Source organism: Luteimonas suaedae, from assembly GCF_008312895.1.
Classification (GTDB): domain Bacteria; phylum Pseudomonadota; class Gammaproteobacteria; order Xanthomonadales; family Xanthomonadaceae; genus Luteimonas; species Luteimonas suaedae.
The window spans coordinates 1-57,671 of record NZ_VSSP01000004.1; the positions used below are offsets into that span (position 1 = coordinate 1).

The following is a 57,671-nucleotide window of genomic DNA, read 5'->3' on the forward strand; positions in this document are numbered from 1 at the left end:
AAGTGATGCGGTTGCGCCGGGCTCTGGCGCGAGCTGAGCAGGAGCTCGAGATCCTAAAAAAAGCCGAGGCGTACTTCGCGAGCGCACCGAAGCGCGGTAGCCGCTGGGGAGCTGTACAGGGGGAGTCAGTGGCCGTGCCCATACTTGTTGCCGGTCCGCTGAAGAGTGGGGTATAACTCGGCACGTCTGTCGCCGGTTGGACGGGGGAAGAATCGGCGTCTGGGAGACGGGATAGGACGCTCATGGATTGCGGCCCGCAACGGGCAGCAATGGAGGGGTATGGATAACTCAATTGACTCGCTGGGCGCTCTTGCCGCTGCGGCGTTGCTGCGTATCCATTGGACCGCAGTGCCTGCAATCGGATATGACCTAAAAGCTTAGTCGTTGTTTGAGGCGTAAAAAAGAAGGCTGCTTTCTTAGCGGCCGTGACATATCCAAGGAAACGGGGGGTGTATGGAGACCAAGCGCCAAAGAACTGGCCGTAGAGGCCAGCCATTTCTGATCAGAAAATCCATCTTGGGTCTCGCCGGTCGAAAGTGGATGACGACCATCGCTTCTTTCGCGTTGCTGGCGGCAAACGCGGCATTTGCGCAAGTGTACACACACGAAACCTACGGCCAGGAGCTAGACAAAACCACCCGCGTTCAATCCTTGGATCATTCGGGCCAATTTGGAGAGATGGTAGACCTCAACTCGGGGGCCGTGAGCTTCCGGAAGACGGTGGTTGAAGTGCCCGGAAACAATCGGTTGCGAGTTGCCATCGATTACGCGCTGAACCTCAAAACAAGCGCGAGCAATGCACCGATGTATTACTGGGATCGTGAGTTGCCATACATTGAAGGAACTCATGGCAAGGATTCCGGCTGGGTTGTGGGCATCCCGGGCAACTACTCAAACCAGCGTTGTTCGCACTCTAGTGCCAAGTTAGGTGCTCCGGTGATCAGGTCCACCAAGCCGCCAATCAACAATTTCAATCGTGAGGAGTATTGGAACGGGAACAGTCTTGTCGTGCCGGGTGGAGAAGGCGGTGTAATTCGGCCCTTAGACGCCGACGAATCCCGTCCGTCTGGCATGGATGTCCATTGGGCGACGAATTCTGGGTGGAGATTTACATGCTACCAACTGCCAAGCGGAGGAGAGGGTTTCGTAGGCCATAACCAGAACGGCGACAAGCTCTACTTTGGCGCCCCGGTGGCCGATACCGAGCTGTTCCAGATAATGAACTCCTTCGCGCCATACAACGAAACTTGGATTGACATCGTCTCCTACAGGATGTACCTCACGAGGATCGAGGATAGATTCGGAAACTGGGTCAAGTACGAGCCGCATCAGGTGACAAGTAGCGATGGCCGTACAATTACTATCGAACGGTCTGGATCGAACTCGATCTTTAAGACCGGGGGGCGAACCTGGACGGTGTCCGGCAGCAACGTATTGAATCCAGACGGATCATCATGGTCGCTGGCGCGTTCCGGTCAGTTCGGATGGGCCGGCGACCAGCAGGCCTTCGGTGACACATGTAGAACGGCGCAATCGATTCCATCGATTATTGGGGGCGGTGTCACCGTTACCGTAACGGCGGAGTCAGGAGCCAAGGGCGTCTTTCGGGTTGAGCCGAGGAGGCACGGATATTCTTACGTACCGTATCAGTGTTACAGAAGCATGCCTCCGTATGGGCCCGAGCACAGCTATCCCAACCAACTGTACTACATGGATCAGGTCTCATTGGTGTCACGGTCGGTAGAGGGGGCTGGTGTCCAGCCATACCAGGAAGTGATCGACTATGGACAGCTCAACGCATGCTATGGAAGTGGATCGACAACTCCGCCGGACCAGTGTCAGTCGAACTCACCGGTGACCAAGACCGTCACGCTTACTCGATCCGATGGGCTCGTCCGCAGATTCGTCTACGGGAACAAGTGGGGCGATAACGCAGGCCTCCTGCTTTCCGAGCAGATTGGTAGCGCGAAGCGTACTGATTATTCCTACGCTTTCTTCAATGATCAGATCCCGCGTGGGTCGCGAGAGTATGGCAAGCGCCAATTCTTCTACAACATGCATGAGTACAAGCTGGTGCGCGTCAAAAGTACGACTATTACCCAGCAGGGGACTTCGTTCGCCTACAAGGTAGAGTCGTTCGACTCGTTCGCGCGTCCAACCCGGATCACGCGGTCCAGCAATATCACGAGCAGCCCAGTCAGAACGGATCTGATCGCCTATCACGACAACTTGGCCAGATGGGTGCTCGGCCAGCCGTCTCGGCTCACTGTCAACGGCATTGTCGTCTCCGAGACCGGCTACAGCAGCTACGCACAGCCGCTGACGTTCAGGTTGTTCGGCAAGCTCCAATGGACACGCACGTACGACGTGGCTACCGCCGGTCAGATGGGCGCGATCAAGACCATCAAGGATGGCAACAACAACGTAACTACCCTGACCAACTGGAAGCGCGGCATCCCGCAATCCGTCGCCTATGCCGATGGCACCACGCAGTCGGCCGTCGTCAACGATGCTGGTTCGATCACCCGCGTCACCAACGAGAACGGGTTCGCGACCAACTATGCCTATGACCCGATGGGGCGGCTAAGCCAGATTGCTTATCCGACCGGCGACAGCACGGCCTGGAACGCGACTTCGTTCGTCTTTGAACAGAGAGCGGGTAGCGCCTATGGGCTGCCCGGCGGCCACTGGCGGCAGGTCGTTAGCACTGGCAACGGTCGTAAGCTCACTTACTTCGACGCTTTGTGGCGGCCGGTGCTAGTGCAGGAATACGACACCGGCAACGTAACGGCAACCAACCGCTTCACCCGCTATGCCTACGATCACGAAGGCCGGACGACCTTTGCCTCGTATCCGGTGTCCTCCGTTTCATCATTGTCCGCCGTCACACAGGGAACCCATACCAGCTACGACGCGCTCGGCCGGACGACCACGGTTCGTCAGAACTCCGAACTCGGTGACTTGGTCACGGCCTATAGCTACCTTAGTAATACAAGCGGTTACTACACCCGCATCACGGATCCCAAGGGCAACCAGACCCGCATCTTTTATCAGGCCTTCGATCAGCCAAGCGAGGACTATCCCACCGTCCTCGCCTCCCCGGGCGGGCGCACCGACATCGTCCGCGACGTGTTCGGCAAGCCCAAGTCGATCACCCGCAGCGGAGGTGGTGTATCGGCGACGCGTAGCTATCTCTACGACGCCAATCAGTTGCTGTGCAAAGCGGTCGATCCGGAAACTCGTGCCACCATCCTCGCCTATGACGGTGCCGGTAACTTGGCCTGGAGCAAGACGGGCTCGGGCTACACCAACGTCAGCAACTGCAATGGCGATACGGTTCCTGCAGCCGACCGCACAGTCCGCACCTACGACAAGCGCAATCGCCTCAAGTCCGTGACCTATCCGGACAACCTGGGCAATACGACCTACAGCTACACCCCGGACGGTCTGCTGGCGCAGGTGCTTGCCGACAACGGCGCCAGCAACCTGGTCTACAACAACTACGTGTACAACAAGCGCCGGCTGCTGACCGGCGAGTCCATGGACTGGAGCAACGTCAGCTATGGGATTGGCTACGGCTACAACGCTAACGGACACCTGGCCTCGCATGTCTATCCGGGCGGCGTGACGGTGGCCTACGCGCCCAATGCGCTGGGCCAGCCCACCCAGGCCGGCACATGGGCCACCAATGTGAGCTACCACCCCAGCGGGGCAATCAAGCAGTTCACCTACGGCAATGGTGTTGTCCACACCATGACGCCGAACAGCAGAGGGCTGCCTGAGCGCATTCGTGACGCCTACAGCGGAGCGACCAGCCCGATCCTGCCCGTCGATGAGAGCTATGACTACGATGGCAACGGCAACGTGGTCGCCATCAGTGATGCCCGCACCGGCCAACGCGGCAATCGCGACATGATCTACGACGGAATCGACCGGCTGACCCGCGTCGACTCGTCCATGTTCGGGATGGCGCTCTACACCTACGATGCACTGGACAACCTGCGTCGGGTCCAGGTGGGAACCACGGCCATGCGCCCGGCGCGCGATCACACCTACGAGTATGACGCGCAGAACCGGCTCAGCCGCATCGCCAATACCGCGGGCGGAACAGCGGTGACCAGTCTGGGCTACGACCTGCAGGGCAACATCATCAGTCGCGCTGGGGCCAGCTACAGCTTCGACTTCGGCAACCGCCTGCGCAGCGCCAATCAGGGTGGCACGGTCAGCAGCTATGTCTACGATGGCCATGGCCGCCGGGTGCGGGATGCGGTGGGTGGCTCGAAGTACAGCCAATACAACCGCGACGGCGTATTGATGTTCGCGCGAAACCTGCGGGGTGCTACCTACACTAGTCAACAATACATCCACCTGGGTGGGCGCCTGATCGCCATTCGGACGCAAGACAGCGATACCGGCTCAGTGTTCAACCAGTACCAGCACACCGACGCGCTCGGCAGCGTGGTGGCCCGTAGCAGCCAAGGCCGCACCAGCGTGCTCTACAGCGAATACGAGCCGTACGGCGCACTGAGCAACCGGGCCAACCACGACCAGCCGGCGTACACCGGGCACGTGCAGGATGCGGCGACCGGGCTGACGTACATGCAGCAGCGCTACTACGATCCCCAGTTGGGCGTGTTTCTCAGCGTTGATCCGGTGACCGCGCATAGCAATCCGATCAGTCAGTTCCATCGCTATCGGTATGCGAACAACAATCCCTACAGATTCATCGACCCAGATGGTCGACAGTCTGTCGGAGAAATGATCGATGCTGGAGCTGAGGGATGCGGCCCAGTTTCCTGCGCCGGTTGGGCCCTCTTGAAGGGTGCGTGGAGTACTTTGGGTGCAGAGGGTGTCAGCCAATGGTACGACAAAGGTTGGTCTTCGGTGGATGGCGGAAACAGGGTGGGCGCCGGCCTTGAAATTGCCGCGGTTCTGCCACCTTTGAAGCTCTTGGGCGGTGCCAGGCTCCTCGCAAAAGAAGGAAATACTGCGTTAGGATTTAGCCGCCCGCAGCTGCAACATGCATTCAAGCATGCTGTCGATTTCGGCGTACCAGGAAACGCAAGCAATAGTACGATGGCGGAACTTAGTACTGCCATTCAACGCCATGTAGATAGCGATTCGACAATCGCAATTCAGGGTACATACGCGAGAGGGAATCTAGCCGTAACGCATTTTGTCAATCCAAATACGGGACTTAACGTCATGAAGGACGCGTCAGGAAATTTTCTGTCTGGGTGGCGGTTGAGCGATCAGCAACTCAAGCATGTTCTTGAATCTGGCAGGCTCGGGGGTGGCAAGTGAGCAGGCAGGTGGCTGAATATGTCAGCCTGATCAACGGATTTTTGTGTTCCGCTATTGATGCTATCGAGTTTCGTGATCGTCTTATCGGAAAGTTCAAAAATGAGAAAGATTTGCCGGAGCGAGAGTACGTTATTCTAGACCAACTATTCGCTGACGCCGACTGCTTTACAGAAGACAGCGAGCTTTTAGCTTCGAGGCCTGATTTCTACATTAGTTCCGATCAATTGAAAGAACGAGCTACAGAGGCACTTGCCGCTCTAGGGAAACCCTGAACAAGTCCCGCGTGATCGCGTCCCGCAACTGTCGAAAGCCGCTGTGATCGAGATAGGGGCGTCTGGAGCGAATGGCGATGCCGGGCCGGTGTGCGGGAAAGAAAGGCGCCCTGGGCGGGGCGCTGGTCAGGCAATTGTGTGACTGCGCTAACGGCTATTGCCTCTGGTCTGCTCCTGTGCGTTGATTGTGTAGCCGCTGGGGAGCGGCAGGGGGCAATCATGAGACGACGTGCAGTGCTTGGCGCTGTGGCAGGTCTTGGCGGGCTCGCGACGTTTGGGGCGCTTCGCGCCAGCGGTTTGCAGCCGGAGAGTGATTCGGCCGGGTTGCAGATGTTGCGTGCGACCTCCGCATCGCTGGATGCCATCCGCGGCGTGGATGCCCATTGCCACATCTTCAACGCCTCCGATCTGCTTGTGGGGCCGTTCTTAGCTGAAGTGGAAGCCAAGGCGCATTCCGGCTCGCCATTGAGTTATGTGGTCGGTCGGGTCGCCAAGGCGTTTCAGCGGTTCGCGCCAACCGCGCGCGAGGAGAAGGCATGGAGAACTACCCGGTGCTGCTGTCCCGGGCCCTCGACAGGATCTCCATTCCAGCCGCGGATAAGGACGCGATCTTCGTCGGCAATGCGTTCCGCTTCTACGGACTGCAAGAGGGCGGGGAGGGCAGGGTGCGTTTCCTCAAGGGCGCTGCACAGTAGTGAACGGCGTAACCTTGAGACCAAGTAACAGTGCGCCTTGATGCGGCCTGGGAGAGGAGATCAGGTGACGGGTGTTCTCGCGGCAAGCCGTAGGTTCTGTGGCGGCAGCGCCGAGGTCGAGGTGTAGGGTGATGGGAAGCCGCAGCTGGAGAGCATCGAGCGCACTCCGGAACCGACCTTTCCGTGCCTGTATCGCGCGGCAGCCAACTGCCCGACAGGAGGAGTCAATGTTGCAGATGCTGAGAGCCGCCGCCTTCGCAGTTGCACTGTGCCCAATGATGGCATTCGCCACGGCGCAGGTGCCTGACTACATTCGCATAGACCGCGTGGATCACGCCCTCAACACGAATCCGCTGGAGCCTCATCTGGCGCACAAGAACTGGAAGCCACCGGAGGACGCCGCCATTTCCTCGGCCAACTGGCGGGGCTACATCGCATCCTGGGAGGTTGCCCAGGGGCAGCTCGTCCTGAATGACGTCACCATCCACGTTTCCAGCAGCGAACCCGGCGACTACGTTGCGAAAAGCATCCTCGCCGACCTGTTCCCTTCGACAACGACGCCGGTGGTCGCCGATTGGTACAGCGGCGCGCTCATTATCTCGGAAGGAGAGATCACCCACTACGTCCACATGGGCTACGGCTCATCTTATGAGCGTTATCAGGTCCTGCGTGTCGCATCCGGCAAGGTGATCGAGCGCCTCCAGCTGTCCGCGGACGAGTTCGAGCGGTACAAGGCCGAAAAGTTCAAGGCGTTCACCACGACAGACGAGTTCAAGGAGTCGATCGCGAATATGCGCAAGGATGTGGACACGCGCACCGACGAGCAACTCTTTGACTTCATCAAGAGCTACTACGCCGAGCGTTACCTGCCGTTGTGATGCGAGCAACAAGGGAATGGCGGCTCGGCTCCTTCATTGCCCGCTCAATCCGCATTCAAACAAGTGAGGAACTATCATGAAAGTTATTTATGGAAGTATATTCCTGATACTTGCTTCATTGTGGCCTTCATCTGCACACGCAGACAAGCTTCTCTATGTGGACGCCAGCCCGACACCTTGTGCGTCCTATCCTTCCTTGCAAAGAAACTGCTACTCCGATCTCCAGAGTGCCTATAATTCGATCCCTAGCACAATTACAGAAAATCATAGAATACTCGTCCTCCCGGGCTTACACACGCGCACGAGATACTGCTACAACGATCGTTACACCAGTCTGTGCATTGAAGCTCCCTCCGAGACCAGTGGTGCCAACTGGGATAAGACGGCGCCCAACTATTCCTTGAGTATCGAGGCTTTTGATCCCGACAATCCTCCGGTTTTCGACGGCGGCGGAGCCAGGGATTTCGTCTGGCTTAGAAGTGGCCCAGGTCGCGCGACTAACCTAGTGCTCAGTAACCTGCATATAACTAACTACCAGAATGGCGCACTCAACCTGAGTCCGCTTGGCACCGGTGGATACAATGCCGGGAATGAAGTGAAGAACTGCACCATCAGTAAAATGGGCGGCGCCAACTATGGCTATGGTGCAATCCTCATCGGAAATTCACGTGACAACCATATCCATGACAATGTTTTCATGGATATATCAAATGCAGTCCCCGACAATCAATACCACGCAATTTATGACACTGGAGGTACCAGAAACATCATCGAGAACAATACCATTATAAATTCGATCGGCGATCCAGTGAAATTCGCTGGAGGTGCTAACAACAGTGTCGTTAGAAACAACTACATCGTGTCTAGCGCGATGCAGTGCTATGTACAGAGCTACAAATACGACGGTAACCAGCACGCCAGCAACATCCGGGTGCACGGAAACACATTCGTATATCCACACGGCTCTGTAGCTGCAACTTCGAACGCAGCTGAAGATCTGCCCATCGACACGACCTGTTGTCACTACCCGCAAGGATGGGACAGCTGTCCCTCGGGCACATTTATCAACGCTGATGGCTCACAACTTGTCGGTGATGGAAACAACTACGTGTATGGAGACTATCCAGAAGCCCTGGAAACAACGGCATTGGCGTCTGCGGACTTCGATAGAGACGGCAGATCAGAAGTTATGAGGGGACAGCTATTGCCCACATCACTTGCGATTGTGGATAGCAGCGCTGACAACGGCTTGCGCGTCTTTACCAATCATCTCTATAGCAGCAGTGGTTGGAAGCCTATCTCTTTTACGACTGGTGATTTCCGTGGTTCCGGGCAAACCCAACTCGTTTCCGCCTTCCGCGCCAATGGCGATCGCATATATAGTGGCGACGGTACGTCGTCGATTACGAACAGCCGGCTGTATACCGGAGATTTTGTTGAATGGAAGGTCGTGGCAATGACAGCCGGGGACTTCCTCCAAGATGGCTCGGATGACCTAGTGGTTGCATTCGAGTCCACAGGTGGAGAGACAAAGATATGCCGCGGAAGCGGAACAATCTCCAACGAGTTTAATCCAGAAACTGCTGGATGCGGTAGAGCATCACTGCTCTACGCCAGCTCGGCCTGGAAGGTCCGTGCGCTCACAAGCGGTCCATTCTACGAAGACGCCTCCGAGTACATTGCAGTCGCGTTTAAGAACGGCACAACGTCTCGTGTCTACCTCATGGACGGCTCAACAGGAAGCTTCGTCAACAAAGTATTTGATGATACGTCCAACCTGAGCATTACGGCGATGACGTCTGGTTATTTTGATGAGACCAACTATCATTTGATCACAGCGTGGCGAACAAGCTCAAACACCACCGAGGTCTATCGCGGAACAGGAACTTCCTACGGAACGATTAATGGCGACGGCGGCGTTAAGAATCTGGGGATGATGTATTCCAGCTCTTCGTGGCACGTCAGTCATCTTTGGGGTGATGAGCTCCGTCCGGGTAGTGGCGCAGAAGTAATTACGGTGTTCCGAGAACCGGCCTCGGGGGCGGCGAAGGAGCAGGCGTGGCTTGGCAACGGGTCTACTGGCTTGATGTCGTACTACAAGTTGTATGAATCGAATTAGCCCGTCAGGACCAATGCGAAGAGCGGAGGGCGGCGAGTATTCGAGTTGACTAAGTCCGCTAGCTCGAGAAACGGGGTCGCTTCTGGCGCCTGGCTGGCGACCTGGACACCGTGGCCTCGGCCACGGTGTGGTCGGCGGCGATGATCGCGAAGTAGGGGCCGGCCGGTTCGATCAGCCTGCCGCTTGGAGTTCGGCGAGCAGCGCACGCGGCGTGGTGCCGGCGATGGCGTGGAATTCGGCGATGAGATGTGCCTGGTCGTAGTAGCCAGCCGCTGCGGCGATGGTGGCCCAGCTCGTGGCGCCATCCTCGCGCGCGGCGGCCAGGGCCCGGTGGAAGCGCGTCAGCTTGGCGAACGCCTTCGGGCTCACGCCCACGGCTTCGCGGAACACGCGCCGGAGGTGGCGCTCGCTCACGCCCAGGCCGCCGGCGACGGCACGCACGCTGGCGCTTGCCAGCCGTTCGGCGGCAGTGAAGGCCAGTCGTGCATGGGCGCCGGGTGCGTCCGCCATTGCGATGCGTTCGGCGATCGCGTGCTCCAGGATCGAGGCGGCAACGGCCGTGTCGCGAGCGTCGGCAAGCCGGCGGCGCAGCCGCTGTGTCGCCGCGTCGCCCCACAGGTCCTCGAGTGCGACGATGCGCCCGGCGATGTCCGAGGCAGGCACGCCGAGCACTGCTTCGTACGTGCTCAGGTGGAGGCGCGCGAACACGATGCGTTGCCCGCCGGGGACGATCTTGCGATGCGTCTCCTGCCGCGCGCCGAGGGCGTGGGCGTCGAGACCATCGCGTATCGACGGGCCCAGACGGACAACGAGGTGGATCTCCGGGCGCGGAATGGCGACGCGCGGCAGGGTGCGCTCGCATTCGTCCACGAAGAGTTCCGCCATGGCGGGCGGTGCCGCCAGCCCTGGCCCGGAGCGGTGGCGGTGCAAGTGCGTCTGCATGGCCCGATTCTGGTGGCGGCGCAACGGTCGCACAAGGCATGGCCGTTTTTTCCAATGCAGGCCGGATGTCGGGGGCTAGGCTTTCCCGCATGAAGACAATCCTCATCACCGGTGCGACCGGAAAAGTTGGAAGCCGACTCGTCAAGCGCCTTGCCGGGCGTGGCGATCACCTGCGCGCCCTGGTGCGCGATACGGCGCGGGCCGCCCACCTGCGGAACGACCATGTGGAGTTGGTCGAGGGAGACCTACTCGATCCTGATTCGCTCAAGGCCGCCGTGCGCGGCGTCGATGCCGTGGTGCATTGCGCCGCGTTCTTTCGTGGCGCCACGCCCGAGCAGGCGCATGCGGTGAATGAACAGGGCACGCAGCACCTCGCGAACGCCGCCCGCGCCGCATCCGTTGGACGCTTCGTTTTCACCAGTACCGGCCTGGTCTACGGGCCAACGGACGGCAGCCGTGCCCGCGAGGACGACGCCTGCGCGCCCGTGGACGCCTATCCCCTGAGCAAGCTCGCCGCCGAGCGCTTCCTGCTCGCCATCGACGGCCTCGACGTGCGCGTGCTCCGCCTGCCGTTCGTCTATGGCGACGGCGATCCGCACATTGCGGAGGTCGTGCCGTTGATGCGCGGCTTCCCGCCGGACCAGCGCATGTCGATCGCCCACCACGCCGACGTTGCGCAAGCCGTGGCCTGCGTGCTCGATGCCCCCGCGCCTGCGCATCGCATCTACAACGTCGTCGCCGACGAGGCGCCCGATCTGGCCGCGCTGTTCGCATCCGTCGGCCAGCCCCCGCCCGACGGTTCGCAGGCGGAGCGCGCGCGTGCTTTCGATGTGCTTCTCGACGGCAGCCGCATCCGCGAGGATCTCGGCTTCAGGCCCTTGTTCCCGTGCCTCGAGGATGGGATCGAGGCCGATGCGCTGAGCGCGTGATTTCGGGCAGCGGCTTGCGCACGGCGGCGATTCGCCTGGCCTCCCGCAGCCCCATCATGCGCTTGGTGACGACCGGGTTCTTGCCCAGGCATCGGGCCAGCGCATCGGAGGTCATGGGCGCACGGTGCCTGGCCTTGCGCAGCAGGAGGTGGAGAACGGCGAAAAGGCGGCTGGCTCGCTTCATGTAACTAATGATGTTATAAATGCGGTTCCTCGTCAGTCCTGCAGGACGTCATGTCCTCGTTCAACGACTCCCATGCAGTCGCCAATTACCTCGAAGGGCCCATTGCGAAGGTCCCCGGGCTCCTGGCGCTCCATCGGATGTCGGAGCTCCTGCTCGCGGAAGTCGTGCCCGAGAACGGCCGCGTGCTGGTACTCGGCGCGGGAGGCGGCCTGGAGCTCAAGGCGTTCGCTGCAGCACGCCCGGGATGGCGGCTGGTCGGAGTCGATCCCTCGGCCGCGATGCTCAGGCTGGCGGAAACGACGCTCGGCGCACTTGCGCCGCGGGTCGAGCTGATCGAGGGGTATATCGATGCCGCGCCCGAGACGCCGTTCGATGGCGCCGCGTGCCTGCTGACCCTGCACTTCCTGGCACCCGAGGAGCGCCTGCGCACCTTGCGGGAACTCTGGCGGCGCCTGCGCCCCGGCGCGGCCCTCGTCGTCGCGCACCACAGCTTCGACACGACAGAAGCAGGCAAGGCACGCTGGCTCAGGCGTTACGCCATGTTCGCTTCGCCATCCGGAACCCCGGCCCCGGGCGCGGATGCCGCGATCGCCGCAATGAGCCAGCGGCTTCGGTCATGGCCCCCGAGGCGGAAGTCGGCCTGCTCGAGCAGGCAGGCTTCGAAGGTGTCGAACTGTTCTATGCCGGCTTCACGTTCCGCGGATGGGTCGGATACCGTCCATAGCCGCTATGGCTGAAACCGGGGAACGGCGCGCATAATCGCGTCGGGACGACAGGGGGATAACCGGATGAATCGCATTGGCTGGGTGGCCATGTTGGCGGCGGCGCTGTGCGCGCCTGCGTGGGGGAAAGGATTCAAGGAACGGGATACGCTGGCGCCGGACGAGGGCATCCTGGCGGCGGCGATGACCTGCGGGCGCCCGATCGCCGGGGTCCAGGTGTTCCGGGCCGGCAAGCCCAGCGGTGGGTTCTGGGCGCCATTGAAGGCCGACGGATCCCTCGGCTGCGGCGGCAAGGTGCAGTTGCTCAGGGTCAAGGCCGGGCAGTACTACATCGGCCAGTTGCACAGCGGGACGAACAACCTGGCCGTGCCCGAGGACAAGTCGCCGCACTTCACGGTCGAGGCCGGCAGGCTGAACTACGTCGGTGACGTGTACGCCGGCAGCCTGTCGCTGCACGAGGTCGGCGAGGACACGCTGATGCGTATCGCCGGACGCATGCTGACCGTCCTCAACCACGAACCGCAAGCGCGCCAGCGGATCGAGCAGGAGTATGCGAGCGTGCTGGCCCGCTATCCGTTCGTCGCCGATGCCGGCCTGCCTGCTGCCGTGCCGAAAGGCGAGCCGCCGGAACTCGAGCCCGGGCGGATGCACGGTCTGATGACGATCTCATCCGCGCACTGGAAGCTTGGCGAAGACGGGCAGCCGCTCGTCTGTACGCGTTCGACGAGCCCGCCAGAGGGCACGCAGCGTGCGCCAGGCGAGGATGCCCCTTGCGAGGGCGAGTACGTCACTCCGCAGGCCTACGTCGCCGTCAGCCATCCCGACGCCACCGTGCACCGTGCCCAGCCACGCGAAGGCGAGGGCGACGACGGCCCGCTGATCATCACGTACACCGGGCCTTGAACGCGCGGAAATAGAAGACAGGATCGGCTTCTCGCCGGCGGATCGTCATGCGCAACGAGGGGCATGCCGCGGCGCTAAAGCGGGGAGGTGGCGGAAAGCCGGATGTGAGCTCGTGGCGCTAGGGAGCATTGCAGGCGCAGTCGTTGAAGGGGAATTGCTTGAAGAACGAAACAGGTGTTCGATCGACCGCGGTGTTGGCGGGCGTGATGCTGGCGGTGCTTGCCATGTGCGATGCGCGCGCGGACGACTCCGCGCTGGGCAGGCAGTTGACGGAGGAAATGGCGTACGGACAGGCATTCGAGGACTCGCAGGGCGTGTGCAGGGAGAACGTTGCGGCCTACGACGTCGAGCAGAGCGTATCCGACACGCCCAATCTTCTCGGCGGCATCAAGCCCGGGGATCCTGAGTGGCCAGAAGCGAAAGCTTTGTATATCAAGATGGCCGAGGCCGGGTGCCTGTTTGACGGGTCAGCCGCGGAAGACGCTCTTGCAAGCACACTTGCGGACGCGCTCTCCACATCTGATCTGGAGGCGTTGATCGCATTCTATCGGAGCGATTTGGGTGGGCGCTTTCGTCAGGCATCCCTTGCCGCGAGTACTGCGGCGAACCGCGCCGCAAAGCCCTTGACCGATCCCGACGCGGTGTACGCCGACTTCGGCGAGAAGATTGCCGCACTCCTGGCGCGTCGAGACGCGCCAGTCGAGGTCCTCGCGCTCCGGGCCGCCAGTCCTGCCGACAGCGCCGATACCGCGGTGCTGCTATCTGATCGGATCATGCAGCACGTGACGGACGGTGAGGTTCGCGAGGGTCTGCAGCTTGCCAAGCGTCATAGCATCGTGCCCGAGGCGGATCTCGACGCCCTGATCGAGCACGCCGAAGCGCAGCGACCGATCATGGAGGCCCGCTTTGGCGAAAGCCTCGACTACGAGCTCCTGAGAAACGATTCTGTTGGCGGATCGATGATCAGGGTGGTGTTCCTGCATCGATTCGAGAACCACGCCGTGCCCTGGCAGTTCGTCTGGTACCGGGGCGGCGACGGCTGGTTGCTCAGTTCCTTCAAGTTCACGGACGACGTGGCCGCGCTATTCCAGTAGTAGTCCCATCAGCGCCGGGAGAGTTTCCTGTTTCAGGCGGATCGGAATCGTTGTTCGGGCGGATCTCGCTGCGTGCAGCTCTGGACAAGCCATCGATTGCACTGTGGGACACTGATTCTTCCGGATAACGGAGGCCATGCATTCGGGGAGGCGGGCGATGGGCAGTGCGCGGCGACTGGAACAGATGATCTGTGCTGCCTTGTGGCTGCCAATGGCCGTGGTATGCGCCATCGAGCCGGATCGGGCTGAGCGGATCGTCCGGCTCGAGGCGGAGCGCCAGCCCGGCGACGACATCCGCTTCGATTATCGCGGGAGCCATGTGGTGGCCGGCGACCTGGACGGAGATGGCCATGACGAGATCGTGTTCCTGCTGCGCGCGACCTGCATCGGCTCCACCTCTGACTGCACCAATGATCTGAGCGTGCTGTCCCGCATCCGGCCAGCGGATCCTCGCTTCTCCGAAGAGCGCATCGGCTACGATTTGGTGGCCGTGATGGACCCATGGACAAGGGCGGTCTACGACACCGGTTACTTCGGGGACGGCAGAGTGCACATCCCCGGTGAGGTGAAACGGATTGGGATCGAGCAGGGTGGGATCGTCGTCGAGTTCGAGGGGGCCGCCGGTACGCCGATCTGCAAGTCGCACCATGCCGATGGCCGCCCGATCATGCGCGAGGAGCCGTGTCCGCCTGACGGCCTGCACCGTTGGACGTTCGCGTGGCGCCCGCAAGCGCGCCTGCTCGAACGCGTGAAAAAATAAGGGCGAAGGCAACTAGCCGCGGCTGCCGGCCCGCAGCGGCACCAGGCCTCAGCGGGATGACGCAGCAGCCGTGACGGGCAACCGGCTGCTGCCGCTCGTATCGCCGCCGGAGACGGGTCAGCGCGGAGGCTGGATGGCCGGCACGTGCTGCGCCATCAGTTCGACGATCCAGTCGATGAACACGCGCAGCTTGCGGCTGACGTGTCGGCTGGGCGGGAAGGCCACGTACAGCGGCATCGGATCGAGTTGCCAGTCTTCGAACAGCGGCACCAACTCGCCGCGCGCCAACGGTGCGCGCGCCATGTACCGCGGCAGCCACAGCACGCCCAGGCCCGCCACACCGGCGGCCAGGTACGCATTGCCGTCATCCACCGACAGCACGTGGCGTCCGTGCATGTGCAGCTGTTCGTCGCCGCGACGCATCACGTGGGCCAGTGGGGCGCCGGTACGCGAGCTACGATAGCCGATGGTGCGGTGGTGGCCGTCTTCCAGCGCCTGCGGTTGCGCCGGTGTGCCCGCACGGGCCAAGTAGTCCGGTGCGGCGTACACGCCCAGCGGCAGGTCCGCGACATGGCGGGCGCGCAGCGCAGGCTCGGTGAGTTCGCCGCCGCGCACCACGCAGTCCACGTTCTCGTCGATGAGGTCCACCTTGCGGTCGCTGACGCCCAGGTCGAGCTGGATGTCGGGATAGCGCACATGGAAGGCGGGCAGGGCAGGCACCAGCACCAGGCTGGCCAGCGGTGCCGGCACGTCCACGCGCAATCGCCCGCGCGGGGCATCGGAGGCGGCCGAGAGGCTGGTCTCGGCATCGTCCAGGTCGGCCAGCAGGCGCACGACGCGCTCGTAGTAGGCGGCGCCATCGGCGGTGACGCTGACCTTGCGCGTGGTGCGATGGAGCAGCTTCACCCGCAGGTGCGTTTCCAACTGCTGCACCAGTTGCGTCACGCGCGTCTTGCTCGCTTGCAGCGTTTTGGCGGCCTTGGTGAAGCTGCCGGTTTCCGCCACGCGGACGAAGGCCTGCATTGCGTCGATACGGTCCATGTGGGTTCCAACGGGGACGGGCGGGATTGTTTGGATTCTACAAACAGTGATCGCGGGATCGGCATGTTTATTCCGCCGGGGTGGCTGCCTAGAGTGATCGCCACGCACAGGGGCCGCCGGCCCCGCCAGGAGATCCCCCATGACTACACGTGACGCCGTTTTCCCCGCCGATCGGCATGACCTCTACGCATCGCATGCTTATTCCGCGGCCATCAGATCAGGTGATCTCCTGTTCGTGTCCGGCCAGGTCGGCAGCCGCAGAGATGGCTCGCCAGAGCCGGACTTCGAGGCTCAGGTCCGCCTGGCATTTGCCAATCTCGAGGCGACCTTGCGAGCAGGTGGATACGGGCTTGACGATATCGTCGACGTGACGACCTTCCATACCGATCCCGAAAACCAGTTCGGCACGGTCATGGCCGTCAAAGGCGAAGTCTTCCCGGAGGCGCCCTATCCGAATTGGACGGCGATCGGCGTCAACTGGCTTGCGGGGTTCGACTTCGAAATCAAGGTCATCGCCCGTATTCCCCTCTGAAGCGGTAGTAGAGATCTGCGCGTCGGCGGCGTCTTCCACGCCACCCAGTTGGGTGCATTCGCGAGTCTTGTCAGGCGGGGGCTTCCCGGGACAGGTATAGACCGGAGGGCCGCATCGTGGTCGCGGCGCGGAAGTGGGTTACCGGAAACGGCGCGTTCGTTCGACGTTGCAGTAAGCGGGCCATGCAAGTGGTGCGCAAGCTGGCCTTGATGATCGGAGCCGGCGATATCGATATGCGACGGGAGAGTGGGGTAGATGCGCTTCGATTGCGTGATCAGGACGGAGGGGAGTCGCGGCCATCGATCGCTTCAGTCGCTCGTGCTGCGTGGAGCGGCATCGGCGTGCTTCGCGGTGGCTTGTGCGTGGCCGCTGCAGGCGGCGCCGACCATTCCTTCGGCCGCGGAGATCGTCGACCTGAAGGAAGTGGGCGATCCGCAGATCAGCCGCGACGGCGGCGTGATCGCCTATGCCGTGGAGACGCCGCAGCCAGGCGGCGCGCCGAACCGCCGGCGCATCTGGCGCGTCGCCAGTGACGGCGGCAGCGCACCGGCGGAGTTTCCCGCGCCGGAAGCGGCCGCCGACAGGATGCCGCGCTGGTCTCCCGACGGCACGCAGTTGGCCTTTCTCTCCAAGCGCGTGCTGGCGGGCCAGGAAGATGCCAAGCCAGCGTTGCTGGCGCGCACCCAGGTCTGGAAAACGACGCGCGATGGCAGTACGCGGCAGCCGCTGACAGCGTCGGCCGGTGAGGTCACGTCGTTCGCCTGGTCGGCCGATGGCACGCGCCTGGCCTATCTCGCTATCGATCCACAGTCGCCCGAGCGAAAGGCGCGGATCGAGCGCAAGGACGATGCCATCGAGGTCGGCCGCGATGCGCAGTTCACGCGGCTGTGGGTGATGGATGCGACAGGCGGGAACGCGCGCGTGCTGACCCCGCCAGGCTTGCAGGTGCAGGATCTGGCATGGGCGCCCGATGGCCGTTCCTTCGCCCTGCGCGTGTCCGACGAGGTCGGCCTCGGGCATATGTGGTATCGCTCTCGCGTCGTGCTGGTCTCCGCCGACGACGGAAGCCTGCTGCGCACGGTCACCGGGCGTGCATCCGCCGCGTCGCTGCAGTGGTCGCCCGATGGCGCCCGGCTGCTGTACGGCCAGCTCGGCCCGTACGGGCACACGGGAACGCGCGTCGTCTACACCTTGGCCGATGATTCCCGCGTGGTGCTGGGGTCGCGGTGGCCCGGCACGATGCGCACGTTCCAGTGGCGGGACGACACGACGCTGGTGGGCGTTGGCCTGCTCGGCGTACGGCCGCGCCTGCTCGAGGTCGATGCCGCGGACGGGGAAGCTCGTGAGCTGGTCGAACTGCAGGGGCCCTCCCGGGGATTCAGCCTTGCGCAGGACGGGCGAATCGCCTTCGTCCAGGGCCGCGCGGACACGCCGCCCGAGGTCGGTGTCTTCTCCGGGGGCAGCGTGCGCTGGCTGACCGATACGAATCCGCAGGTGCGCGACTGGACGCTGGGGCAGGTGCGCGATCTCACCTGGCGAAGTTCGCTGGACGGCCGGGAGATTCATGGCGTGCTCGTGCTGCCGCCGCGGTGGCGGCCAGGCACGCGCCTGCCGACGCTGGTACAGGTGCATGGCGGTCCCGCCGATGCCTGGTCGTCCGGCTGGCTGGGTTCCTGGCACGACTGGGCGCAGTCGCTGGCGATGCGCGGCTATGCCGTGTTGCTTCCCAATCCGCGTGGCTCCTACGGACAAGGCAACGCCTTCACCGAGTTGGCGCGCGACGACTGGGGGCACGGTCCGTTCCAGGACGTGCTCGACGGGCTGGACTTGATCGAAGCCGAAGGCATCGCCGATCCCGCGCGGGTTGCCATCGGAGGCTGGAGCTACGGCGGCTACCTGTCGGCCTGGGCGGTTGGCCGCAGCGATCGCTTCCGCACGGCGATCGTCGGTGCGGCCGTGATCGACGTCGGCGTGATGGCGCTGACCACGGACATTCCCTATGAGTACCTGCCGGGCTACTTCGGCAGCGTGCTCGAGCGCCGCGACGCCTACGACCGCAACTCGCCGATCCGCTACGCGCACAACGTCGAGGTGCCGGTGCTGGTGCTGCACGGCGAGGACGACAAGCGCGTCCCCATCTCGCAGGGCGAACAATTCTACTGGGCGTTGAACTTCAACGAGATCCCTGTCGAAATGGTTCGGTATCCGCGCGGGCCGCACTGGTTCGAGGCGCGTGAGCAGGAACGGGACGTGCTCGAGCGCGTGCTGGGCTGGCTCGGCACCCACCTCTGAGCCGCCGACACGGCCACCCCATTCAACAACAAGTCGATCAAGGGCGACCGTTCCTCCAATCGATTTTTCCCAGGCCATGGAGTAGCGTGAATGAACCGCGCGGAGGGGCGCGACACGGCAGCTTGATGGACAGTGCACTCGAGAACTGGTTCCAGCGCGAGATACTTCCCCATGAGACCGCGCTGGTACGCTTCCTGGCGCGCAAGTGGGTGCACCCGAACGAAGTACAGGACATCCGGCACGACATCTACATCCGGGTGCTCGAGGCCGCCGAACGCAAGCTCCCGGATTCGCCGAGGGCGTTCCTGTTCAGCGTGGCGCACAAGTTGCTGGTGGACCGCGTGCGCCGCGAGCGCGTGGTGGCCTTCGACCTGTTGGCCGACGTGGACAGCCTGAACGTCCTCATCGACGAACTGTCGCCGGAACGGCAGGCAACGGGCCGGGAGCAGATGCATCGGTTGTCGACGCTGTTCCGGCGCCTGCCGTTGCGGTGCCGCCAGGTGGTGTGGATGCGGCGGATCGATGACCTTCCGCAGAAGGAGATCGCCCGTCGCCTGGGCATCGCCGAGGCGACGGTGGAGAAGCATCTCATGCGCGGCATCGGCCTGCTGGCCGATGCGCTGTACGGCGGCGCGGATGGCAGGCGCGCCCCCGAGGACACGTTGAAAAGGATCGGATTCGGCCGTGGAAAGTAGGGAACAACACGAGCAGGCGGCCGCGGCCTGGCTGCTCCGACAGGATGCCGGCCCCTGGACCGAGCAGGATGCGGCCGCGTTCGAGGCGTGGCTGGCGCAGTCGGCAGGCCACCGGGCGGCCTATTACCGCTTCAAGGGTGCCTGGCAGGAAGCGGGAAGGCTGAGGGCGCTGCTGGGGCGCGGCACCGCGCCGCCGGCCGCCGCGGCGCGCAGACGCCCGTGGCGGCGCCTGCCCGGCCTGGCGATCGCCGCGAGCGTGGCTTGCGCCGTGGGCCTTGCCGCGCTGGCGTACCTCCTGGTGCTGTCGCCGTCCAATGTCTACGCGACGCGTGTCGGTGCGCTGGAGACGGTGTCGCTGCCGGACGGTTCCCGCCTGACGCTGAACACCGACAGCCGGTTGCACATCGACATGGATGCGAACGACCGGCGCGTGCGATTGCGGCAGGGCGAGGCCTTCTTCGAGGTGGCGAAGGATCCGCTCAGGCCTTTCGTGGTGGAGGCGGGCGACAAGCGGATCATCGCAGTGGGCACGGCGTTCTCGGTTCGTCGCAGCGGTTCCGACGTACGGGTGGTGGTCTCGGAAGGCCGCGTCCGTGTCGAGGCCGTCGGCCGCCCGGCCGAGGTGCTGCAGGCGCCGTTGCTGGATGCGGGCATGATCGCAAGCACGCGGGGCGATGCGGTGCTGGTGCAGACCCGGTCTCCGGTGGAGATCGCGCAAAGCCTGAGCTGGCGCACGGGCCAGCTGGTGTTCCGCGATACCCCCATGGCCGAAGTGGTCGCCGAGTTCAATCGCTACAACACCCGCAAGCTGGTCATCGAGGACGCGGCAGTCGACGAACTGCGCGTCGGCGGCATCTTCCACGCCACCCAGCTGGATGCGTTCGTCAGCCTTGTCCAGCGGGGTTTCCCGGTACAGGCGCGGGCCGAGGACGACCGCATCGTGCTCACGGCACGGAAGTGAGTTACCGGAAGCGGCGCGTTCGTTCGACCTTCTAGCAAGCGGCTTCAAGTTTTGGGCCGATCACGGGAAGGGCATGGACGAGGCGTGGCGAGCATGCGAGTGACACGACGAACGATATTGAAGGCAGGCTCTGCTGCCATCGTGGCGTACGCCGCAGGCGGCGCGACCGCCGCGTTTTCGCGGTCGAACGGCGTGCTGGGCCTGTCCGCCGTCGATCTCGCCGTCGCGATCCGCAAGCGCCAGGTGTCCGCGCGAGAGGTCATGACGGCCTACCTGGCGAGGCTCGCGTCGCTCAATCCGCGGTTCAACGCCATTGTCTCGCCGGTCGAGCCCGAACTGCTGCTGCGGCGCGCCGCGGCGCAGGACGCCGATGCGGCGAAGGGGCGCTTCCACGGTGCGCTCCATGGGTTTCCTCATGCCGTGAAGGACACGGCGCCCGTGCGCGGTATCCGCAGCACGCAAGGATCGCCGCTGCTCCGCGACAATGTCCCCGCGGCCGATTCGCTGGTGGTTGCGCGGATGCGCGGCGCGGGCGCGATCTTCACGGGCAAGACGAACGTGCCCGAGTTCGCGCTCGGTTCGCATAGCTTCAATCCGATCTTCGGCGTCACGCGCAACGCCTATGACCCGCGTAAGTCGGCTGGCGGAAGCTCGGGCGGCAGCGCGGTGGCGCTGGCGCTGCGGATGACGCCGCTGGGCGATGGCAGCGACTTCGGCGGGTCGCTGCGGAACCCGGCCGGCTGGAACAACGTGTTCGGCTTCCGTCCCTCGTTCGGACGCGTGCCATCGGCGCCGTCCACCGATGTCTTCAGCCAGACGTTCGCCACCTCCGGGCCGATGGCGCGGACGGTGGAGGACGTTGCATTGCTGCTTTCGGTGCAGGCCGGCAAAGACCCGCGCGTGCCCTTTTCGCTCAAGGACGATCCCGCGATCTTCGCGCGGCCGCTGGCGCGCGAGTGGAAGGGCCGGCGGATCGGCTGGTTGGGGGATCTGGGCGGCGCGCTGCCGATGGAAGACGGCATGCTGAGTGGCTGCGAGCAGGCGCTGTCCGCCTTCCGGGCGATCGGCATGACCGTGGACGCGGCGAAGCTGGACGAGCCGGCGGAGGCGATGTGGCGAACGGCGGTCACGTTGCGCCATCTGTCGGTGGGCGCCGACCTGCGGTCGTTTGCCGACGATCCGGTGCAGCGCGCGCAGATGAAGCCCGAGGCGGTGTGGGAAGTCGACGGGTTCCACAAGTTGACCGCCGCGCAGATCGCGGACGCGCAGGCAGGGCGCACGCGCATCTTCGAGGCGTTTCGCAGGGCGTTCGAGCAGTTCGATTTCCTGCTGCTCCCGACGGCGCAGGTCTTTCCGTTCGACGTCGGTTTGCACTGGCCGGACGAGATCGCCGGACGAAAGATGGACAGCTATCACCGCTGGATGGAGGTGACGCTGCCCGCGACGATGGCGGGGTTGCCCGTCCTGGCCGTGCCCGCCGGCTTCGGCGGGCCGAACCGCCTGCCGCTGGGTCTGCAGATCATCGGCCCGGCGCATGCCGATCTGGCCGTGCTGCAGGTGGCGCATGCCTATGAGAGAGCATCGCCATGGATCGGCAGGACATTGCCGGATGCGCTGGCCGCGTCGGGCGCTTGAGGGAGATTGCCGCTTCACCCTTGCCTGGACGCGAATTCTTGCAGCCATGCGCCCAGCAGGGCCGGGTACAGGCCCGGGCCGAGGAGGGCCGCACTATGCTCACGGCGATGAAGTGAGTTACCGGAAGCAGTGCGTTCGTTCGACCTTGCAATAAGCGGCCCATGTTCGGGTCGATCACGGGGAAGGGCATGCCACGTTCGAATCGTTTTCGATCCAGCCTGATCGCCGCCGCCATCTTCGCGGTACTGTCCCTGCCGGTCGTCGCGGTGGCCGCCGCCTCCGAGCCGAGGCCGGTGGAGGTGGCCGCGGGCGATCTGGTCGAGGCCGTGGAAACGCTGGCCAGGCAGTTCGGCATGAACGCCATCTACCGCGCCGAACAGCTCCGGGGGCTGCAGACCGACGGCGTCAGCGGCGTGCTCGGATCACGCGAAGCCTTCGAGAAGCTGCTCGAAGGCACCGCGCTGCATGTCACGGAAGAGGACGGGTCGGTGTTGATCAGCCTGCCCGACGACAGTGTCGGCGCACCGGATCATGCCCCCGGTGCCGCACGCGGGGACGCCTCGACGCTGGACGCCGTCGTGGTCACGGCGTCGTCCCGCCTCGGCCGCCTCGGCTTCGACGCGCCCACGCCGACCACCGTCCTGAGCGCCGAGGACCTGAGCATCGGTGGGCGCCCCAATGTGGCGGCGGCATTGAACGACCTGCCGTATTTCCGTGCGGGGGTGTCCCCGCAGACGACGGGCACCAATACCGATGCCGGTTCGGCGCCGGTCGATCTGCGCGCCCTGGGCGTCAACCGCACGCTGGTACTCATCGATGGCCGCAGGTTCTCCAGCACCAACGACCTGAACACCATCCCCACCGTCCTCGTCAGGAGCGTGGACATTGTCACCGGCGGGGCGTCCGCGGCCTGGGGCTCGGGTGCAGTCAGTGGCGTGGTCAACATCGCGATCGACCGAACCTTCACGGGCACAAAGCTGGGTGCCCAGTACGGCATTTCGGACCGGGGCGACGCCAACGAGCGGCGGTTCGAGGCTGCCCTGGGAAAGGAACTGTTCGGCGGCCGTGGCCACGTGGTGCTGGGCGCCGAGTTCCTCGACAACGATGGGCTCGTTCCCAGATCGCGCCGCGAGAACGTCAGCGGCTGGGCGACGCTGCCCGACGGACAGGGCAGGTTCGTGCTGACGCACGACGTCAGCATCGCGGACGCTGCCTACGGTGGCCTCATCCTGACGGGCGCGCTTGCAGGACAGGAGTTCAATCCGGATGGATCCCTGGGCGATTTCCAGTTCGGGCGGGTCGTGGGCACGTCCATGGTGGGCGGCAACGGCCCCAGGACGGACGACTTCAGTCCGTTGATGACGCCGCAGCGACGCTACAGCGCCATGGGCACGGCCTACTTCGACCTGACCGACTCGACGCGGTTGACCCTGGATGTCAGGCACTCCCGGATGTACAACGACTATCCCTGGTTCGGCGATCACAACCGCGGCGCCGGCCGGCTGACGATCGGAGCGGACAATGCCTTCCTGCCGGCCTCGGTCCGCGACGCCCTGGTCCAGGCCGGAGAGTCTTCCTTCCAGATGGGGCGGTTCAATTCCGATTTCGCATACGCGCGGATCGATTTCCAGCGCAAGACCACGGAAGCGACGCTGGCGATCGACGGCAATCTCGGCGAGGACTGGAGGTGGAAGTCGTACTACACCCATGGGGAATATCGGCAAGACATGCGTAACCCCGGGTTCCTGCTGAGGGAAAACTACGCGCGGGCGGTGGATTCGATAATCAGCCCGACGACTGGCCAGCCGATCTGCCGCGTGGCGCTGACCGACCCGACGACGGACTGTGTACCGATCAACCTGTTCGGGAGCGGATCACCGTCCGCCGCGGCCATCGCCGACGTCACCGGCACGCCCTCGCAGGACACGCTGATCAAGCTCGATGCCGGCGGATTGAGCCTGCAAGGCGACCCGTGGGCACTACCCGCCGGTGACGTTTCCGTTGCGCTGGGCATCGAGGCGCGCAGGGAATGGCAACAGACCACCGCCGGCGCGCTGGACACGGCCGGGGCATTCCGTACCTTCAGCCATTCGTCGATGTCCGGCGCTTTCAAGGTGAAAGAGGCATTCGGCGAGATCCTGGTTCCGATCGTCCGCGACGTCCCGGGGTTCAACAAGCTCGAAGTGAACGCCGCAGCCCGGATCAGCGACTACGACACCACAGGATCGATCTGGTCATGGAAGGCGGGAGCGACCAACGAGTTCCTGCCTGGATTCCGGGCACGCGCCACGCGCTCCAGGGACATCCGCTCGGCCAACCTCGCCGAGCTCTTCACCACCGCCCTGACCGGATTCAACGGCGTGGCCGACCCGGTGACCGGGCAGAACGTGACCGCTCTGGTCATCGGCGGCGGAAATCCCAACCTGACACCGGAAAAGGCCGATACGACGACGTTCGGATTGACCTGGACCCCCGCGTTCACCGAGGGCCTGGACATCTCCATCGACTACTTCGACATCACCATCAATGACGTCATCATCTCGCTCGGCGTCCAGGAGATCGTGAATCGATGCTTTCGCGGCAACCAGGTGCTGTGCGGGCAGATCACCCGAGATGCCGACAACAACATCGAAAGGATCATGTCGACCCCGGTGAACCTGGCGGAGTACAAGACCGACGGCATCGATGCGGAAATACTGTATGCGTTCCCGGCGGAGAAGCTCATCTCCTCCGCGAGCGGCAGTTTCCAGTGGCGCGCACTGGCGACGTGGGTCGACAACCTGACCACCGATGACGGCGAGGTCAAGCTGGGATATGTCGGCTCGCAGGGATCCGCGTTCATCGGCCCCGGTATCCCCAGGCTGCGGGTGATGAACAACATTGCCTACCGGGGCGACAGGTTCGGCGCCAACTTGCGCGCGCGATACATTTCGGCCGGCAAGTACAACCGGGCCGTCGACATCGTCAACAACGACATTGGCAGCTACACGTACTTCGATCTTGGCTTGAATGCGCGGATTGCGAGCTTCACCGGCTCCGACCTGGAGATCTACGCGAACATCAACAATCTCTTCGACAAGGCCCCTCCGGCTTCGTCGGGGTTCTCCGCCTACTACGACGTGATGGGCCGCTACTACGCCATAGGTGCCCGGCTCAGGTTCTGATCCTGATCCGGTCCCGCATGATGGCGTTGACACCGGCCTGCGAGGGCACTCTCCGCGCGTTCCCGGCAGACACCATGGCGATGTCCGCGGCGTGTCCCGTGGTCGCGTTCGAAGGCGAGTACGCAGCTGGCTTTGCGGATCCTGCGCTCAGCCATGACCGCTCGCGGCTTTCGTTGAGCTTGTCCGGCGTGATGACGGTCGCGACCGATGGCGCGAACTACGTGCTTCCGCCACATCGTGCCATCTGGATTCCTGCCCGGGAGCGCCACCGGGTGGCATGCCGCGAAGGGGGAAGGTTGCTGACGCTCTACATCGAACCGCATCTCGGCTGGCAACCGGAGCGCTGCCGTGTCTTCGCGGCATCTCCCCTTGTCCGCGCCCTGAGCGAGGAGGTGGCCCTGTTCGGCATGGAGTATCGGAGCGAGGGACGCGAAGGCGCCATTGTCCGCTTGCTGATGGAGGAAATCGGGCGCATGTCGTGCCTCCCGACGCGGATCGAAATCCCGCGCGATGTTCGACTGCGACGAATATGCGAAGCCATTGTTGCCGATCCGGCCGATCCGAGAGGCGTGAAGGAATGGGCAGGAATTGCCGGCATGGGGCGCCGTACCTTCACGCGCCTGTTCCGCAAGCAGACCGGTGCCGGGTTCGCGGCGTGGCGGCGGGAGGTGCGCCTGATCGAGGCGACTTCCCGGCTCATTTCGGGGCAGTCCATCACGTGCATCGCATACGACGTCGGTTACGAAAGCCCCAGCGCATTCAGCAGCATGTTCAAGCGCACGCTCGGGATGACGCCCGCGGAGTACCGGAACCACCGATTGGCGTCCCCCCGGTAAGTGGGGCCAGCCAGAACTGGAGGACTCGGCGACACTCCCTGACATCATTGGCTAAGTTCGTAGCTTGCCAGCCAAGGGAGGAAAGTTGCCAGGGACGAATGGCGCTTACTTGGGCACCGTCATTCCCGCGAAGACGGGAATCCAGGGGCGTTGGCCTTCAGCGGCATGACGTCCATGGATTCCCGCCTTCGCGGGAATGACGAGCGAAAGCAAGACGATGCCGGCTTGGTAAGCGCGCTTGTGGTGCGTTCGGAAAATAAATGGGGTGGCTCAGGTTCACTGTCTGATCTGAAGGTGGGGACTCTTCGATCGAGAAGGGTGATTGCGGCGAGGTCGGAAAAGAGATACATAGCTGCTGGGAAAGGGGCGCCGCCCAAGGTGGCGGTGGTGACCGGCGCACAAGTCGTGTGCCGGATCTTGCAGACAGGGGAAACATGATGAAGAAGTTCGTGGCCGCAGGCGCGGTGGCGGTGTGCGTGTTGTTGTCTGGCTGTGCAGCGACGGTGAAGCGTCCCACTGCCGTGGCCGAGCAGTTGTCGGTTCCGGTCTCGGCGACATCGAACATCTACCTGTTCGTGAAGTCGGAGCAGGGACACGACCGTTCCGAGGACTGGGAACTGTTCCGTGCGGAGTGGCGCACCGCCATGGCGGCGACGGCGTCCGGGGCCGGACGGCGATTCATCTATCTCGACGCGATGCCCAGTACGTTCGACGAGCAGGGAACACTCGCCGTCGTGGACATCAACGACTACCGCTACCTGTCACAAGGGGCACGCTACGGATTCGGGGTGATGACAGGCAATGCCTACGTTGATGCCGACGTCCAGTTCTATGTGGTGCCCGAGACGCGTCTGGTCGGGACGCGGAATTACGCCACTTCATCAACGGCCTGGCAAGGTGTCTTCTCGGCGATGACGAGCAAGCAGGTCGCGGCAATCACCGACAAGATGTTGAAGGCGATCGATTCGCGGTAGAAGTGGGCGGCCGGCCATGCGCATGCACGCGGAAAGCGAGTCAACCTTCGCGTAATCGAGATGGGAAAGCAGGGATGCTGAAGCTGGGCAGGTTCGCGACGTGGGCGGTGGCGGCGGCCGCCGGTCTTGGGGTGCTCGTCAACACGATGCCGTGGCTGGCCTGGCTGCGGGACGGGACCACCATGCCCCCGGGTACCGAGGCGCGTTGGCTGGCGTTTGCGCTGGCACTCGGAGCCGCGCTGGCGGCGCTCCACTGGATACGTGGAATGGAGCGCGCGCGCAATGCGGAAGAACTGCGCGCCGTGCGGGGCGGTCGGTCCTTCGAGGCACAGGGAGGGATCGGCTGGTTCCTGCTGATGACTCCGTTGGCCGCGCTGTTCGCGTTTGGCACCTGGGCCGCCGCGCACAAGGGCGAATGGGACATGGCCCTGGGCGCGTTCGCGCTGCTGGTGCTGATTGTGCTGCTTGGCTGGCAGATCGCGCGCCAGGTGTTGCGCCCCGGCCCGATGCTGCGGATGGACGGCCATGGCATCGACCACGCCCTCTACGGCGTCGTCCCCTGGAGCGAAGTGGTTGGCATGGACCTCCAGGTCATCAGAACGCGCTATTCGACCCTCCACACGCTGATGCTCGGCGTACGTGGCGCACCGCGCTACATGCGGAACGCACCACCGCTCACGCGCTGGTTGAATGCAAGGCGAGCGCGAGGCGCCCATGGCGTGGGCGTGCTTCCGCTTCCGCTCAACCTGCTCGGCAAGGATGCCGAGCTCATTCACCAGGCCGCGCTTGCGTTTCGTGCGCGCATCGACGTGCCCTTTCTGGAGCATTGGGACCCGCGGATGGATGGCCGGGAAGTGGATGCGCTGCTGCGAGCCCGCACACTGGCCGAGCAGTCCGGACGCATCGCCGATGAACTGCGCACGTTGGAAGACCCCGAGTCGCTTGCCGAGCTCCATGTGCGGTGGCAAGCGCATCGCGACCACCAGGTGGCGGCCCTGCCCGAAATCCGGATGGCGCTGGAGAAGGGCGCGCAAAGGATGAAGCGCGATGCACGTGCCGCCTGGGTCCTGCTGGTCGGGATCCTCGTGCTGGTCGCCCTGTCGATCGCGCCGCGCTTGCTGCGGTCGCCGGACGGCACGCATCGTGTGCATGCAGCGGCGCCGGTGGTGCTGTTCAACGCGGCGGCCCGTGGGTACAGTCGCCTCTCTTCCCTGACGGACCAGCCCATGCGGTCATTCGCCGTTGGCAGGCTTGCGCGGCCCATCCTGCCCGCGTTCTTCCTGATCCTTGCCACGGGCTGCACGTTTGCCCCGGGCGCCGAGGCCGGTGCCGGGGAGGGCGCTGCACGCACAGCGGCCGCCGCGGTGCCAGGCGGCGCCCCAAGCGTGGAAGCCACCGGCGGCCCGTCCGCCGGGGACGCGCCGGATCCGGCCAGCGCCCCCGGCGACGGCGGCCTGGCCGCCACCAAACCTTTCGTGTTCGAGAGCGGTGACACGCAGCAGGATCTCCCCGGCGCTTGTCGGCTCGATGGATTCACCATGCCGGAGGGCGCCAGGGTCTATGCGGCGGGCGCGTATTCCGGCGCGCGCGCCGACTTCCAGATCGACCAGAGCGGGCACCAGGCCACGACCATGCAGGTTGCGGTCAACCAGCCGGGCGCGCCGGTGGCCCTGTTGCTCGGCGCGTACGAGCCGACGGTCTGGAACGTGGGATGGACATCGGACACGCACATCGCCGCGGTGATGGTGACCGGTTATCACCGCCAGCGCGTGACCGGCCTGCCCGCCGGGGTGCCGATGCTGGTCAGCACCTACGAGGATCGGGGTCCCTGCGGCTATGCCTACGTCGGGGGCGAAGGCACGCCGAAGCTCAATCCGCTGGCGCGCCAGGTCTTCGGGCGTGCGGTGGACATGGCCTACACCGCGCGCGACGGCCGGGTGCTGGTCGGTGAGCCGCTGGCGGGCGCATCGCTGCTGACGGATGCGGCCGCGGTCGCGCCCGAGGAATTCCGGCTGCGGGACGCGCCGCCGGCCGGCCAGGCCGGGCTCGATGCCGCGGTGCGCGCGGGCGTGCTGCGCCCTGCCACGCAGGCGGATGTCGAGGCATGGGCGGCCGCCAAAACCCGGCATGGCGGTGCCGAGGACGTACCGCCCATCCAGGGCGAGGGCCGGGGGCGCGCGCCAACGGTGCCGTATCGCGCCTACACGGTGCTGAAGGCGTTCCAGATCCCCGCCGGGCTCTACGGCGCACACTCGGCCACGTTCTACGTGGCGCCCGGGGCTCCACCGCCCACGGGCAATCCCGGCCACTCGACGATCCATGACATCGCTACCGGGACGTGCGCCGGGGTGACGTGCCGCATGCGCTAGCGGTGGGCCGAGGCCCACCCTATGGGTCTCGAGGTTTTTCGCGATCCGGGATCTTTGAAACCTCAGGGTCGGGTGGCCCTGTTGCGCTTTGGATTCAGCGGGCCGGTCGCGTCATGTGTTCCGGATCGAACTTCGGCGCGCGCGCGTAATCGTCGCCGGTAAACGGCCTGTCGCGGAACAGATAGCCGTAATAGAAGCGGCGCAGCGCGGCGTGGTAGGCACGGATCCGGTCCTGGTAGGCGAGATGTGCCTGCATGTCGGTGTCCGCCCAGCGTGTCAGCAGGGCCTGCATGCCGACCGGCGGCAGCAGCCAGCCCAGGCGGGCGGCGGCGGCCGAGCGCCGTTCGATGCCGTCGCGATAGGCCGCGGCCATTGCGGCGACGCTCTCGTCGCCGTTCTGGTGAAAGGCCAGGTACCACTTGTAGTGAAACTCGTCGCCCAGCGGCGCCGAGTCGCTCCACTCCGGGTGACGCGCGTAGAAGCGCGCCATCGTGTCCTCGCGCGGGATGTCCCAGGCGCGGTTGACCTGCTCGCGCTGGGCCCGCGCGATCTCGGCGCCCTGGTCGACGCGGATCGTCCGCTCGATCGCCACGTGCGACAGCGTCGGCAGGACGAGGGCGATGGCGACCCACAGCGTGGCCAGCGACGCGGCGTTGGCCGTCGAGGACCAGCCCAGCCTCGCCACCAGCAGTGCCAGCACGATCCAGAACAGCAGATAGGCGGCCACCGCTGCCACGACCGCGGCGACCAGCGACAGGGGGACCTGCTGGTGCAGTGCGAATCCGACGAAAGGAAGCGCCACGCACGCCAGCAGTGCGAGCCCGCGCACGGCGCAGCGCCGCAGGTACAGCCGCGCCATCGAGCCGGGCAGGGAACGCAACATCCGCTCGCGCCCGGACTCGGTTTCGGCGGAGCGCAGGTCATGGACCAGCGCGACCACGAACAGCGGCAGCAGGAAGGTCAGCAGGAACGCATAGTCGAAGCGGCCCGCAAGGGCCAGCTCGGGGTTGAAGGTGTCGCCGTCGTGGATCTGCGCCTCGAGTCCCAGCGCGCGGATGCGCAGGACGTAGGGCGCGACATCACGCATGCCGATCGCGGCGAACGCGAGCGCCGAAGGCGGATTCCAGGTCGGGTGGAACGTGTAGTAGGCGGCGTGGCCGGCATCGGTGGAATCGCCATGTGCGGCGACCACCGCGGCAAGGTCCTGCTGCTGCAGTGGCGCGATGCGTTCGATCGCTTGGCGCTGGCTGTCGATGCGCTGCAGCCCCGACGCCAGACTGGCCACCGCCAGCGCGGCGAGGAGGGCCAGGCCCGCCACCGCCATGCGCGAGCGCAGCAACAGGGCCAGTTCGTAGCGCCATAGGCTCATCGCGCCACCTCCAGCCGGCGCGAGGCGAGCGCCAGCACCGCCAGCGCGGCCAGCAGCCAGCCGAGCAGCACCAGCGCCCCGGGAAGCATTGCCCGGAACAGCGTGGACGCCTGCCGCGGAACGAACGCGAACGGCGGGATTTCCTGCCAGTGCGCGCGGTCCACGCGCTTGCGGCGATCGGCATCGGCGTCGCGGGCGGTGTCGTCGGCGTAGCTGACGCCGTCGGCCTGCAACTGGTTCAGCTGCTGGACCATGCGGTAGCGGTGGGCTTCGGCCTGTTCCAGGAAGCGCAGGTGGGCGGCCAGGTCGGTCTGCGCGGCCGCCATCGACAGCTGGCGCAGCGCGATCGTCGGACTGAGCGCCGCGAACGCCGCGACCAGTGCGTTCTGGTCCTGCTGGATGCGGGCGCTGCGCTCGGCATAGCGGTTGAACAGGTCCGAGGTGAGCCGCTCGCCCTCCACCGCCACCAGGCCCTTGTAGTTCACCGGCAGGTCTTCGATCCGCTCGACGCCATGACGCGCCAGCACGTTGCGCTTGAAATCGGAGAAGTAGGGATCGTCGGGATCATGGCTGTCGCCGATCCGGCGCAGGTCGGCGGCGATGCCCACGTCCGTCTGCAGCCGGTCGGGCAGCGAAAACGCCGCGTACGCCGCATCGGGCGCCAGCCGGGGCACCAGCAGGACGGACAACGACCAGACGGCCACCAGGGCCAGCAGGGCGTCGCGCCGCCTTGGGATCAGCGCGGAGACGCCCGCGATCAGTACGCACCAGACCCCCAGGTACAACGCATACGCCAGCATGAGCGCCAACGCGATGCCCACCGATGCGCCCGGCGCCGCGGCCATGACGGCCAGGCCGAGCACCGCCGGCGACAGGAAGACACCGGCCACCGCCAGCAGCGCGACCAGTTTGCCGGTCACGATGGTTCGGGCCGATGCGCCCTGCAGCATCAGCTGGCGCAGCGTGCCGCGCTCGCGCTCCTGCGCGAGCAGGCCGTGTCCCAGGAACGCCAGGACCAGCGGCGCCAGCACCTGCAGCACGAAGGCCGGGGTCAGCTGGCCGAAGCGCACCAGCACCGAGCTCTGCATCACGTCGCCGAAGTTGGCGGTGTTCTGGCGGTGGCCTTCCAGGAACATGCTGGTCCCGGTAAACGGGTCCACCCCGGCATCGAAGGCGGCCAGCGACGACGGCAGGCGGTAGACGAAATGGCCGTAGTGGACCACCCGGTGCGGGTGGCGGTCGGGTTGGGTATCGAAGGCTTCCTGGGCGGCCGCCTGCTGCCGCGCCCGGTCGTCCTCGGCGCCGCGCATGTGGTGGTAGGACACGAGGGTCGAGACCAGCGCCAGCATCGCCAGCAAGGCGATGCCGGCCAGCGCGGTCCGGTTGCGCAGCATCGCGCGCAGCTCGCTGCGCATCACCGGGCGAACGGCGCTCATGCGGCCCGGGCCCTGCCGGAGAAGTGCGCATGCAGCGCGGACAGGTCGAAGCCGGCGCGATCTTCCTGGTGCGCGATCCGCCCCTGTTCCAGCACGCCGATGCGATCGGCGACGTCGACTGCGCCCATCAGGTCGTGGGTGACCAACAGCACCGATGCCTCGCGTGCACGCACCGACTCCAGCAAGCCGTGGAAGTCGGCGCTGGCGCCCGGATCGAGCCCCGAGGTCGGCTCGTCCAGCAGCAGCAGCGGCACCTCGCGCATCAGGGCAACGGCGATCGCCACCTTCTGCCGCATGCCCTTCGAGAATCCTGCGAGCCGCTGCTTCCATGCCGACTCCTGCAGCCCGGCCGCGCGGAACGCCTCATGGATGGCATCCCGCCGGTAGCTTCGTCCGGTCAGGGACAGCAGGTAATCGGCGTTCTCGAATGCGGACAGGTGCTCGTAGAGCGCCACGTTCTCGGGCAGGTAGGCCAGCTGCGCGCGCGCCCGGGCCGGCTCGCGTGATGGCTCGAGGCCATTGACGAGGACCGTTCCCGCATCGGGCCTGCGGAAGCCGAGCAGGACCGAGAGCGTGGTCGACTTGCCGGTGCCGTTGCCCCCGAGCAGCGCATAGATGCTGCCGGCCTCCACGCGAAGATCCAGGCCGGACAGCACGGGCCTGTCGGCGAACGACACGGAGAGCCCGCGAACATCGATGACGGGTGCGGGAAGGGAAGAAGGCATGGGCGGGCCAAGGTCGTGGGTTGTTTAGCATGTTATAACATTTCAATACTTTCCTCCTGATGTGAACCCTCCCCATGCGAACCCGCTTGCATCTGTCGATGCTGCTTGCCCTTGCCTGTTCCCCTGCGTTGGCACAATCCGGCGACTCCACCATCACGCTCGGCAAGGTGGACGTGCGGGGCACTGCCGCCGGACCGATGCTGGCCAACGACGTGCTCACCTCCGTCGATGTCATGGGCGGGGACCAGGTCGAGGACAAGCACGTCATGAACAGCTGGGAACTGCTGGGACAGATGCCGGGCATCCAGCTCACCGAGACCGGCCAGGGTGCCGAGTCCGGCAAGGCGACGTTCCGGGCATTCAACGGCGAGGGCTACATCAACGGCATCAAGACGCTGATCGACGGCATTCCCAGCAACGTCAACAGCGGCAACCAGCGCTTCATCGACATGGTGTTCCCGCTGGAGATCGACTACATCGAGGTCGTGCGCGGCACCAACGACCCGCGCTACGGGCTCCACAACATCGGCGGCAACATCAATTTCGCCACGCGCCAGGGCGGAACCTACCTGGACGGCCGCTTGACCTACGGCAGTTTCGATACGCGCGAAGCCCAGCTGGCGCTCGGCAGGGAGTCCGGACGCATCGCCCAGAACTACTTCGTGGGCGTGCAGGCATCGGACGGCCATCGCGACCATGCCGGATCCAGCAAGTACACGCTGGCGGGCAAGTGGTTCTACAGCGACGAAGCCGAAACCTTGAAGGCGGGGCTGGTGGCGCGCGCCTATCACCACGAAGCCGACGAGTCGGGATTCCTGACGGCCGGGGAACTGGCCGCGGACAGGAACCAGTCGCCGGAAAAGAACGCCAACGACGGTGACGACCGCGACATGTGGCATCTCGGGGCGCACCTGGACAAGGTGCTCGCCGACGGCCTGAGCGCGAGCACCAAGCTCTACGTCAACCGCTACGAAGACGACAGGAAGGTCACCTTCACCCGCTATCCCGAGGGCAATGCGCCACGCCAGCGTCGCCAGTGGGACGAAAGGCAGACGGGCATGCTGAGCAGCCTCACCTGGGTCGCCACCGAGTCCGTGACCATGGAGGCCGGCGCGAACTTCGAGCGCCAGGACAACGCCTACCGGCGCTACCGCTACGAGTTCGGCGTGCCCACCGACTTCGACGCCGCGCCCGCCCGCGTCCAGAACGACGACCGGTACACATTGGAGAACATCGGCGCTTACGTGCAGGTGGTCTTCAATCCCGTCGAGTCGGTGAAGATCGTTCCGGCTTTGCGGGTCGACAGGTTCTCCGGCAGTACGCATCTTCCCGGCGGCGTCCGGGCCGCCCTGCAGTCATACGGCTGGATCAGGCAGCCCAAGCTGGGCGTGGTCTATGCCGTCACGCCGACCGCCAATCTCTATGCGAACTGGGGCAGGACCTTCCAGGTGCTGACCGGATCCACGGCGCCTGCCTACCTGACCGAAGGCCAGGACGGGTACCGCCCATCGATCAACACGGGCACCGAAGTCGGCGTCAAGCTCAGCCCGGTCGCGGGCACCGAGGCCCGCATCGCCGCCTGGCGGCAGGACGCCACGGACGAGGTGGCCAACATGCCCAGCACCGGAACCACCGTCGGCCTGGGCCAGACCCGCCGGCAAGGGCTGGACATGCAGGTCACCTCGCGCCTGGGCGAACGCTGGACGCTCTGGGCATCGCATGCCATCCAGGAAGCGAAGGTCGTCAGTGCGTTCACGGCGGACGGCGTCTCGCTCGCGGGCAAGGAGGTGTTCTCCACGCCGCGCTACATCAGCACCCTGGGGATCGACTATCGGCCAGGCGAGCGCTGGAAGCTCGGGCTGCAGGGAAGGATGCAGGGCGACTACTACATCGACGAGTTCAACGCGCAAGACCGGTACGGCGGCTTCAAGGTGCTGGACGTGAGCGCGCGCTATCGGCTTTCCGATCGCTTCAGCATCGACCTGCAGGTCAGGAACCTGGCCGATCACGCGTACGAGTACGTCTGGTACGACAATTTCTTCTGGGGCGGCGACGACCAGCCGATGTTCTCCGCGGCGCCCGGGCGTTCTGCTTATGTTTCCTTCGACATGAAGCTGTAGAGAAAAACCTCAGGAAGGTCTGAATAACCGCCGTCATCCCCGCCTTCGCGGGAATGACAATCAAGAGCCGAGTTGTTCAGAGATTCCCTCAGGAAGGCCCCAAGCCTCAGGGTCAGGTTCACCTCCCGATGCGTTGTGAGCCGGGGCGGCAGGATCGGGCAGTGCCTGTCCCCCGCCACCGCGAAGCGGCCGAGCGACCACGCCGGACCGTGCACACCATCACCGGAGGAAAGCTGGGGGAAACCCTAGGTAGTCGCCCGTGGTCGGGCGGCTAACAATGGGCGCGAGCGCGGGCGCATGCCCGCGCGGCAGTCCCCTCCTGCTTCGGAAGCCCCCCGCCATGAGCATCCCGGTCGACCACGTCGCGTCCACGCAGACCTTCGCACCACCCCGGCAGCCGCCGGCCTCCGCGTCCGCCTACCAGGACGGCCGCGCGGCGGGCGAGCAGATCGCGGAGCTGGTCCCCGCCAACATGAAGTACAACTCGACCGAGATCCCGATGCTGGTCGATCACTTTTCCGGCGACCTGGTCGATGCGCTGGAGAAGGCGGGCAATGATCCGGAGTTCGCCGCCGGCTTCGTCGAGGCGCTCGGACCGGAACGCTTCTCGCGCCTGGTGGCGGCGGTCGACCAGATCCCGAACACGCAGGCCTACGGCACCGACCCGCAGGTCACCCAGGACACCACCGAACGGCTGCAGTCGCTGGCCGTGGCGCTTGGCGCTGCCACGCGCAGCCCGCAGGGCGCGATCGATGCCGACTTCGTGCGCGAGATCACCAGGCAGAACGGTTTCGTCACCGACCGCGGGCTCGATCCGGAGCTGGCGGCGATCCTGCTCAACGAGGGCGACTACACGCCGGAAACCGCCGCGGAACTGGGGGCCCATGTGTTCCTGGAAGGCGATCCGCCGCAGATCATGGACCGGCCCGAAGGCAGCCTGCCGGTGCCGGCGCATCGCGAGCCGCTGCTCAAGCCCGCCAGCCACGACGTCGGCTGGGACAACACCGGTGCATGGGCCACCGCCTTGCACGGCATCCTCCGCAACCAGGCTTCTTCCGAGGTGCTCGCCATCCGCGGCGACAATCCCAACGACGCCACAGTGGCCGAACGCCTGCTCGATCCGGGGATCAAGCCCGACAGCCTCACCGTCATCTCGCCCCTGGTCGGCGCCGTGCTCGATACGCCGCGCGCCAACCTCGCCACCGATCCGAACGACCGGGCGGCGATCGCAGCGGTCGAGTCGCTGGTGCTGGCCAGCCATGCCCACAACGGCCGCGTCGGCGAGTGGGCGCAGGAACCGCTCGGCCGGCTCTACATGACCTATCCCGGCGAGATCCTCAACGTCGGCGAGGGCAGCAGCGCCTTCCCCGCGTCCCAGTCTCCGCTCGGTGAGCGCCTGGCGGCGCTGGGCGCCGACTACTCCGGCGCCGGCGCCAACCTGATGACGGCGGCGATGGGCGCCGACGGCACGCCGCCGCTGCGCCTGGACCAGCCGCAGGGCCCGCCGCCGTTCATGGTGCCGGCCGAGCGCTACGACAGCTGGGAACAGGCGATCCACGCCGCCACCGACCATTACCGCGCCCAGGTGCAGGACTACGGCCCGCCGCGCGAGACCGATGTGCAGGGCACGCCCTACATCGACCTGGAAGACCTGGCCGACGAGATCGCCGACATCGACGCCGAACTGGTGCAGGCGCAGTTCGGCGCCAACGCCATCGCCGCCACCGATGTCGACAACGACAACCAGGCCAAGCAGGACGCCGTCAACGTCATCAGCGACTACATCGGCTTCGGCATTGGCCTGGGCACCGGCGGCGCCTCCCGCGCGGCCTTCGCCACCGGGTACAACACCCATGTCGAAGGCGCTCTGCTCGAGGCGCTGTGGCCCACCAACAACGCCTCGCAGGTCTTCGAGAACGAGGTGCCCGGCTTCGCCCGCGAACTGGTCGCGGCGCAGACGGTGCAGATCGTGGAGGCCGCGGCGAGAAGCGGCGCCGTCGAGCTGCCGGACTCGCTGCTCGATTCCAAGACCAACGGGCTGCGCACGCCGACCTCGGACGCGGACGGCGCGCAGTTCGCCCAGGACCTGGCCAGCTTCGTTGCCGGGAACCCGGCCATGCAGCAGGCCGTCGACCAGGCCGCCAGCAATCTGATGGCGCGCGTCAACGCCCTGCGCGCGGGCGACTACCGCGGCGGCGGCTGACGGACAGCCGCCAAGCAGTAGGGGCCCACGCCAGGTTGCCGGCAACCGTCTCGGATACCTGCATGCCGGCGACGCGTGCCGGCTCAGAACCCCGCGTGCCCCGGCAGCAGCGCCCGCAACTCCGTGTCGGTCAGGTTGCGCCACTGGCCGGGCTTCAGGTGGGCCAGCTTGACCGGCCCGATCCGCACCCGGATCAGCTGCTTCACCCGCAAATCGAAGTGGGCCGCCATGAGGCGGATCTGGCGGTTGAGGCCCTGGACCAGCGTGATCCGGAAGCCGAACCTGCCCAGCGGGCCGGTCCGGCACGGCAACGTGGTCTGCCCGTGGACGGGTACGCCGCGGGCCATGCCGCGCAGGATGTCGTGGGTGACCGCATGGTTCACGGTCACCAGGTACTCCTTCTCCAGCTTGTTCTCGGCGCGGAGGATGGCGTTGACGATGTCGCCGTTGCTGGTCAGCAGGATCAGGCCTTCCGAATCCTTGTCGAGACGGCCGATCGGGAAGATGCGTTGCCGATGGTCGACGAAGTCGACGATGTTGCCCTTCACCGAAGTCTCGGTGGTGCAGGTGATGCCCGTCGGCTTGTGGAGTGCGATGTAGACGTGGCGGCGTTTGCCGGGGGCGGCCGTGCGCGGTTGCAGCGCCTGGCCATCGACCATGACGAGGTCGTCTTCGCCGACCTCTGCGCCCACGCGCGCGCGCTGGCCGTTGACCGTCACCCGGCCCTCGCCGATGAGGCGATCGGCCTCGCGCCGCGAACATGCGCCGGTGTCGCTGATGTGCTTGTTCAGGCGCATGGCCGGATGCGTCGCTGTGATCGCGAAAGGCGCGCAGTCTGGCAGATCAGGCGCGCGGGGTCATGGGACACGGAAACGAAGGTCCGGTGACCGGGGCAACCGCAGGCTCAGATTCCCTGGCGCAAGCGAACGGACGTCGGGAGAGTCCCGAGGGCGGCGCATAACCTGCACCCGCAATCGCGCGGGCACATTTGGGTGCGGGAGGATGGACCGCCAAACAAAAGACCCCGGGCGTTGCCGCCCGGGGTCCTGGTACCGCTGATGCGGTGCGAGCGTCGAGTAAAGGCTTACTCGGCCTCGACTTCCTCGGCCTGCAGGCCCTTCTGGCCCTGCGCAACCTTGAACGTCACCTTCTGGCCTTCCTGCAGGGACTTGAAGCCGCTGCCCTGGATCGAACGGAAATGGACGAACAGGTCGTCGCCGCTCTGCGGGGTGATGAAGCCGAAGCCCTTGGCGTCGTTGAACCACTTGACGGTGCCGCTCTGACGATCTGACATGGTGTTACTCCTTGGATCAATTAAGGAAAGCACGGCCCGCGAAATGCGGTGCCGGGACTGTATCGAGCAAGGGGTAACGCGAAGCGATGGAGTGGATCGTCTGGAGAGGCCGGCTTCGGCCCTGGAACCTGTGATCTACCGCATCGGAGCCACGATGTACCGTGATCCCGCTTTGAACAGTGCATGCACTCTACAGCACTTTCCGGCAATAGGGATGTAGGGGAACTAACCGCGGTTGATTCCCTCCGTCCTTGAGGGCTCCCCACATTTTCCTCGCGCATGTCCTCCCCCTTTGAAAACGGGGGATTGAGGGGGATTTGCTGTTGCTATTGCTGTTGCTTGGTCGGGCACCGAGCAAATCCCCACCCCCCTTTTTCAAAGAGGGCAGCCAAGCCATTGAATTGATTGCAGGAAAGCAGGAGGAACCTCCGCCTCCGCCCCCCTTTTTCTTCTTCTCTCAGCGCGCCGGCCGTTCGGGCTTGAACCCCATCGCCTCGCGGTAGCGCAGGTACAGGGCCTGCACCTTGTCGAGGTAGTGCCGGGTCTCCGCGAAGGGCGGCACGCCGCCGTGGAGCGCCACCGCGCCGATCCCGGCGTTGTAGGCCGCGGCCGCCAGGGTCCGGTCGCCGTCGAACCTGCGCAGCAGCATCCGCAGATGCCGGGCCCCGCCATCGATCGACTGCGCCGCCGACAGCGGATCGGCGACCCCGAGCTCGGCGGCGACCGCGGGCATCAGCTGCATCACGCCCAGGGCGCCTTTCGGCGACACCGCGTTGGCATCGAAGCCGCTCTCGGCATGCGCGATCGCGCGCAGCCAGGCCTCGTCCACGCCGGTGGCGCGCGCCGCGGTGCGGAACTGGGCGTCGAAGGCGTCCAGGCGCGGGGCGCCGACGCGCCCGAGCCCGGGATGGGCCGCCTCGCCCGGAGGCGTCTCCACAGTGAACTTCAGGAACACCCGCGAGCCGGGTAGGTTGCGGGTCGAGTAGACCAGCCTGCCGTTCTGCTCGCGCTCGTATAGCGTGCCGCTGAAAACGCCGAAGTTGCCCCAGAGGTTGGCCGGCTTGCCGGGCACGTCGGCCACCTCGTGGGCCTCGCAACGCGATCCCGGTTCGGGCGCGGTGGCCAGGCTCACGGTGCCGTCGCGGACGCAGCGATAGATCGTGCGCGCCATGGCGGGCGCCGCGGCGCCGCACAGCAGCACCAGCACAAGAAGGATGGGAACGGAGGGAACTGAACCTGAGGTTCCCCCACATTTGTCGCAGCCTATCTTCCCCCTTTGGAAAAGGGGGATTGAGGGGGGCGAAAGCCGCCGCTTGCAAGCCGCAGGCTTGCGGCGGTTTGAGCGCTCCCGCGCGCTGCGCGGGGACCGGGAATCGCAAAGCGATTTGCTGTTGCTGTTGCTTGGTCGGGCACCGAGCAAATCCCCCCAACCCCCCTTTTTCAAAGGGGGGAAGCAGCCAAGCCGTTGAACTGATTGCAAGAAAACAGGGGAAGCCTCAGGAACCCGACCCCTCGGCCTTCTAGTTCCCTCCATCGCTATTCTCCCGTTCACATCGGCGGCTCGATGACCTCGTCCAGGCGATCGGGTGCGACCGCGTAGCCGCCATCTTCGACCTCGGCGCGCACCTCCAGCAGCATGCCTTCCAGTTCAGCGAGCTCACCCGCGTCGGCCGCGTCGACGATCTGGATGCAGCGCGCGTTGAACCATTCCCAGAACTGGCGGAAGGTCTTGCCGTGCCAATGTTCGTGGCGGATGCCCTGGTAGAGCTCGCCGATGGCGATGGTCAGGTCGTCGCGCATCACGCGGCCTCTGGATATGGGGGTACAGGTGCCGATTGTGGCCGAAGATCGGGAGCCGGGCCGGTTTCGTTCAGGGCCGGCCGCCGGCGGGTTGCGCGTACCCGGTCGCGCCGGGTGCGGCCTCTATGGCTCCACGCGCAAGACGGTCCGCGCGTACCGGGCCAAGGACGGAGTCCCCTTGTCGTTCACCCTCAGGATGACGTGGAGGTCGACCGGTTTCGTGACGCGGGGCGCCTCGACCCAGACGGTGTCTCCATTCGAGAGGGAAGGAAGATCGCCTACGAAATCGCCTGCCTCCGGGTACCAGAACCAGTGAAACCCGAGGCTGTCGCCGTCGGGGTCGGAGCTTCCGCGCGCACTGAGCGCGACCCCCTGACCCGATTTGACGGTGAGCTGCCGCGGCTGGCCCAGTACCACCTTCGGCGGATGGTTGGCTTCGGCGTAGGGCTTGACGGTCCAGTCCATGCGCGCGGCGAAATCGTTCTGGAAATCGTCCCGCCATCTCCATAACGACACCAGGGCGTCGCGGTAGCGGGGGGCGGTGTCGCGGACCGCCCGGCCATACTCGGCCTGTTCCGGCGGTCCGTAGGCATCGATGGCATTCGTCCAGATGGGACGGGTTTCGGGCCCGTGGTTCTTGTCGTTGAGCATCGTGTCTCCGGACGGGGTGTACAGCCGATAGCGGCCGCCCCAGCCGCCCCAATCCGGCCGTTCCGGATGATTGAGCCCGTTGGGGATCAGGTGCAGGAAGGCAGGGGTGTCGCCTTCCAGTCCCCACACGACATCCGGATACAGCGCGCCCAGCGGGCCGTGCCCCTGCTGGATGTTCTGCGCCACCCAGGCGTTGCTGATGGTGGCGTTGTCGATCCCGTCGATGACGCGATTGATGGCGTTCCAGGTGGCCACGCCATAGTTGTCGCCTGGCGTGACGATGTAGAAGACGCCCGGAAACTCCCGGCGCAGCCAGATGCCGGCATCGTCCTGGTCCGAGATCGTGTAGACCCGCAGCTTGGCGATCAACCGGTCGAGTTCCTCGGGCGTGCGGGTCCGCTTCAAGGTATGCACGGCCTGGGCGAGCGTGTTGGCGCCGCCCCAGACGGACACCCACAGGGGACGGGGATCGGGACGTTCCAGCGCCCGGATGATCAGGTCGGATCCGGCGGTGTCCTTGCCCGGGCCCACGCCCTCCATGCCGTAGACCGAGACACCTTCGGCGATCACCTGGCGCAGGCGATCCGCGTCGGGATACCTGCGGTCATGCGTCACCAAATTGGGCCGGACCTTGGCGTAGCCGTCCACGAGGCGTTGTATCGACTCGGGCATGGGCGACGAACGCTTGTGCGTGGAGGTGGTGGCGACCAGGCCCTCGATGTCGATCTCGTTCGCGTACAGGAACAGGCGGATCAGCGACTGGGTATCGTCCGGATCGGCCTCGATGTCGGTGAGAACGACGAGCCTTTGCGGCGCATCGGCGGTATCGTGCGCGCCGCTTGGGGCGTCCGCGGCAAGCGCGGTCATGGCGCTGCACAGGGCGATGGCGGTGCACAGGAATCGGACGATCAAGTTGTCACCTCGCGGTTGATAGGCCTGGCGCGCCCCTCGCATGCAGGCGATCCTGGGCCGTTGGAGCTGGTGCGCAGCCGTCCACCCGGGCGCGCCCGGTGCTGACGCGAAAGCGCGGGCGCGGCCACGCGACACACTTCACGGCGCACGGCGGCGCAACAAGGCCGGCCGACGAGGCTAGCGGCGCCGAACCCACCTGCGCTAGCATGGAAACCGGTGTCATTTCACGAAAGATAACCCGATTGCCCGCCTCTGGGGCTTGTCCTGGCGGCCGGTGGACGTGGAGGGAGCATGTCGCGAAGTGCCTTGAGGCGTTTCAGTTCTGCGGCGGCGCTGCTGCTGGTGCTGTCGCTTGCCGCTGTCGCCGCTGCAGATGCATTTGCGCAAGGGCGGTTGAAGGTGTCGCCGAACGGCCGTTATCTCCAGCGCGAGGACGGAGCGCCCTTCTTTTATCTCGGAGACACCGCGTGGCAGCTGTTCCACCGGCTCGACCGGGAAGAGGCCGATCGCTATCTGCGGGATCGCGCCGAAAAAGGCTTTACCGTCATCCAGGCCGTCGCGCTGGCGGAATTGAACGGACTGCGCGAGCCGAACGCCTATGGTGAACTGCCGCTGGTCGACTTGGACCCCGCCCGGCCGAACGAGGCGTATTTCGAGCACGTGGACCATATCGTCCGTCGCGCCAACGAACTGGGTCTGGTCGTCGGCCTGCTTCCGTCCTGGGGAAGATACTGGCGCGAGGGCGACGACCAGATCTTCACGCCGGAAGGCGCCGAGGCCTATGGGCGCTTTCTCGGTGCACGCTACCGCAATGACGACGTGATCTGGATCCTCGGCGGCGATTCCAATGTCCGCACTGCGTCCGAGCGCGCCATCATCGATGCGATGGCAGCGGGCCTGCGCAGCGGCGACGGCGGGACGCATCTCATCACGTTCCATCCGCGCGGGCCGGGGCTGTCGTCCGTACAGTTGGGCGAGGCGCCGTGGCTCGACTTCTACATGAACCAGTCGTCGCACGCTGCGCCGAACCACGACACCGGGTTGTACGCCGAACACGATCGCGCCCTGCGCCCGCGGCGGCCGACGATCGATGGCGAGCCACGCTACGAACAGATCCCCGTCGGCTTCTACAACCAGGGCAACAATCCGCATGTGCGCTTCGGCGACGACGACGTTCGCCAGGCCGCCTGGTGGTCGGTGCTCGCCGGCGCGGCGGGCCACACCTACGGCGACAACAATGTCTGGCAGATGTGGACCCCGGGCAGGCAGCCCGCGATCGGGGGCAACGTACCCTGGCATGAAGCATTGCACCATCCCGGCGCTCGGCAGATGGGCCTTCTGCGCCGCTTCATGGAAGCGCATCGTTTCCACACGCTGGTTCCCGACCAGAGCATCATTCTGGACGGTCCCATCGCAGGCGCGGCCAAGATTCGGGCCGCGCGCGCGACGGACGGCTCCCGTGTCATCGTCTATTCCCCGCGCGGAGAACCGTTCACGCTCGATCTGGGACTGATCCGCTCGCCGAGTCACGCCCAATCCTGGTTCGATCCGCGTTACGGCACTGCTTACGCGTTCAGGCCGGAAGAACAAAGCCAAGGCATCCAGACGTTCACGCCGCCCTCGTCGGGTCCGGGCGAGGACTGGGTCCTCGTCATCGAGGCGTTGGACGACTGAAGGGATGCCCGAAGGCCGGACTGCTTCGTAGGAGCGCGCCATGCGCGCGATGCCGCGGGCATCGTGCCGCCACGCGACTCCGTCCACCGGCACGCCTTCCGGTTCGCGTCGGGACCGCCGACCGCCGACCGAGACCGGACATGCCCGCGGCATCGCGCGCATGGCGCGCTCCTACGGAGTTCCTGGGCCGACCTGCCGATGGCTTGCCTGTCCATGCAAACGGGCAAGTCGGATCGGGTCCATGCGTGGCCGGTCGCCGGCGTGTTGCGCATACTCCGCCGCGCCGCGCCGCGCCGGGCGCGGGTACCACCCCAACCTGCGATCATGCGCGCATGACCACGCCGCTTTCGTTCAGCTCCCTCGCCCTACCGCCCGCGCTGCTGCAGGGCGTCGACGCCCTCGGCTACACGGCGATGACGCCGGTGCAGGCGCAATGCCTGCCCGCCATCCTCGACGGCCGCGACGTGATTGCGCAGGCGCCCACCGGCAGCGGCAAGACCGCCGCGTTCGGCCTGGGGCTGCTGACCCGGATCGACCCCGCGCGCATCGGCACCCAGGCGCTGGTGCTGTGCCCCACGCGTGAGCTGGCTGACCAGGTCGGCAAGCAGCTGCGCAAGCTTGCGACCGGTATTCCCAACCTCAAGCTCTCGATCCTGTGCGGCGGCATTCCGCTCGGCCCGCAGCTGGCCTCGCTGACGCACCCGCCGCACGTCGTGGTCGGCACGCCCGGGCGCATCCAGGAACTGGCGAAGAAGCGGGCGCTGCACCTGGGCGAGGTCCGCACGCTGGTCCTGGACGAGGCCGACCGCATGCTCGACATGGGCTTCGAGGACGCGATCCGCGACATTGCCAAGCGATTGCCGAAGGACCGGCAGGGATTGCTGTTCTCGGCCACGTTCCCCGACGCGATCCGCGTGCTGGGCAATGCCATGCTGCACGATGCGCTGGAAGTGAGCATCGACGGCGGCGCGCAGCCGGCCACCATCGAGCAGCTATTCTTCGAAGTGGACCCCGCGCGTCGCGCGCCGGCGCTGGCCGCCCTGCTGCTGCGCCATCGACCGGAATCGACCGCCGTGTTCTGCAACACGCGCGCCGACACCGTGGAGGTCGTCGGCTCGCTGTCCCACTACGGTTTTTCCGCGCTTGCGCTGCATGGCGACATGGAGCAGCGCGATCGCGATGAAGTGCTGGTGCAGTTCGCCAACCGCAGTTGCAGCGTGCTGGTGGCCAGCGACGTCGCCGCGCGCGGGCTGGACGTCGAGGATCTCGGCGCCGTGGTCAACTACGAGCTGCCCACCGATCCCGACACCTACCTGCATCGCATCGGCCGCACCGGACGCGCGGGCCGCGACGGGTTGGCGCTGAGCCTGTGCGCGCCGCGCGAGCTCCCGCGCGCGCAGGCGATCGAGGAGCGCCAGGGCCAGCCGCTGCGCTGGGAACCGCTGCAACCGCTGGCGGGCAAGGCGGGCAACGTCCCGGCCGCCGCCATGGCCACGCTGCGCATCGACGCCGGCCGCACCGACAAGCTGCGCGCCGGCGACATCGTCGGCGCGCTCACCGGCGACGCCGGACTGCATAAGGACGCGATCGGCAGGATCGACGTATTCGCCACCCGCAGCTATGTCGCCATCGCCCGTGCGCACGCGGCCAAGGCGCTGTCGGCGCTGCGCGAAGGCAAGATCAAGGGACGCAGGTTCCGGGTCAACCGCCTGTAGCCCTACCGCTTTCTACGCCATCTCGCAGATCAGTTCGCCGAAGGCGGTGGACGCGGGGGTCTTGCCGCCACTGCTCCAGACCAGCGCGAAATCGATGTCGGGCAGCGGCGGCAGGCCGTACGCGCCGTCGATGATCCGCATCCCGGGCTCGATGTCGTCGCAGGCGATCGCGGTGATCGCCAATCCCGCCAGCACGGCGGCGTGGATGCCCTCCTGGCTGTGCGAGGTGAAGACGATATGGCTGTCGATGCCGGCCTCGTCGAGCGCACGGACGCCCACCTGCCGATGTACGCAGGGCGGCGGATAGAACGCGAACGGCAAGGGCGCGTTGCGCGGGGGCTCGAACGTCTCGGCGACCACCCAGACCAGCCGCGTGCGCCGTAGCAGTCGTCCCGTGGCCGGGCTGTCCGCGTCGCGCAGCGAGATCACCACGGCCAGGTCCAGGTCGCCGCTCCGGATCAGCGCCGGCAGGTCGAGGTTGGCGCTGATGCTGGCGTCCAGCCGCACCGCCGGGAAATCACGCGCGAAACGGCACAGCAGCCGCGGAAGACGCGCGCGCATGAAGTTTTCCGGTGCGCCGAAGCGCACCGTGCCCGACAGCGGGGAAGGGCGGAAACGCCGGGCCAGCGTATCGAACGAGCGCAGGATCTGTTGCGCGTGCCGGAGCAGCTCCTCGCCGTCCTCGGTCACCGTCAGGCTGCGCGTCGTGCGGCTGAGCAGGCGGCGGCCGACCTGTTCTTCCAGGCGCCGGATCTGGTGGCTGACAGCCGATTGGGTCAGGTGCTGGCGCTGCGCCGCACGGGTGAAGCTGCCGGTGTCGGCAACGGCAACGAAGGTGCGCAGCAGGGTCGGATCGAAGTCCATGGCGGGCGTAGATACATGAAGACAATTAATGATAGTCGTAAAACTTAATCATTTCCCTCATCAGAGGGTGTTGCCGACAATGCCGCTCCCCCGCTGCGGCGCGCACCGCGCCTGTGATTGTTCCCGCTCGCCGCCGTCGCCCGATGGCCGCCCGGCTGCGGCGACGGCGTCGAACCGCAGCGGTCCCGACAGCTTCACCCGGAGCGATGATGACCCGCATCAGCCACAACACGGCCGCCTTGATGGCCGTTTCCCTGTCCTCCCTGATGTTCGGCCTGGAGATCTCGAGCGTGCCGGTGATCCTGCCGACGCTGGAGCGCCAGCTGCATGCGGACTTCGCGCAGATGCAGTGGATCATGAACGCCTACACCCTGGCCTGCACCTCAGTGCTGATGGCGGTCGGGACGTTGGGCGACCGCTTCGGGCGCAAGCGCATCTTCGTCATCGGCCTGCTCCTGTTCGGGCTCACTTCGCTGATCTGCGGCCTGGCGAGCAGCGCCTGGACGCTGGTCGCCGCACGGTTCCTGCAGGGCGCCAGCGGCGGTGCGATCCTGATCTGCGGCACGGCGATCCTGTCGCATCAGTTTCCGGCCGGTCGCGAACGTGCGCGCGCCTTCGCGGTGTGGGGCGTGGTGTTCGGTATCGGGCTCGGCTTCGGGCCGCTCATCGGCGGCGCGATCGTCGCCTTGTCCAACTGGCGCTGGGTGTTTCTGGTACACGTGCCGTTGATGGTGGCGACGTTGCTTCCGCTGCTCATCGGCGTGCGTGAATCGCGCGATCCGCAGGCGAAGAAGCTCGACGGCGTCGGCATCGCCGCGCTGTCGCTGGCGGTGTTCGGGCTGGTCTTCTACATCACCCAGGCACCGGGCCTGGGATTGGCCAGTACCGCCGCGATCGGAATCGCCGCGGTGACGGTGGCGGGATTCGTCGCCTTTGCGTGGGCCGAGAAGACGCACCCGCATCCGATGTTCGATTTTTCGGTGTTCAAGCTGCGCGATTTCTCCGGCGCGATGGTCGGCGCGATGGCGATGAACTTCAGCTTCTGGCCGTTCATCGTCTATCTGCCGATCTACCTGGAAGGCGTGCTGGGCTACGGCGTCTTCTCCGCTGGCGCATGCCTGTTCGCGTACACGTTGCCGGCGTTGGTGATGCCGCCGCTGGCCGAGCGGCTGAGCTTGCGCTACCGCGCGGGACGGGTGATTCCGGCGGGATTGTTCGCGATCGGCGCAGGCTTCCTGCTGATGCGGTTCGGCGGCAACGCCGTGCAGGCCAGTTGGGCCACGCTGCTGCCCGGCCTGGTGTTGGCCGGCATCGGGTTGGGGCTGACCAACACGCCGGTGACGAACACGACGACCGGATCGGTCCCCGGTGATCGGGCAGGCATGGCATCCGGCATGGACATGAGTGCGCGCTTCATCAGCCTGTCGATCAATATCGCGATCATGGGATTCATCCTGCTTGCCGGCGTTCATTCCAGCCTGCAGGACAGCCTTGGTGGCCAGATCGGCACCGAACGCCTGCGCGGCGCTGCGGAGAAGATTGCCGCCGGCAACCTGTCTGCGCTGGAGGATCCGCAAGCGCTGCCGCACGGGTTGGTCGCCTCCGACGCTGTCCACGCCGCGCTCGCGCAGGGTTTCGACTGGGTGATGCTGTATGCCGCCCTGGGCGTCTGGCTGCTCGCGGCTTTGAGCCTGGCGATCTTCAACGCCGGCAAGCGTATCGGCTGGGTTGGCTCCGCCAGCCGGGAAAACGGTGTCCGGGACCATTAGCTGTGGAGACGGTGCCAGGAACGAATGGCGTCTACTCGAGCATCGTCATTCCCGCGAAGGCGAGAATCCATGGACGTCATGCCGTCGAAGATCAACGCCATGCGCGCGATACCGGCGACGTCTCCGGTCCTGTCATCGGCGGCCCCGCCGCGAACCGGAAGGCGTACCGGTAGACGGAATCGCATGGCGGCACGATGCCCGCGGCATCGCGCGCATGGCGCGCTCCTACGGATCTCCGGTCGTGTGTATGGACCGTCCGGCTGGTGCCTGGGCATGTCCACGCAAACAGGCAAAAGAACCTCAAATAGCGCCATTCGTGTCAGGGGCAAGGAACCGTGAACCCGGGACCATAGTCAACTTTCCAATTGGAAGTCCCCCGAACGGAGGTAGTCGAGGTTTGCCTCGAACCCGGTACCGGCCGCCATCATGCTTACCATTGGCCTGCCGGCCACGAAATCTGGATTGCCTGGAAGGTCCACAGTTGTATCCTGATGCTCGTCTTCGTTCCGACATCCAGATGACAGCGACCCAGGCGACAAAGTCCAGGCGCAGAGGCCCGGCGCTCGAGAAGGCCATTCTCGAGAGTGCATGGGCTGAGCTGGCCGAGAAGGGGTACGCGGCCCTGACCATGGAAGCAGTCGCCGCTCGTGCTGGAACCAGCCGCACCGTGCTGGCGCGACGCTGGGAAAGCCGCGCTGCGCTCGCCATGGCGACACTCCGCCACCAGATGTCCAAGCACCCGTTGAACGTTCAGGAGTGTGGGGATCTGAGAACCGAGTTGCTCGAGTTCCTCGACCGCGCGGGTGCGCGATTGGGGGTCATTTCGGTGGTATTTTCCCTCCTCCATGTTGAATCGGCGCCAGCCGGCGCCGGAACACCGCAAGAGCTGCGTGCCGCCTTGCGGGAGGGCGAGGGCGGTGTGCTGTCTGCCATTCTGGATCGCGCGGTCCAGCGCGGCGAAATCGATCCGAGCACAATGACGCCTGTCGTTTCCGAGCTACTGGGCGATCTGTACCGGCACTACGCCATCATGAATCGGTCGGCCCCGTCGGAAAAGTTGCGCCAAGCCTGGGTCGATACGATTTTTCTGCCGCTGGTGCGGGCGGACCAGCCGAAGTCGGGCTGAATGTCGCCCGCCGTTCGCGGACCTCCGCGGTTCCGTAGGAGTCGTGTTCGCCCGCTGTTGGATGACGCTCGCATAGGGTTGCCGGCTGGCCGTTGTCCTATGGCCGCTGTTCGATCTGCTGGCGGCGCCTTTGCATCCACGCGTCACGCACAAACGCGTACTCGTCTACGGCTTCGGCGCGCATCTTGTCCAAGGGCAGCGCCGCGGATCGCATGCTGCCGAGTTGCAAAATCGTCAGGCCGGTTTTCACCCCATCACTGTCGAAGTACTGGATCGGTGCGGCGGGCCTGTCGCCGAAGTACCCGACGAAGTCCCGGACCGTGCGTGGCCCCAGGAGGGGCGCGACGAAGTACCGCGAGTCGTCCCAACCCCATACGCCCAGTGTCTGGCCGAAATCTTCAGTAGTGCGTTCCAGCTTCATCCTGCTGGCCGGGTCGAAGATGCCGCCTACCCCTGCAGTGGTATTGACCAGCAGGCGACCGAGCGTCGTGGCCGCGCCGATTGGCCGTCCCTGCAAGATCTGATTGACGAACGTTCGCGGTTCCTGCAGGTTCGCGAAGAAGGCCGTGACTCGATGCTGCACGACATCGGGTATCACCTTGTCGTATGCCACGCCGATGGGGCGGGCGACATATTTGTCCAGCCTGGTGTTGATCGAGTACATCCGGCGGTTGTAGCGCTCCCAGGGATCTCGGATGGCCGTTTCGGGATAGAGGAGCTCGGCATCGAGCTCGGCGCGGGTAGGGCCGCTGTTGTCCACCGGCGAGGCGTCGACCGGGGTGGCCGGCGGCCCAGCGGCGGCCATGGACGCGCCCTGGTTGGTGACGCGTCCCTCACCGGACAGATTCATGCGACCCGGCGCCATCCCCCGCTCAAGGTCCTCCGGTGCATCGGCCGGTACTGCGGAAAGGTCGACGGAGGTGCTGCCCGAGCGGACGCTGGTGGCTTCCATCGGCACGGACGTGCTGGCGGATGCAGAGTTCTTCTTGATATTGGTGGTACAGGCCGCCAGTACGAACACAACGACAAGCGAGAAAAGAGCGCGCAGGGGATGCATGGGAATCTCCGATCGGGGGCTTCGTTCTCCCGTGAGTGGCCGCCTCGCAGGAGTCATATAAGATGCTTATATGCATCTTAATTGATAGAGTACCCCAATGAATTAGATTCTTGTTAGAGTCTTATTACGAGGACGTTGGGTTCATTCCCGAGTCAGGCTGCACAGAAGTGCTACAGGCGATCCCCTTCGGCTGCGCGGTGCTGCGGAGAAGATTGCCGCCGGCAATCTGTCTGCGCTGGAGGATCCGCAAGCGCTGCCGCACGGGTTGGTCGCCTCCGACGCTGTCCACGCCGCGCTCGCGCAGGGTTTCGACTGGGTGATGCTGTATGCCGCCCTGGGCGTCTGGCTGCTCGCGGCTTTGAGCCTGGCGATCTTCAACGTCGGCAGGCGCGTGGGCCGGATTGGAAGTGGCGATCGCGCTGTCGATCGATCAGCGCGGCCGAGCCGCATCTCATAGGGTCAGGCGCTCGCGCAGTTCCCGCGCCTGACGGCGTGACACCTCGACCGTGCTGCCGTCCTTCAGGGTCAGATCGTAGCCGTCGCCGACCGACAGTTCGACGTTCCTGACCATGCGCAGGTTCACCAGCGTATTGCGGTTGGCGCGGAAGAACAGCGCCGGATCCAGCCGCGCCTCCAGTGCGCTCAGGCTGCGTGGCAGCAATGCGGTCTCGCCGCGGAACCATACCCGGGCGTAGTTGCCGTCGACCACGATCCGGCTGATCTCGTGCAGCGCCACGAACCAGCAGCGTTCGCCGTCGCGCAGGAACACCTGGTCGTCATGGCTGAGCAGTCCGCGCGACGACGATTCCGGGGACTGCGCCGCTGTGCGCCTGGCGCAGGCCTTGGCGATCGCCGCGGCCAGCCGTTCCGGCACCACCGGCTTGACCAGATAGTCCAGCGCATTGGCCTCGAACGCGCGCACCGCGTACTGATCGTAGGCCGTGGTAAACACCACCAGCGGCGCAGCGTCCAGTCCGTCCAGCACGTCGAAGCCGGTGCCGGACGGCATCTGGATATCGAGCAGGACCAGGTCGGGCTTCAGCCGCGTGATTGCCTCGCGCGCCGCGGGCACGTCGTCGGCCTCGCCGACGCATTCGACCTTGGCCAGGTCGCCCAGCAGCGTGCGCAGCTCGTGCCGGGCGAGGCGGGTGTCGTCGACGATCAGCACGCGCAAGCGTTCGCTCATTGCGCGATTTCCAGCTGGGCCAATACGCGCGGGCCGTTCTGTCGCAGCTCGAAGCGGTTTCCGGGCTCGCGCGCCAGCCGTGCACGCAGGTAGGTCAGGCCGACGCCGGATTCCTGCTTGGACGCGTCCAGGCATCCGGGGTTGCTGACCTGGATCGCCAGCCTGTCGCCATCGCGCCAAGCCGCCACGGCCAGCTCGCCACCACCCGGGGTGCAGGCAATGCCGTGCTTGATCGCGTTCTCGACCAGTAGCTGCAGCAGCATCGGCGGCAGCTGCGCGTCCAGCGCGCCGGTAGCGATGTCGCGGTGCACGCGCAGGCGCTGCTCATAGTGGATGCTCTCGACCGCCAGGTAGTCTTCGATCACCGCCAATTCCTCGGCCAGCGACGCAGAGTCGCGCTGGCTGTGCTCCAGCGCGTGGCGGAGGATGTTGGACAACCGGGTCACCGCCTCACGTGCCCGCGCCGGCTCATCGTTGATCAGCGCACGCACATTGTTCAGCGCGTTGAAGACAAAGTGCGGGTTGAGCCGTGCACGCAACGCATCCAGTTCCAGCGCATTGCGCTGCGATTCGGCGCGCAGCCGCGCCAGTTCGCTCTGCCGGCGGTAGCGCGCCAAATGCCAGCCGCTCCACAATGCCAGCCACAGGCCGAGGATGAGCGCGACCTGGATCGAGTACATCAGCATCGCGCGCGCGCCGTAGCCGCCATCGTTCGGCATCGCGAACATGCCCAGCGCTGCCGCGCCAACCAGCACGCCACGCACGGCCAGCTGTAACGCGAACGAGCCGATCAACAGGCTCGCCGTCAGCCGCCCCAGCAGCGCGAGTGGGGCCAGCGCGAACCAACGCCCGCGCAAGGCCATCCCGCGGATTATCCAGGTGACCAGCCACAGCCCGGCACCGAGCGAGAACGCCAGCCAGTGCGTGATCGGCTGGATCGTCCCTCCGCCCATCAGCCAAAAACTGAGCAGGATGAAGCCGGCGTAGCCGGCGGCAGGCACCAGGTTCAGCAGGGCGAAGCGGACATCAGCGCGCGTCATCGAGGCATCCGGCTTGAACGGTGAGGGCTCATGCGCCTAGGTCCCGACGAGGCTCGGTGCGGCCTCGCCGGTCCGGGCAAAGCCGCGCCGCGGCGGTTATCGCGCGTTGGTGATGAACTCGCGCACCTGCGCCTGCAGCCACTGCGGATCATCCCACATCAGGAAATGATAGCCGTCGCGGCTCAGTTCGATGTGGACTCCCTGGAGGTTTGCGAATTGGTTGCGGACCATGCCGCGGCTCATCTCCTCGGTCACGCCGTAGTGGGCGTAACCGGCCCAGGACGACAGCACCAGGGTCGGCACCTTGATTGCGTCCAGCTGCTGGCGCAGGTCGGTGGTCATCAACTCGTACATCGCCTTGGCGCCGGTGGCGCGGTCACTGGCCCGGCCCCACTCGACGATGGTCTCGACCCGCTCCGGCGAGCGCGAGAACACCGACATCATCTGGCGGTACTGCGCCGAGTCGCGGTCGCCATGCAGCACGCTCTGACGCATCTGTTCGGCCACCGCCTTGCTGTTCTCCGGCGTAGCCTGCGGGTTTATTGCGGCCGGCATGAACGGTAGCGAGTCGACGATCACCAGGCGCTCGATCGCATCCGGCGCGGCGATCGCCATCTGCAAGGCGAGGAAGCCGCCCAGGCTGTGGCCGATCACCACCGGCTGGTCCAGGCCGCCCTCGCGCAGGTAGGCGAGCAGGCGATCGCGCATCTCCGGCAGAAACGCTTCGCTCTCGATCGGCTCCAGCCCGGCGAAACCCGGCAACTGGACGATATGGCACTGGACCCGGTCGGCCCGCAGCGCGGCGCAGGTTTCGGTCCAGGTGTCCGCGCCGCTGTTGAGGCCGGGAATCATCACCACCGGACGGCCCTCCCCGATGACTTCGATTTGCAGATCGCGGAAGCGCTCCGGCGCGGCCTGTGCGGACGCGGCAGCCGCCAGCGCGACCGCGGCCAGGGCCAGGCGAAACAGCGAACGGAGGCGGGGACGGCGAAAGACACTCATAGCGAACTCCGGCAGACGATTGGGGGCGCACAGGATCCGCATGCGTGCCGCCGCCGTGCGGAAATCATGAGCAGCGGCCGCAGCAAGCCGCGAACGGCGCCGGAGTGCGGTCGGCGGCGACCATCGAAGCCGGATGCTGCGCCAGTGTCGGATCACCCACTGCCGTCCTCCCGCGACGAAGCATCGGCTCGACCCGCGCGTGCGTTGCAGGCACAGTGCGTTGCTTCGAAGAACCGGGCCGATTCGATGCCATTCCTGCGCTCCCGACTGCTCGCCATGGCGGCCGCGCTGTTGCTGGCGGGCTGCGCGACCTCTCCGCTGCGAATCGATACCCGCCACCAGGCCGCCGTGCAGGCCAGTCGCGTGCAGTTCCTGGTGCTGCACTACACGGTGGCGGATTTCGACGAGTCGCTGCGGCTGTTGACCGGCACCGAGCCGGGCGTCTCCGCGCACTACCTGGTGCGCGACGATCCGGTCCGGGTCTACCGACTGGTCGAGGAGGGCCGGCTGGCGCGGCATGCCGGCGAAAGCTACTGGGCGGGCACGACACCGCTCAATGCATCGTCGGTGGGGATCGAGATCGTCAATCCCGGCTACACCGACACCCCGGCGGGGCGGGTGTACGCGCCATACCCGCAGGCGCAGATCGACACGGTGATCCGGCTGGCGCGGGAGATCGTGGCGCGGCACGGGATCCGCCCGGACCACGTGCTGGGCCATGCCGACGTGGCGCCCGGCCGCAAGCAGGATCCCGGCCCGCGGTTCCCGTGGCGACAGCTGGCCGACGCCGGCCTGATCCTCTGGCCGGATGCCACCCAGGTCGCCGAGCGGCTGGCCTTCCACCAGCGCAATCCGCTGCCCGCGATCGCCTGGTTCCAGGAGCGCCTGGCCGCCGTGGGCTATCGCGTCCCGCGCGGCGGCGAGCTCGACGACGCCACGCGGGACGTACTCAGCACGTTCCAGATGAAGTACCGGCCCACGGACATCGCCGGCGTTCCCGATGCGGAGACGGCGGCGCTGCTCGATGTTGTCTCCACGCCCGGCGGCATGCGCTCGCTGGCGCCGGCCGCGGAGTAAGCGGGGAACATGCCGGGGAACGGATGGCGCTTACCTAAAGTGCTTTTGCCTGGTTGCGTGGACACGGCAAGGCATCAGCCGGTCGGCTCCGGCACACCGCCGGAGATCCGTAGGAGCGCGCCCATGCGCGCGATGCCGCGGGCATTGAGCCGCCATGCGAGTCCGTCTACCGGCGCGCCTTCCGGTTCGCGGCGGGACCGCCGACAACCAGGATCGGAGACGTCGCCGGTATCGCGCGCATGGCGCGCTCCTACGAAGCGGCGGCACCAAACACGGGTCAAAGTCGACCTTCTTGTGAGTCTTGAGAACGGCAAAGTCCACGCTGACTCCGGTTTCAGAGATCCGTAGGAGCGCGCCATGCGCGCGATGCCGCGGGCATTGAGCCGCCACGCGGTTCCGTCTACCGGCGCGCCTTCCGGTTCGCGGCGGGACCGCCGCCGACCAGGACCGGAGACGTCGCCGGTATCGCGCGCATGGCGCGCTCCTACGAAGCGGCGGCGTCAAACAGGAGGCAGAGCCGACTTTCTTGCGGGTCCAAGGGAAGTCCACGTTGATCCCTGTTCCGGCCCCCGTTTCCAGGGGCCGGTGCTCGGAAGATCAGTCTGAAGGAATCGCCGACGGATCCATCCACATCGCCTCCCAGACGTGCCCATCTGGGTCGGCCAGGTTGCGGTTGTACATGAAGCCGAGGTCCTGGGCGGGATTGATGTCGGCGGTGCCGCCGTTTGCGGCGGCGGCTTGGTTGGCGGCATCGACCGCCTCGCGGTTGTCGAACGACAGCGCCAGCAGCACCTCGCTCGAAGTCGGCGGCGGGATCGGCCGGCTGGTGAACGTGCGCCACTTGTCGTGGGTGAGCAGCATGACGTTGATCGCCTCGCTCCAGACCATGCACGCCGCGGTCTCGTCGGTGAAGTGCGGGTTGTTCTCGAAACCGAGGGCCTTGTAGAAGGCCATCGACGCCGCGAGGTCCGTCACGGGCAGGTTCACGAAGATCATCTTGGGCATTGCGGGCTCCTTGTCGGGTTGGAGGGTCATGGGTGGGATCGTTTGGCGGGTTGGCGGGAATGCCGCCTGTTTGTGATGACGTCGAACGGCCGGGACCGGAATCGACACCGGGTGACCGTGCGCATGCCCGGGCCCTGGCCAGTCTGCCGGAGCCTGAGGTCAGGTCCACGTCCCCGATAGTGACGCCTGCCGTCAGACGTTGCTGTTCCGTGGATGCGGATTCGACTTGTCACAGGCGCCCGGTTCACGTCCGCGATACCAGCGCCGCGCAGCTCGCTACACCTCGACCAGGCGGCGTTTGCCCATTGTTCGATCTGTGTGCGCATCCGATTGTCGCTCACGACGCGGTTCCCTTCGACATGGCCGGGATATCAGGGCCAGGCTGCGGCTGCCGGTCGAGGAACAGCGCGGTCGCTGCCGCTGCGATCAGGGCGATCGCGGTGGACGCCAGGGCGGCTGCCTGGAAGGCTTCGACGAAAGCGCTGCGCGAGGCGTGGATCAAGGCGGCGCCGAGCGGCTCGTGCAGCGCCTCGGCCATCGAGAGCGCGCCTGCCAAGGTGCCGCGTGCGGCTTCAACGGCTTCCCCCGGCAGGTTGCCGCCAACAGCGCCGGTCATCGCGCCGCGATAGATCATGGTGACCATGCTGCCCAGCAGTGCAATGCCCAGGGCGCCCCCCAGTTCGCTGCTCATCTCCGAGATGCCCGCCGCCGCACCCGCCCGTTCGGGCGGGGCGGTGCTCACGATCAGGTCGGATGCGAGGGTGAATACCGGGGCCAGTGCGATGGAGAATAGAACGTACGCCGTGGCCACCACCGCCAGGTCGTGTTCTGTCCCGGTTTGCGTCAGCAGGCCAAAACCCATCGCGGCGACCACGAAGCAGATCGCGATGAGGCGGGGCGGTCTGACGTGGTTCACGATACGCGGCGTGAGCATCGCACCGGCGACGAACGCCACGCCCGACGGCGCCGACCACAACCCGGCCACGAGCGGCGAGAGGCCGATCACAAGCTGGAAATACTGGGCGATCAGCAGGAAGCTGCCGAACGCAACGAAGAAGCCGACGATGTTGATCGCCAGGGCTGCACTGAACGCCGGCGTCCGGAACAGGTCGAGATCGATGAAGGGCTCGGTCAGACGGCGCTGTCGACGCAAGAAAACGGCTCCGATCAGGAGGCTCGCGACGATCGATGTCGCCGCCGTCCAATCCGTACCGTGCTCGGCGATGCGCTTGATCCCGTAGATGAGGGTCAGGACCGCGGCGATGCAGAATGCGGCACTCGAGATGTCCGGCCGGCCAGCCTGCGGGTTTCGGAATTCCGGGAGCAGCCTGGGGCCGATGACGAGCAGCAACAGCATGACCGGGACGTTGATCAGGAATACCGAGCCCCACCAGAAGAACTGGAGCAGCACTCCGCCCACCAGCGGTCCGATCGTGCCTCCCGCGGAAAAGCTGGCGATCCAGACGCCGATCGCGAAGGTGCGCTGCTTCGGATCCAGGAACATGCAGCGAAGCAGCGACAAGGTCGAAGGGGCGAGCGTCGCCGCCGCCAGGCCGAGGAGCGCGCGCGCCGCGATCAGCGTTTCGACGCTGGGCGCGAACGCGGCCAGGACCGATGCGCAACCGAACGCCGCTGCGCCGATCATCAGGAGCCGCCGTCGACCGAAGCGATCGCCGAGCACGCCCATGGGTATCAGCGCGCCGGCGAGCACGAATCCGTAGATATCGACGATCCACAACAGCTCGGAGCCGGTCGGCTGCAGCGCTGCGCTGAGCTTCGGCACCGCAAGATTCAAGACGGTGAGGTCCATCGAGTAGAGCAGGCAGGGCAGTGCCAGCACGGCAAGTCCGAGCCATTCACGGCTGCTCGCTTTGGGGACTTCCGGGTCCTGGGTGTTCACGATCGTCATCATCATCTGCGGGTTGCCTTTGTCTTGATGACGAACGAGCCGCATCGGGATCGACAGGCAGTCTGCCGCCTGGTCGATCTCCCGCGCCCTTCGACGAGCCTCAACGGATGCCGGCGCCGGATGTCCTGGCGCATTGCTTCCGGCGATCGGCTTGGGCGAGGTGGCCGAGGCCGCAGCCTCGGGTTATAGGGTGAGCCTTGGCCCACCGCCTATCGCTGCTCACCCGACGACCGCGCCGTTTCACGTGGCATTGCCGCCTTGCGTCCGACGATGAAGTCGGGTCACGCACATGGATCGCAGGATCGCCCCAGGGCGGGCGCAGGCACGCCTCGCGTCTGCCGCGGGTCATTCGAAGGCATCGAAGGAGTCCGTTGCAATGACAAGGCCGGAACTGGCGAAGTTCGGGATCGAAGGCGTCGAAATGGCGGTTCGCCTG

At 65.7% G+C, this 57,671-nt stretch carries 43 protein-coding genes and 1 pseudogene (1 of these 44 running past the window's edge); 27 read left to right on the forward strand and 17 right to left on the reverse strand.

All coding sequences use genetic code 11. The features are described from left to right. The first annotated feature begins 540 nt into the window (after positions 1 to 540). From FXO19_RS07765 to FXO19_RS07780, 5 genes are all read left to right on the forward strand, one after another. Positions 541 to 5,304 carry an RHS repeat-associated core domain-containing protein gene (locus FXO19_RS07765; protein WP_187775684.1) on the forward strand — a complete coding sequence of 1,588 codons (4,764 nt, stop codon included), beginning with the start codon at positions 541 to 543 and terminating at the stop codon, positions 5,302 to 5,304. 8 nt (positions 5,305 to 5,312) lie between these two features. Continuing rightward, positions 5,313 to 5,576 carry a colicin immunity domain-containing protein gene (locus tag FXO19_RS07770; RefSeq protein ID WP_187775685.1) on the forward strand — a complete coding sequence of 88 codons (264 nt, stop codon included), beginning with the start codon at positions 5,313 to 5,315 and terminating at the stop codon, positions 5,574 to 5,576. Positions 5,577 to 6,112: 536 nt separating this feature from the next. Next, positions 6,113 to 6,271, forward strand: coding sequence for a hypothetical protein (locus FXO19_RS19190; protein WP_187775686.1), 159 nt, complete (start codon positions 6,113 to 6,115; stop codon positions 6,269 to 6,271). Between the two features lie 227 nt (positions 6,272 to 6,498). After that, a complete protein-coding gene (locus tag FXO19_RS07775; protein WP_223115451.1) occupies positions 6,499 to 7,149 on the forward strand; it encodes a hypothetical protein in 651 nt (216 codons plus the stop codon). Positions 7,150 to 7,225: 76 nt separating this feature from the next. Next, positions 7,226 to 9,268, forward strand: a complete 2,043-nt coding sequence (locus tag FXO19_RS07780; protein WP_149194524.1) for a right-handed parallel beta-helix repeat-containing protein — start codon at positions 7,226 to 7,228, stop codon at positions 9,266 to 9,268. A 171-nt stretch (positions 9,269 to 9,439) separates the two neighbouring features. Here the strand turns inward: FXO19_RS07780 and FXO19_RS07785 are convergent, their stop codons facing one another. Further along, the gene (locus FXO19_RS07785) at positions 9,440 to 10,210 is read right to left on the reverse strand and encodes a helix-turn-helix domain-containing protein (protein WP_149194525.1); all 771 of its coding nucleotides are present in this window, start codon (positions 10,208 to 10,210) and stop codon (positions 9,440 to 9,442) included. A gap of 38 nt (positions 10,211 to 10,248) precedes the next feature. On the opposite strand from FXO19_RS07785, the gene FXO19_RS07790 reads away from it, so the two are divergent. The 5 genes and pseudogenes from FXO19_RS07790 (at position 10,249) to FXO19_RS07815 (ending at position 14,802) form a co-directional block, all read left to right on the forward strand. Further along, a complete protein-coding gene (locus tag FXO19_RS07790; protein WP_223115452.1) occupies positions 10,249 to 11,139 on the forward strand; it encodes an NAD-dependent epimerase/dehydratase family protein in 891 nt (296 codons plus the stop codon). 234 nt (positions 11,140 to 11,373) lie between these two features. Further along, a pseudogene (locus FXO19_RS07800) lies at positions 11,374 to 12,047 on the forward strand (class I SAM-dependent methyltransferase). A 64-nt stretch (positions 12,048 to 12,111) separates the two neighbouring features. Next, entirely contained in the window at positions 12,112 to 12,948 is an 837-nt protein-coding gene (locus tag FXO19_RS07805) for a hypothetical protein (RefSeq protein WP_149194526.1), read from the forward strand. 158 nt (positions 12,949 to 13,106) lie between these two features. Beyond that, a complete protein-coding gene (locus FXO19_RS07810) occupies positions 13,107 to 14,042 on the forward strand; it encodes a DUF2059 domain-containing protein (protein ID WP_149194527.1) in 936 nt (311 codons plus the stop codon). A gap of 157 nt (positions 14,043 to 14,199) precedes the next feature. Next, positions 14,200 to 14,802, forward strand: coding sequence for a hypothetical protein (locus FXO19_RS07815; protein ID WP_149194528.1), 603 nt, complete (start codon positions 14,200 to 14,202; stop codon positions 14,800 to 14,802). 117 nt (positions 14,803 to 14,919) lie between these two features. On the opposite strand, the gene FXO19_RS07820 is transcribed toward FXO19_RS07815, so the two are convergent. Continuing rightward, the gene (locus tag FXO19_RS07820; RefSeq protein ID WP_149194529.1) at positions 14,920 to 15,843 is read right to left on the reverse strand and encodes a LysR family transcriptional regulator; all 924 of its coding nucleotides are present in this window, start codon (positions 15,841 to 15,843) and stop codon (positions 14,920 to 14,922) included. A 139-nt stretch (positions 15,844 to 15,982) separates the two neighbouring features. Between FXO19_RS07820 and FXO19_RS07825 the strand changes: the two genes are divergently transcribed. The 9 genes from FXO19_RS07825 to FXO19_RS07865 all read left to right on the forward strand — a co-directional run bounded on the left by FXO19_RS07825 (position 15,983) and on the right by FXO19_RS07865 (position 29,301). Further along, entirely contained in the window at positions 15,983 to 16,375 is a 393-nt protein-coding gene (locus FXO19_RS07825) for a RidA family protein (RefSeq protein WP_149194530.1), read from the forward strand. Positions 16,376 to 16,726: 351 nt separating this feature from the next. Continuing rightward, positions 16,727 to 18,667 (forward strand): S9 family peptidase, encoded by a 1,941-nt coding sequence (locus tag FXO19_RS07830; protein WP_187775687.1) that lies wholly within the window; start codon positions 16,727 to 16,729, stop codon positions 18,665 to 18,667. Between the two features lie 125 nt (positions 18,668 to 18,792). Then, positions 18,793 to 19,362, forward strand: coding sequence for an RNA polymerase sigma factor (locus tag FXO19_RS07835; protein ID WP_149194532.1), 570 nt, complete (start codon positions 18,793 to 18,795; stop codon positions 19,360 to 19,362). After that, positions 19,352 to 20,323, forward strand: coding sequence for a FecR family protein (locus tag FXO19_RS07840; RefSeq protein WP_149194533.1), 972 nt, complete (start codon positions 19,352 to 19,354; stop codon positions 20,321 to 20,323). Before FXO19_RS07835 ends, FXO19_RS07840 begins: the two co-directional genes overlap by 11 nt. A 141-nt stretch (positions 20,324 to 20,464) precedes the next feature. Then, positions 20,465 to 21,958 carry an amidase gene (locus FXO19_RS07845; protein ID WP_223115453.1) on the forward strand — a complete coding sequence of 498 codons (1,494 nt, stop codon included), beginning with the start codon at positions 20,465 to 20,467 and terminating at the stop codon, positions 21,956 to 21,958. Between the two features lie 161 nt (positions 21,959 to 22,119). After that, a complete protein-coding gene (locus FXO19_RS07850; protein WP_149194535.1) occupies positions 22,120 to 25,122 on the forward strand; it encodes a TonB-dependent receptor domain-containing protein in 3,003 nt (1,000 codons plus the stop codon). Positions 25,123 to 25,139: 17 nt separating this feature from the next. Next, a complete protein-coding gene (locus FXO19_RS07855) occupies positions 25,140 to 25,958 on the forward strand; it encodes an AraC family transcriptional regulator (RefSeq protein WP_223115454.1) in 819 nt (272 codons plus the stop codon). Positions 25,959 to 26,395: 437 nt separating this feature from the next. Then, entirely contained in the window at positions 26,396 to 26,932 is a 537-nt protein-coding gene (locus FXO19_RS07860; RefSeq protein WP_149194536.1) for a hypothetical protein, read from the forward strand. Positions 26,933 to 27,006: 74 nt separating this feature from the next. Beyond that, complete coding sequence (locus FXO19_RS07865; RefSeq protein WP_149194537.1) at positions 27,007 to 29,301, forward strand: hypothetical protein; 2,295 nt, start codon at positions 27,007 to 27,009, stop codon at positions 29,299 to 29,301. Positions 29,302 to 29,395: 94 nt separating this feature from the next. Here the strand turns inward: FXO19_RS07865 and FXO19_RS07870 are convergent, their stop codons facing one another. From FXO19_RS07870 to FXO19_RS07880, 3 genes are read right to left on the reverse strand one after another with little or no spacing between them, the layout of a single operon-like run. Further along, on the reverse strand, positions 29,396 to 30,670 hold the full coding sequence (locus tag FXO19_RS07870; RefSeq protein WP_149194538.1) for a DUF3526 domain-containing protein: 1,275 nt from the start codon (positions 30,668 to 30,670) through the stop codon (positions 29,396 to 29,398). Continuing rightward, the gene (locus FXO19_RS07875) at positions 30,667 to 32,106 is read right to left on the reverse strand and encodes an ABC transporter permease (RefSeq protein WP_149194539.1); all 1,440 of its coding nucleotides are present in this window, start codon (positions 32,104 to 32,106) and stop codon (positions 30,667 to 30,669) included. Before FXO19_RS07875 ends, FXO19_RS07870 begins: the two co-directional genes overlap by 4 nt. Beyond that, a complete protein-coding gene (locus FXO19_RS07880; RefSeq protein ID WP_149194540.1) occupies positions 32,103 to 32,831 on the reverse strand; it encodes an ABC transporter ATP-binding protein in 729 nt (242 codons plus the stop codon). Before FXO19_RS07880 ends, FXO19_RS07875 begins: the two co-directional genes overlap by 4 nt. A 74-nt stretch (positions 32,832 to 32,905) precedes the next feature. On the opposite strand from FXO19_RS07880, the gene FXO19_RS07885 reads away from it, so the two are divergent. Next, the gene (locus tag FXO19_RS07885; RefSeq protein WP_149194541.1) at positions 32,906 to 34,951 is read left to right on the forward strand and encodes a TonB-dependent receptor; all 2,046 of its coding nucleotides are present in this window, start codon (positions 32,906 to 32,908) and stop codon (positions 34,949 to 34,951) included. A 340-nt stretch (positions 34,952 to 35,291) separates the two neighbouring features. Then, positions 35,292 to 37,154, forward strand: coding sequence for a hypothetical protein (locus tag FXO19_RS07890; RefSeq protein ID WP_149194542.1), 1,863 nt, complete (start codon positions 35,292 to 35,294; stop codon positions 37,152 to 37,154). Between the two features lie 83 nt (positions 37,155 to 37,237). Here FXO19_RS07890 and FXO19_RS07895 read toward each other — a convergent pair whose 3' ends face one another. The 5 genes from FXO19_RS07895 to FXO19_RS07915 form a co-directional block, all read right to left on the reverse strand. Continuing rightward, positions 37,238 to 37,951, reverse strand: coding sequence for a pseudouridine synthase (locus FXO19_RS07895; protein WP_149194543.1), 714 nt, complete (start codon positions 37,949 to 37,951; stop codon positions 37,238 to 37,240). Positions 37,952 to 38,238: 287 nt separating this feature from the next. After that, positions 38,239 to 38,448 (reverse strand): cold-shock protein, encoded by a 210-nt coding sequence (locus FXO19_RS07900; protein ID WP_149194544.1) that lies wholly within the window; start codon positions 38,446 to 38,448, stop codon positions 38,239 to 38,241. Between the two features lie 457 nt (positions 38,449 to 38,905). Continuing rightward, on the reverse strand, positions 38,906 to 39,619 hold the full coding sequence (locus tag FXO19_RS07905; protein WP_149194545.1) for a lytic transglycosylase domain-containing protein: 714 nt from the start codon (positions 39,617 to 39,619) through the stop codon (positions 38,906 to 38,908). Between the two features lie 377 nt (positions 39,620 to 39,996). Further along, entirely contained in the window at positions 39,997 to 40,248 is a 252-nt protein-coding gene (locus tag FXO19_RS07910) for a hypothetical protein (RefSeq protein WP_149194546.1), read from the reverse strand. Positions 40,249 to 40,371: 123 nt separating this feature from the next. Continuing rightward, complete coding sequence (locus FXO19_RS07915; RefSeq protein ID WP_223115455.1) at positions 40,372 to 41,853, reverse strand: DUF1593 domain-containing protein; 1,482 nt, start codon at positions 41,851 to 41,853, stop codon at positions 40,372 to 40,374. A 249-nt stretch (positions 41,854 to 42,102) separates the two neighbouring features. On the opposite strand from FXO19_RS07915, the gene FXO19_RS07920 reads away from it, so the two are divergent. Then, positions 42,103 to 43,485 carry a glycoside hydrolase family 140 protein gene (locus tag FXO19_RS07920; protein WP_223115456.1) on the forward strand — a complete coding sequence of 461 codons (1,383 nt, stop codon included), beginning with the start codon at positions 42,103 to 42,105 and terminating at the stop codon, positions 43,483 to 43,485. A 332-nt stretch (positions 43,486 to 43,817) separates the two neighbouring features. Next, positions 43,818 to 45,200, forward strand: coding sequence for an ATP-dependent RNA helicase DbpA (gene dbpA, locus FXO19_RS07925; protein WP_149194547.1), 1,383 nt, complete (start codon positions 43,818 to 43,820; stop codon positions 45,198 to 45,200). A gap of 12 nt (positions 45,201 to 45,212) precedes the next feature. Here dbpA and FXO19_RS07930 read toward each other — a convergent pair whose 3' ends face one another. Continuing rightward, the gene (locus FXO19_RS07930) at positions 45,213 to 46,064 is read right to left on the reverse strand and encodes a LysR substrate-binding domain-containing protein (protein ID WP_149194548.1); all 852 of its coding nucleotides are present in this window, start codon (positions 46,062 to 46,064) and stop codon (positions 45,213 to 45,215) included. 209 nt (positions 46,065 to 46,273) lie between these two features. Between FXO19_RS07930 and FXO19_RS07935 the strand changes: the two genes are divergently transcribed. Together FXO19_RS07935 and FXO19_RS07940 are read left to right on the forward strand one after the other, a co-directional pair. Further along, a complete protein-coding gene (locus FXO19_RS07935; RefSeq protein ID WP_255516344.1) occupies positions 46,274 to 47,833 on the forward strand; it encodes an MFS transporter in 1,560 nt (519 codons plus the stop codon). 517 nt (positions 47,834 to 48,350) lie between these two features. Continuing rightward, positions 48,351 to 48,959, forward strand: a complete 609-nt coding sequence (locus tag FXO19_RS07940) for a TetR/AcrR family transcriptional regulator (protein WP_149194550.1) — start codon at positions 48,351 to 48,353, stop codon at positions 48,957 to 48,959. A gap of 97 nt (positions 48,960 to 49,056) precedes the next feature. Here FXO19_RS07940 and FXO19_RS07945 read toward each other — a convergent pair whose 3' ends face one another. The 4 genes from FXO19_RS07945 to FXO19_RS07965 form a co-directional block, all read right to left on the reverse strand. Then, entirely contained in the window at positions 49,057 to 50,016 is a 960-nt protein-coding gene (locus FXO19_RS07945) for an MlaA family lipoprotein (RefSeq protein WP_187775688.1), read from the reverse strand. A 451-nt stretch (positions 50,017 to 50,467) separates the two neighbouring features. Next, complete coding sequence (locus FXO19_RS07955) at positions 50,468 to 51,202, reverse strand: LytR/AlgR family response regulator transcription factor (protein ID WP_149194553.1); 735 nt, start codon at positions 51,200 to 51,202, stop codon at positions 50,468 to 50,470. After that, positions 51,199 to 52,242, reverse strand: a complete 1,044-nt coding sequence (locus tag FXO19_RS07960; RefSeq protein WP_149194554.1) for a sensor histidine kinase — start codon at positions 52,240 to 52,242, stop codon at positions 51,199 to 51,201. Before FXO19_RS07960 ends, FXO19_RS07955 begins: the two co-directional genes overlap by 4 nt. A 96-nt stretch (positions 52,243 to 52,338) precedes the next feature. Next, entirely contained in the window at positions 52,339 to 53,244 is a 906-nt protein-coding gene (locus FXO19_RS07965) for an alpha/beta fold hydrolase (protein ID WP_149194555.1), read from the reverse strand. A gap of 246 nt (positions 53,245 to 53,490) precedes the next feature. Between FXO19_RS07965 and FXO19_RS07970 the strand changes: the two genes are divergently transcribed. Continuing rightward, positions 53,491 to 54,321, forward strand: a complete 831-nt coding sequence (locus FXO19_RS07970) for an N-acetylmuramoyl-L-alanine amidase (protein WP_255516345.1) — start codon at positions 53,491 to 53,493, stop codon at positions 54,319 to 54,321. Positions 54,322 to 54,918: 597 nt separating this feature from the next. On the opposite strand, the gene FXO19_RS07975 is transcribed toward FXO19_RS07970, so the two are convergent. Beyond that, the gene (locus tag FXO19_RS07975; protein WP_425481455.1) at positions 54,919 to 55,356 is read right to left on the reverse strand and encodes a VOC family protein; all 438 of its coding nucleotides are present in this window, start codon (positions 55,354 to 55,356) and stop codon (positions 54,919 to 54,921) included. Between the two features lie 307 nt (positions 55,357 to 55,663). Next, the gene (locus tag FXO19_RS07980) at positions 55,664 to 57,235 is read right to left on the reverse strand and encodes an MFS transporter (RefSeq protein ID WP_149194556.1); all 1,572 of its coding nucleotides are present in this window, start codon (positions 57,233 to 57,235) and stop codon (positions 55,664 to 55,666) included. A gap of 376 nt (positions 57,236 to 57,611) precedes the next feature. Between FXO19_RS07980 and FXO19_RS07985 the strand changes: the two genes are divergently transcribed. Next, positions 57,612 to 57,671, forward strand: partial view of an alpha/beta fold hydrolase gene (locus FXO19_RS07985; RefSeq protein ID WP_149194557.1) — the beginning only. Its footprint extends 792 nt past the window's final position; only the first 60 of its 852 coding nucleotides appear in the window; the start codon lies at positions 57,612 to 57,614; its stop codon lies beyond the right edge, outside the window.

What these genes read in the sequence shown, in the direction of transcription:
- FXO19_RS07765 (WP_187775684.1), top strand. Translation starts at nt 541, where the DNA reads ATGACGACCATCGCTTCTTTCGCGTTGCTGGCGGCAAACGCGGCATTT.
- FXO19_RS19190 (WP_187775686.1), top strand. Translation starts at nt 6,113, where the DNA reads ATGGAGAACTACCCGGTGCTGCTGTCCCGGGCCCTCGACAGGATCTCC.
- FXO19_RS07775 (WP_223115451.1), top strand. Translation starts at nt 6,499, where the DNA reads ATGTTGCAGATGCTGAGAGCCGCCGCCTTCGCAGTTGCACTGTGCCCA.
- FXO19_RS07780 (WP_149194524.1), top strand. Translation starts at nt 7,226, where the DNA reads ATGAAAGTTATTTATGGAAGTATATTCCTGATACTTGCTTCATTGTGG.
- FXO19_RS07785 (WP_149194525.1), bottom strand. Translation starts at nt 10,210, where the DNA reads ATGCAGACGCACTTGCACCGCCACCGCTCCGGGCCAGGGCTGGCGGCA.
- FXO19_RS07790 (WP_223115452.1), top strand. Translation starts at nt 10,249, where the DNA reads ATGGCCGTTTTTTCCAATGCAGGCCGGATGTCGGGGGCTAGGCTTTCC.
- FXO19_RS07805 (WP_149194526.1), top strand. Translation starts at nt 12,112, where the DNA reads ATGAATCGCATTGGCTGGGTGGCCATGTTGGCGGCGGCGCTGTGCGCG.
- FXO19_RS07815 (WP_149194528.1), top strand. Translation starts at nt 14,200, where the DNA reads ATGGGCAGTGCGCGGCGACTGGAACAGATGATCTGTGCTGCCTTGTGG.
- FXO19_RS07820 (WP_149194529.1), bottom strand. Translation starts at nt 15,843, where the DNA reads ATGGACCGTATCGACGCAATGCAGGCCTTCGTCCGCGTGGCGGAAACC.
- FXO19_RS07825 (WP_149194530.1), top strand. Translation starts at nt 15,983, where the DNA reads ATGACTACACGTGACGCCGTTTTCCCCGCCGATCGGCATGACCTCTAC.
- FXO19_RS07835 (WP_149194532.1), top strand. Translation starts at nt 18,793, where the DNA reads ATGGACAGTGCACTCGAGAACTGGTTCCAGCGCGAGATACTTCCCCAT.
- FXO19_RS07850 (WP_149194535.1), top strand. Translation starts at nt 22,120, where the DNA reads ATGTTCGGGTCGATCACGGGGAAGGGCATGCCACGTTCGAATCGTTTT.
- FXO19_RS07855 (WP_223115454.1), top strand. Translation starts at nt 25,140, where the DNA reads ATGATGGCGTTGACACCGGCCTGCGAGGGCACTCTCCGCGCGTTCCCG.
- FXO19_RS07860 (WP_149194536.1), top strand. Translation starts at nt 26,396, where the DNA reads ATGAAGAAGTTCGTGGCCGCAGGCGCGGTGGCGGTGTGCGTGTTGTTG.
- FXO19_RS07865 (WP_149194537.1), top strand. Translation starts at nt 27,007, where the DNA reads ATGCTGAAGCTGGGCAGGTTCGCGACGTGGGCGGTGGCGGCGGCCGCC.
- FXO19_RS07870 (WP_149194538.1), bottom strand. Translation starts at nt 30,670, where the DNA reads ATGAGCCTATGGCGCTACGAACTGGCCCTGTTGCTGCGCTCGCGCATG.
- FXO19_RS07875 (WP_149194539.1), bottom strand. Translation starts at nt 32,106, where the DNA reads ATGAGCGCCGTTCGCCCGGTGATGCGCAGCGAGCTGCGCGCGATGCTG.
- FXO19_RS07880 (WP_149194540.1), bottom strand. Translation starts at nt 32,831, where the DNA reads ATGCCTTCTTCCCTTCCCGCACCCGTCATCGATGTTCGCGGGCTCTCC.
- FXO19_RS07885 (WP_149194541.1), top strand. Translation starts at nt 32,906, where the DNA reads ATGCGAACCCGCTTGCATCTGTCGATGCTGCTTGCCCTTGCCTGTTCC.
- FXO19_RS07890 (WP_149194542.1), top strand. Translation starts at nt 35,292, where the DNA reads ATGAGCATCCCGGTCGACCACGTCGCGTCCACGCAGACCTTCGCACCA.
- FXO19_RS07895 (WP_149194543.1), bottom strand. Translation starts at nt 37,951, where the DNA reads ATGCGCCTGAACAAGCACATCAGCGACACCGGCGCATGTTCGCGGCGC.
- FXO19_RS07900 (WP_149194544.1), bottom strand. Translation starts at nt 38,448, where the DNA reads ATGTCAGATCGTCAGAGCGGCACCGTCAAGTGGTTCAACGACGCCAAG.
- FXO19_RS07905 (WP_149194545.1), bottom strand. Translation starts at nt 39,619, where the DNA reads ATGGCGCGCACGATCTATCGCTGCGTCCGCGACGGCACCGTGAGCCTG.
- FXO19_RS07910 (WP_149194546.1), bottom strand. Translation starts at nt 40,248, where the DNA reads ATGCGCGACGACCTGACCATCGCCATCGGCGAGCTCTACCAGGGCATC.
- FXO19_RS07915 (WP_223115455.1), bottom strand. Translation starts at nt 41,853, where the DNA reads ATGCGAGGGGCGCGCCAGGCCTATCAACCGCGAGGTGACAACTTGATC.
- FXO19_RS07920 (WP_223115456.1), top strand. Translation starts at nt 42,103, where the DNA reads ATGTCGCGAAGTGCCTTGAGGCGTTTCAGTTCTGCGGCGGCGCTGCTG.
- dbpA (WP_149194547.1), top strand. Translation starts at nt 43,818, where the DNA reads ATGACCACGCCGCTTTCGTTCAGCTCCCTCGCCCTACCGCCCGCGCTG.
- FXO19_RS07930 (WP_149194548.1), bottom strand. Translation starts at nt 46,064, where the DNA reads ATGGACTTCGATCCGACCCTGCTGCGCACCTTCGTTGCCGTTGCCGAC.
- FXO19_RS07935 (WP_255516344.1), top strand. Translation starts at nt 46,274, where the DNA reads ATGACCCGCATCAGCCACAACACGGCCGCCTTGATGGCCGTTTCCCTG.
- FXO19_RS07940 (WP_149194550.1), top strand. Translation starts at nt 48,351, where the DNA reads ATGACAGCGACCCAGGCGACAAAGTCCAGGCGCAGAGGCCCGGCGCTC.
- FXO19_RS07945 (WP_187775688.1), bottom strand. Translation starts at nt 50,016, where the DNA reads ATGCATCCCCTGCGCGCTCTTTTCTCGCTTGTCGTTGTGTTCGTACTG.
- FXO19_RS07955 (WP_149194553.1), bottom strand. Translation starts at nt 51,202, where the DNA reads ATGAGCGAACGCTTGCGCGTGCTGATCGTCGACGACACCCGCCTCGCC.
- FXO19_RS07960 (WP_149194554.1), bottom strand. Translation starts at nt 52,242, where the DNA reads ATGACGCGCGCTGATGTCCGCTTCGCCCTGCTGAACCTGGTGCCTGCC.
- FXO19_RS07965 (WP_149194555.1), bottom strand. Translation starts at nt 53,244, where the DNA reads ATGAGTGTCTTTCGCCGTCCCCGCCTCCGTTCGCTGTTTCGCCTGGCC.
- FXO19_RS07970 (WP_255516345.1), top strand. Translation starts at nt 53,491, where the DNA reads ATGCCATTCCTGCGCTCCCGACTGCTCGCCATGGCGGCCGCGCTGTTG.
- FXO19_RS07975 (WP_425481455.1), bottom strand. Translation starts at nt 55,356, where the DNA reads ATGACCCTCCAACCCGACAAGGAGCCCGCAATGCCCAAGATGATCTTC.
- FXO19_RS07980 (WP_149194556.1), bottom strand. Translation starts at nt 57,235, where the DNA reads ATGACGATCGTGAACACCCAGGACCCGGAAGTCCCCAAAGCGAGCAGC.